General features: G+C 42.2%; 38 protein-coding genes (2 of these 38 running past the window's edge). 20 read left to right on the top strand and 18 right to left on the bottom strand.

The window, feature by feature from the left end:
* The 10 genes from ACMVDV_RS05685 to ACMVDV_RS05640 all read left to right on the top strand — a co-directional run.
* Positions 1 to 1,711, top strand: partial view of an amino acid adenylation domain-containing protein gene (locus ACMVDV_RS05685; RefSeq protein WP_416157492.1) — the 3' end only. The gene continues 8,345 nt to the left of window position 1, outside the view; the window shows 1,711 of its 10,056 coding nt (coding positions 8,346-10,056); its start codon lies off the left edge, out of view; it ends in the stop codon at positions 1,709 to 1,711.
* A gap of 1 nt (position 1,712) precedes the next feature.
* Entirely contained in the window at positions 1,713 to 11,687 is a 9,975-nt protein-coding gene (locus ACMVDV_RS05680) for an amino acid adenylation domain-containing protein (RefSeq protein WP_416157491.1), read from the top strand.
* Positions 11,687 to 23,821 carry an amino acid adenylation domain-containing protein gene (locus tag ACMVDV_RS05675; RefSeq protein ID WP_416157490.1) on the top strand — a complete coding sequence of 4,045 codons (12,135 nt, stop codon included), beginning with the start codon at positions 11,687 to 11,689 and terminating at the stop codon, positions 23,819 to 23,821. The genes ACMVDV_RS05680 and ACMVDV_RS05675 overlap by 1 nt, the downstream gene beginning before the upstream one ends.
* Before the next feature lie 59 nt (positions 23,822 to 23,880).
* Positions 23,881 to 24,834, top strand: a complete 954-nt coding sequence (locus tag ACMVDV_RS05670; RefSeq protein WP_416157489.1) for a TauD/TfdA family dioxygenase — start codon at positions 23,881 to 23,883, stop codon at positions 24,832 to 24,834.
* Between the two features lie 96 nt (positions 24,835 to 24,930).
* The gene (locus ACMVDV_RS05665) at positions 24,931 to 26,298 is read left to right on the top strand and encodes a serine hydrolase domain-containing protein (RefSeq protein WP_416157488.1); all 1,368 of its coding nucleotides are present in this window, start codon (positions 24,931 to 24,933) and stop codon (positions 26,296 to 26,298) included.
* A 271-nt stretch (positions 26,299 to 26,569) separates the two neighbouring features.
* Complete coding sequence (locus ACMVDV_RS05660; RefSeq protein ID WP_304185594.1) at positions 26,570 to 27,127, top strand: YcjF family protein; 558 nt, start codon at positions 26,570 to 26,572, stop codon at positions 27,125 to 27,127.
* 86 nt (positions 27,128 to 27,213) lie between these two features.
* A complete protein-coding gene (locus ACMVDV_RS05655) occupies positions 27,214 to 27,387 on the top strand; it encodes a hypothetical protein (protein WP_304185593.1) in 174 nt (57 codons plus the stop codon).
* 152 nt (positions 27,388 to 27,539) lie between these two features.
* Positions 27,540 to 29,198, top strand: a complete 1,659-nt coding sequence (locus ACMVDV_RS05650) for a cyclic peptide export ABC transporter (RefSeq protein WP_416157487.1) — start codon at positions 27,540 to 27,542, stop codon at positions 29,196 to 29,198.
* Positions 29,195 to 30,274 carry a prohibitin family protein gene (locus ACMVDV_RS05645; RefSeq protein WP_416157486.1) on the top strand — a complete coding sequence of 360 codons (1,080 nt, stop codon included), beginning with the start codon at positions 29,195 to 29,197 and terminating at the stop codon, positions 30,272 to 30,274. Before ACMVDV_RS05650 ends, ACMVDV_RS05645 begins: the two co-directional genes overlap by 4 nt.
* A gap of 287 nt (positions 30,275 to 30,561) precedes the next feature.
* Positions 30,562 to 30,969, top strand: coding sequence for a hypothetical protein (locus ACMVDV_RS05640; RefSeq protein WP_416157485.1), 408 nt, complete (start codon positions 30,562 to 30,564; stop codon positions 30,967 to 30,969).
* A gap of 167 nt (positions 30,970 to 31,136) precedes the next feature.
* Here the strand turns inward: ACMVDV_RS05640 and metG are convergent, their stop codons facing one another.
* Complete coding sequence (metG, locus tag ACMVDV_RS05635) at positions 31,137 to 33,161, bottom strand: methionine--tRNA ligase (RefSeq protein ID WP_416157484.1); 2,025 nt, start codon at positions 33,159 to 33,161, stop codon at positions 31,137 to 31,139.
* A 176-nt stretch (positions 33,162 to 33,337) separates the two neighbouring features.
* On the opposite strand from metG, the gene apbC reads away from it, so the two are divergent.
* The 3 genes from apbC (at position 33,338) to ACMVDV_RS05620 (ending at position 37,817) form a co-directional block, all read left to right on the top strand.
* Positions 33,338 to 34,417: an iron-sulfur cluster carrier protein ApbC gene (gene apbC / locus ACMVDV_RS05630; RefSeq protein ID WP_304185585.1), complete on the top strand. Its 1,080-nt coding sequence runs from the start codon at positions 33,338 to 33,340 to the stop codon at positions 34,415 to 34,417.
* A 3-nt stretch (positions 34,418 to 34,420) separates the two neighbouring features.
* Entirely contained in the window at positions 34,421 to 35,008 is a 588-nt protein-coding gene (dcd, locus tag ACMVDV_RS05625) for a dCTP deaminase (RefSeq protein WP_304185583.1), read from the top strand.
* A 391-nt stretch (positions 35,009 to 35,399) separates the two neighbouring features.
* Positions 35,400 to 37,817: a putative bifunctional diguanylate cyclase/phosphodiesterase gene (locus tag ACMVDV_RS05620; protein ID WP_416157483.1), complete on the top strand. Its 2,418-nt coding sequence runs from the start codon at positions 35,400 to 35,402 to the stop codon at positions 37,815 to 37,817.
* Here ACMVDV_RS05620 and ACMVDV_RS05615 read toward each other — a convergent pair.
* Together ACMVDV_RS05615 and ACMVDV_RS05610 are read right to left on the bottom strand one after the other, a co-directional pair.
* The gene (locus ACMVDV_RS05615) at positions 37,765 to 38,547 is read right to left on the bottom strand and encodes a CLCA_X family protein (RefSeq protein WP_416157482.1); all 783 of its coding nucleotides are present in this window, start codon (positions 38,545 to 38,547) and stop codon (positions 37,765 to 37,767) included. The genes ACMVDV_RS05620 and ACMVDV_RS05615 overlap by 53 nt on opposite strands.
* A complete protein-coding gene (locus ACMVDV_RS05610) occupies positions 38,544 to 39,149 on the bottom strand; it encodes a tRNA-uridine aminocarboxypropyltransferase (RefSeq protein WP_416157481.1) in 606 nt (201 codons plus the stop codon). The genes ACMVDV_RS05615 and ACMVDV_RS05610 overlap by 4 nt, the downstream gene beginning before the upstream one ends.
* A gap of 198 nt (positions 39,150 to 39,347) precedes the next feature.
* Here ACMVDV_RS05610 and ACMVDV_RS05605 point away from each other — a divergent pair, with 198 nt between their 5' ends.
* Both ACMVDV_RS05605 and ACMVDV_RS05600 read left to right on the top strand, forming a co-directional pair.
* Positions 39,348 to 39,692: an Hpt domain-containing protein gene (locus ACMVDV_RS05605; RefSeq protein WP_304185575.1), complete on the top strand. Its 345-nt coding sequence runs from the start codon at positions 39,348 to 39,350 to the stop codon at positions 39,690 to 39,692.
* A 104-nt stretch (positions 39,693 to 39,796) separates the two neighbouring features.
* On the top strand, positions 39,797 to 41,014 hold the full coding sequence (locus ACMVDV_RS05600; protein WP_416157480.1) for a pyridoxal phosphate-dependent aminotransferase: 1,218 nt from the start codon (positions 39,797 to 39,799) through the stop codon (positions 41,012 to 41,014).
* Positions 41,015 to 41,099: 85 nt separating this feature from the next.
* On the opposite strand, the gene ACMVDV_RS05595 is transcribed toward ACMVDV_RS05600, so the two are convergent.
* The 4 genes from ACMVDV_RS05595 to ACMVDV_RS05580 are packed head-to-tail and all read right to left on the bottom strand — an operon-like array spanning position 41,100 to position 44,033.
* Positions 41,100 to 41,567: a glycine zipper 2TM domain-containing protein gene (locus tag ACMVDV_RS05595; protein WP_304185647.1), complete on the bottom strand. Its 468-nt coding sequence runs from the start codon at positions 41,565 to 41,567 to the stop codon at positions 41,100 to 41,102.
* Positions 41,568 to 41,587: 20 nt separating this feature from the next.
* On the bottom strand, positions 41,588 to 42,223 hold the full coding sequence (gene lpoB, locus ACMVDV_RS05590; protein WP_416157479.1) for a penicillin-binding protein activator LpoB: 636 nt from the start codon (positions 42,221 to 42,223) through the stop codon (positions 41,588 to 41,590).
* Positions 42,224 to 42,234: 11 nt separating this feature from the next.
* Positions 42,235 to 42,660 carry a YcfL family protein gene (locus ACMVDV_RS05585; protein ID WP_416157478.1) on the bottom strand — a complete coding sequence of 142 codons (426 nt, stop codon included), beginning with the start codon at positions 42,658 to 42,660 and terminating at the stop codon, positions 42,235 to 42,237.
* A gap of 8 nt (positions 42,661 to 42,668) precedes the next feature.
* Complete coding sequence (locus ACMVDV_RS05580; RefSeq protein WP_416157477.1) at positions 42,669 to 44,033, bottom strand: COG3014 family protein; 1,365 nt, start codon at positions 44,031 to 44,033, stop codon at positions 42,669 to 42,671.
* 436 nt (positions 44,034 to 44,469) lie between these two features.
* Between ACMVDV_RS05580 and ACMVDV_RS05575 the strand changes: the two genes are divergently transcribed.
* The gene (locus tag ACMVDV_RS05575; protein ID WP_416157476.1) at positions 44,470 to 45,399 is read left to right on the top strand and encodes a DMT family transporter; all 930 of its coding nucleotides are present in this window, start codon (positions 44,470 to 44,472) and stop codon (positions 45,397 to 45,399) included.
* Here ACMVDV_RS05575 and ACMVDV_RS05570 read toward each other — a convergent pair.
* The 7 genes from ACMVDV_RS05570 to ACMVDV_RS05540 all read right to left on the bottom strand — a co-directional run bounded on the left by ACMVDV_RS05570 (position 45,332) and on the right by ACMVDV_RS05540 (position 51,994).
* Positions 45,332 to 46,033: a M15 family metallopeptidase gene (locus ACMVDV_RS05570; protein ID WP_416157475.1), complete on the bottom strand. Its 702-nt coding sequence runs from the start codon at positions 46,031 to 46,033 to the stop codon at positions 45,332 to 45,334. The two genes, ACMVDV_RS05575 and ACMVDV_RS05570, sit on opposite strands and share 68 nt — an antisense overlap.
* A complete protein-coding gene (gene dapE, locus ACMVDV_RS05565) occupies positions 46,030 to 47,160 on the bottom strand; it encodes a succinyl-diaminopimelate desuccinylase (RefSeq protein WP_416157474.1) in 1,131 nt (376 codons plus the stop codon). The genes ACMVDV_RS05570 and dapE overlap by 4 nt, the downstream gene beginning before the upstream one ends.
* Positions 47,157 to 47,504 carry an ArsC family reductase gene (locus ACMVDV_RS05560; RefSeq protein WP_416157473.1) on the bottom strand — a complete coding sequence of 116 codons (348 nt, stop codon included), beginning with the start codon at positions 47,502 to 47,504 and terminating at the stop codon, positions 47,157 to 47,159. Before ACMVDV_RS05560 ends, dapE begins: the two co-directional genes overlap by 4 nt.
* Before the next feature lie 5 nt (positions 47,505 to 47,509).
* Complete coding sequence (locus tag ACMVDV_RS05555) at positions 47,510 to 48,004, bottom strand: PTS glucose transporter subunit IIA (RefSeq protein ID WP_416157472.1); 495 nt, start codon at positions 48,002 to 48,004, stop codon at positions 47,510 to 47,512.
* A complete protein-coding gene (locus ACMVDV_RS05550; protein WP_416157471.1) occupies positions 48,004 to 48,402 on the bottom strand; it encodes an ACT domain-containing protein in 399 nt (132 codons plus the stop codon). The genes ACMVDV_RS05555 and ACMVDV_RS05550 overlap by 1 nt, the downstream gene beginning before the upstream one ends.
* Positions 48,403 to 48,626: 224 nt before the next feature.
* The gene (gene pta / locus ACMVDV_RS05545) at positions 48,627 to 50,777 is read right to left on the bottom strand and encodes a phosphate acetyltransferase (protein WP_416157470.1); all 2,151 of its coding nucleotides are present in this window, start codon (positions 50,775 to 50,777) and stop codon (positions 48,627 to 48,629) included.
* Positions 50,778 to 50,779: 2 nt separating this feature from the next.
* The gene (locus ACMVDV_RS05540; protein WP_416157469.1) at positions 50,780 to 51,994 is read right to left on the bottom strand and encodes an acetate kinase; all 1,215 of its coding nucleotides are present in this window, start codon (positions 51,992 to 51,994) and stop codon (positions 50,780 to 50,782) included.
* A 325-nt stretch (positions 51,995 to 52,319) separates the two neighbouring features.
* On the opposite strand from ACMVDV_RS05540, the gene yfbV reads away from it, so the two are divergent.
* Positions 52,320 to 52,766 (top strand): terminus macrodomain insulation protein YfbV, encoded by a 447-nt coding sequence (yfbV, locus tag ACMVDV_RS05535; RefSeq protein WP_304185645.1) that lies wholly within the window; start codon positions 52,320 to 52,322, stop codon positions 52,764 to 52,766.
* On the opposite strand, the gene rlmA is transcribed toward yfbV, so the two are convergent.
* The 3 genes from rlmA to xthA are packed head-to-tail and all read right to left on the bottom strand — an operon-like array spanning position 52,750 to position 55,038.
* Positions 52,750 to 53,559, bottom strand: coding sequence for a 23S rRNA (guanine(745)-N(1))-methyltransferase (rlmA, locus tag ACMVDV_RS05530; protein ID WP_416157468.1), 810 nt, complete (start codon positions 53,557 to 53,559; stop codon positions 52,750 to 52,752). The genes yfbV and rlmA overlap by 17 nt on opposite strands.
* Positions 53,556 to 54,227, bottom strand: coding sequence for an energy-coupling factor ABC transporter permease (locus ACMVDV_RS05525; RefSeq protein WP_416157467.1), 672 nt, complete (start codon positions 54,225 to 54,227; stop codon positions 53,556 to 53,558). Before ACMVDV_RS05525 ends, rlmA begins: the two co-directional genes overlap by 4 nt.
* A 4-nt stretch (positions 54,228 to 54,231) precedes the next feature.
* Positions 54,232 to 55,038: an exodeoxyribonuclease III gene (xthA, locus tag ACMVDV_RS05520; protein WP_416157466.1), complete on the bottom strand. Its 807-nt coding sequence runs from the start codon at positions 55,036 to 55,038 to the stop codon at positions 54,232 to 54,234.
* 248 nt (positions 55,039 to 55,286) lie between these two features.
* Between xthA and ACMVDV_RS05515 the strand changes: the two genes are divergently transcribed.
* The 3 genes from ACMVDV_RS05515 (at position 55,287) to rluB (ending at position 57,331) form a co-directional block, all read left to right on the top strand.
* Positions 55,287 to 55,718, top strand: a complete 432-nt coding sequence (locus tag ACMVDV_RS05515; protein WP_416157465.1) for an exonuclease III — start codon at positions 55,287 to 55,289, stop codon at positions 55,716 to 55,718.
* A 144-nt stretch (positions 55,719 to 55,862) separates the two neighbouring features.
* Positions 55,863 to 56,465 carry an SMC-Scp complex subunit ScpB gene (scpB, locus tag ACMVDV_RS05510; RefSeq protein ID WP_304185549.1) on the top strand — a complete coding sequence of 201 codons (603 nt, stop codon included), beginning with the start codon at positions 55,863 to 55,865 and terminating at the stop codon, positions 56,463 to 56,465.
* Positions 56,462 to 57,331 carry a 23S rRNA pseudouridine(2605) synthase RluB gene (gene rluB, locus ACMVDV_RS05505; RefSeq protein ID WP_064666048.1) on the top strand — a complete coding sequence of 290 codons (870 nt, stop codon included), beginning with the start codon at positions 56,462 to 56,464 and terminating at the stop codon, positions 57,329 to 57,331. The genes scpB and rluB overlap by 4 nt, the downstream gene beginning before the upstream one ends.
* A gap of 132 nt (positions 57,332 to 57,463) precedes the next feature.
* Here rluB and ACMVDV_RS05500 read toward each other — a convergent pair whose 3' ends face one another.
* A protein-coding gene (locus tag ACMVDV_RS05500; protein WP_304185643.1) for a LysR family transcriptional regulator crosses the window boundary here: on the bottom strand, positions 57,464 to 57,671 show its 3' portion. 740 nt of this gene lie beyond the right edge of the window; 208 of the gene's 948 nt are visible here — the last part of the coding sequence; its start codon lies off the right edge, out of view; the stop codon is at positions 57,464 to 57,466.

The raw sequence follows: 57,671 nt of genomic DNA, 5'->3' as shown, positions 1-57,671 counted from the left end.
TGCACTACCTAGGCGTGCGGAGCTGATTATTAGCTTATTAGCGGTATTAAAAACGGGGGCTGCATTTTTGCCACTCGATATTACTTTTCCGCAAGCACGGATTGAATATATTCTGGCTGATGCACAAGCTGATTTACTGTTGTGTGACAGTTTTAGTGATAGTAGCCCAATTATCGCGAGCAACAAATTGCCGGTATTAGATATTGATACTGTGGTACTTACAGGCTTGCAAAGCAGTAATCCAGATCGCGTTATTGCTCCTTTATCAACCGCTTATGTTATTTATACATCGGGCTCAACGGGGCAACCTAAAGGTGTGGAAATTAATCACCAAGGGCTACAAAACCTGTTGCTCGCTATGACGGTACAGCCTGGCATCGAGCCAACCGATTGCTGGTTAGCAGTTACCACTATTGCCTTTGATATCGCGATGTTAGAGCTGTTTTCGCCCTTAATTGTTGGGGCTAATGTACTGCTTGCGAGTGAGCAAACATGCAGTGACCCATATGCAATTACCGATCTAATAGCACATTTCCCAGTGTCTATTATGCAAGCGACTCCGACGTTATGGCGATTAATAATAAATGCAGCACCTGATTGTTTAGCTGGTATCAAGGTCTTGTGTGGTGGCGAGCCGCTTGATCCAGCACTTGCTCAGGCGGTGCTGTCGCAGCAGGGGGATTTATGGAATATGTATGGTCCAACCGAAACCACCATTTGGTCTGCAATTAGCCATATTCAGCACAGTGATGATATTACCATAGGTTCAGCAATTGCTAATACGAGCTTGTATGTTATGGCTGAGGATGCACAAAGTCCATGTTTACCGCTACCTATTGGCGTGTGGGGGGAGTTATGGATCGGTGGTTTAGGGTTAGCTACTGGCTACTTAAAGCAGCCAGCACTCACAGCTGAACGTTTTGTTAGTCATGTTTTTAATCGTCAATCGCATCAGCGTTTGTATAAAACAGGCGACCGTGCAAGGCGTTTACTCGATGGCCGTATTGAACTACAAGGGCGGTTAGATCAACAAGTTAAACTAAACGGGCATCGTATTGAATTAAGTGAAATTGAACACCACCTGCGCTTGTTATTTGCGAACCAAGATGTACGTGTTTTTATCAAACCAAACAATCAAGACCAGCCGAGTTTATGTGCTTATAGCCTTGAGGACGACAGTTTGGAAAGTGTTTGGAGTGTAAGTGAATTACGCCGTGTGCTATCACAATCATTGCCAAGTTATATGGTGCCAGAATCAATCTGTTGGTTAACGCAGTGGCCAACCACACCAAATGGAAAATTAGACACGAAAGCATTACCGCTGCCGACGGCGGCTATGCAATCGGCAATAGTGCGTATTGCCCCCAGCTGCGCGACTGAAACGAGCTTACTGCAACATTATTTAGCATTGCTTAAGGTTGCAGTGTTAGGTACCCAAGAAAGTTTCTTTGATTGTGGTGGTAACTCTGTACTCGCTATGCAGCTTGTGTCACGAATTAATCTGCAATTTAAAGTACGGGTGACGGTAGGCGATATTTTTGACTACCCTAGCGTGGCGCAATTAGCGCTACGAATTGACGATCTATTATCAGCGCGAGCAGCAAGTACCGAGCAAAGTCAGCCTCAGGTTACTGTTGTGAGCGATATAGTGAGCGGCCGTGATATTAGTAAAGCCCTTGATGATAGCAGCATGACAGAAATGGACTTGTAACATGGATAATGTAGCAATTAAAACTTTACTGGCCGAATTGGACGCACAAGGTATCTACGTTTATTTGCAAGATGGGCGGTTAAAGTTACGAAGTAAGTTAACGACAGTCCCAGCGCCAGAACTGGCAAAGATCAAAGCATCTAAGGATGAGCTGATTGCCTATATGCAACGTCATCATCAGCAACAAGGGGATTTATCAAGTGCGCAACAACGTATTTGGTTTATTGATCAATATGAACAGCAGTCAACTGCATACAATATGTGTGGTCTGTTGCAGCTGTCAGACTCATTGACAATAAATGAACTACAGCAGGCATTTGACACATTGTTGGCTCGCCATCAAATATTAACAACGCAATTTTTTAACACCGAGCAAGGTGTTGTGCAGCGAGTTAATAGCCAGTTGCGCTTAGCATTGAATACACTTGATATAGCAGGGCATGAAACACCCTCACAAATAGTTGAAAAATTACACGATGAATTAAGTTACCGCTTTGATCTGGAAAATGATTTACTGATACGTGCAACGTTAATTGGCCACTCAGGCGCAGGTAAATGGTTATACATTGCGATGCATCATATTATTGCCGATGGTTGGTCTGTGCGGCTTTTAGTGCAAGAATTATTGGCGATACTGACAAATAATAATACCGGTAATAATGCGGCTGCATGTAAACCGTTACAGTATTTAGATTATGTATATTGGCAAGGTCAGTTTAAACAATCAGCTATATATCAACAGCAGCTAAGTTATTGGCAACAAGCGCTAACAGGGATGGAGTTATTTGAGCTGCCAACGAGTTATCCTCGTGATAAACAAAAAACCTATCAAGGCAAGAGTCAGCACAGCGTTATCGATACACGGCTGGTTAGCGAGTTTGATTGTTGCTGTCAGCAATTAACGGTGACTCGGTTTGTCGGGTTGTTAAGTGTGTTTTATGTACTATTACAGCGCTATAGCCAAAAACAGGATATTACGGTTGCGGTGCCGGTGTTGAATCGTGAACAGCCCGAGTTTGAGAATGTTATAGGGTGTTTTATCAATACCTTGCCGATGCGACAAATGGTGTCACCGCAGAGCTCTTTTGCACAATTAATAGCGCAAACCAAAGTGCTAGTGGCGCAAGGGCTCGCAAATCAAAGTGTGGCAGTTGAAGATATTATTGAAACACTTGGCTTAGCTAAATCGTCAGCACATTCAGCCTTGTTTCAAATACTGTTTAATTATAACGGTGTAGATACCGGTACTGTGGAAATCGCAACATTGTCGGCTAAATTGTTGCCATTAGATAACGGTACTGCAAAATTTGATTTAACCCTGAATGTAAGTGAATCAGAGCAGGGCTTAGAGATTAGTTTTGATTATTGCAGTGCGCTATTTGATGACCATGTTATTCAGCAAATGAGCAATGATTTTAATCAGCTAGTTATATCTCTTGGCAATAACGCAGCACAAACTATTGCAACCGTTGAGTTACCCTCTGCGCGTTATGCCAGCCAGTTGCTAGGGCGTAAAAAAGCTCATGAAAAAGTCAGCAGTGATGTGCTTGCATTACCTGTACAGGTGATAAAGCAGGCTGAGCTTAGCGCTGAAAAAATAGCCTGCATTGAAGCTGACCAACATGGCAAAACCGCACGAAGTTTGAGTTATCAACAATTAGTGCAACAAAGCGCAGCACTCGCCAGCCATATTTTAGCGTTGCAAACTCATCATCAACAAACAACTTCAGCACCCATTGCATTATTGGTATCTCGCTCAATCGATGCCTTATTAACGATGTTTGCACTATTGCAAACAGGCCGTGCTTACTTACCGATTGAGCAAGGCACGCCGGTGGCGCGTATTGTGGAAATTTTACAGCATGCAGGCTGTGAATATTTAGTAACATTTGCTGATACAGCGCTCGCAAATCAAGCAGTTACTGAATTAAATGAGCAACAGATTACATTATGGCCGTTTGCGCAGCTGTTAAAAGCGGCGGTTAATGCAACTGACTTACCCAAGTTAAACCTTGCTGATGGCGCGTACGTGATATTTACCTCCGGTTCAACAGGCACGCCAAAAGGGGTTGAAATTAATCATGCTGCATTAGCGCACTATGTGCAAAGTATTACTAAGCGGCTTGAATTTCATAATGATACCAAGTCAGCCGTGGTGACAGGGCTGGCGACCGATCTTTGTTTAACTGGCATATACCCAGTATGGGCGAATGGCGGCACTGTGGTATTAATTTCGCCACATGTAAAAAGTGATCCTGTTGCGATTGTCGATACGTTCAGTGAGCAAGCAATTAACTTTTTAAAGATCACTCCCAGCTTTGCTGCTGAACTATTAGCCACTATTGCTACGAGTCAAACACCTCGCGCACCTCTGCAACAGTGGGTGTTAGGGGGGGAATCATTAACAGCGCAATTAGTTGCGCAAATTCGGGCGCTTTATCCAAGCGCTAAATTAATCAATCATTATGGGCCGACAGAAACCTGCATTGGCGTGACTAGCTATGAAATTGAGGATCATCAAACTGCTGAGCAGATGAGTTATCCTATCGGTAGCGCGCTTGCGCATGTTGAACTTGCCATACTAGATGCACACCACGAGCCCGTTGCTATGGGCATGCCTGGACAGCTTTATATTGGTGGTGAGAGTTTAGCAACTGGTTATATTCGTGCAGCGGAGCAGACTGCGCAAAGTTTTGTCATGCTTAACACCACCAAGGGACAACAGCGTTATTATTGCTCTGGTGATAATGTCCGATTGCGCAAAGACGGTACGCTGGAATATTTAGGGCGTTTAGATAAGCAACCTAAAATTAGAGGCTTTCGAGTTGACTTACTTGATATTGAGGCAAAGTTAACGGCTTTATCTGTGGTTAAGAATAGTGCTGTGATTTGTCGTGAAATTGCCTCTGCGGATACTTTAGTTGCCTACTATGTGGCATCTGCTGAAGGCCAGCAATTAACTGCTGAGGCCTTACAACAACGGATCAAAACAGACTTAAAGTGTGTATTACCAGAGCCGATGATCCCCAGTTTCTTTGTGTTGCAAGAGCAATTACCTTATCTTGAAAATGGCAAAGTTGATCGTAAATTTTTACAACAACAAATGGTACGCAGCAGCGATACTTTTGTCGCGCCAAAAACGCTAATGCAGCAGCAAGTAGCGGCGTTATTTGCACAGTTAACGGGCTTTGCTAGGGTGGGTCTAGAAGATGACTTTTTTGCAATCGGTGGGCATTCCTTACTAGCAATTAGATTACTTAATCAAATTCGCCAGCAGTTTGGCGTTTCATTGTCACTTAAAGACATCTTCAATCATGCAACCGTTGAGGAGTTAGCCCAGTATTTAACCGGTAGTGAACAAACCAGCTCCAAGGTGCAATTACCACATAGTGAGTTAGCTGGGGAACAGCCGTTGTCATTTTCTCAGCGACGTATTTGGTTTGTTGATCAACTGCAAGGACACAGCCGTCAATATAACTTACAGGGCGTGTTTACACTGCGCGGTGAGGTTGATGTGGTGGCATTGCAGCAGGCATTTAATGATATCGTTAAGCGCCATGCGATCCTAAGTTATAACTATAAAAGTGCAGCGGATGCACAGCCATGCCAATATTTTAACGGCCATTTAGCTTTTTCGTTGCAACAGCTAGATCTTTGCTCACAAGCAGATCAACAGCAGCTGTTACAGAAGATGATAGTGGATGATTATAATCAGTCATTTGATTTAACCTCACAGCTGATGTTACGGGCAAGCTTGATTAAAATAGCCGAGCACCATTATCAGTTACTTGTTACTGTTCATCATATTGTTGCCGATGGTTGGTCTATTGGCCTGATCTGCCGTGAACTCGCTAGCAACTATAATCGGCATATTGGTATGACAAGCGCCACTGAGTTGCAAACGCTAGAGCATAATTATATTGATTTTGTACATTGGCAGCATAGTATGCAAGCTGATCCTCAGTGGCAAATAAGTATTGACTACTGGCGTCAACAGTTAGCGCAATTACCTACAGTGCATGAGTTACCGACACAGTACCAGCGAGGTAACGATGTGCTCAGCGGCGGCGGTTTATATAAAACCGTGTTGTCGCCTGCATTAACTGAACAATTAAGATTGTTTATTGCAAACCAAGGTGACACTTTGTTTGTAACCTTACAAACTGTATTTACTTTGTGGTTTAGTCGAGTTTCTGGGCAATCAGATTGTGTGCTAGGTACGCCAGTTGCAGGGCGAGTTGCCGCAGAGCTTGAACCTATTATTGGCAACTTTGTTAACACGCTGGTGTTACGTAATACGGTGTCAGCGGATACATGCTTTAACCAAGCATTAGCTGCTGTAAAAGCAACGTTGAGCGAAGCACTGCTTCATCAACAGATCCCATTTGATCTCTTAGTGGATGAATTAGCCACTGAACGCAGTTTAGCAATTCCCCCGCTAGTACAAGTCATCTTTAGAGTAAACAATACGATAAATGAAAATTTACAGCTAGCAGGGCTGTCAATTACAGCCTTACAGAGCAAGGTGCGTAGCGCTAAACTTGACTTAGAAGTCTCAGTTATAGATAGCGGTGACGTGCTAGAAATTGAGTGGTTATACGACACCGCACTATGGCATCAGGCAAATATAGAGACATTCTTTGCTCAATTTAGTTATGTGTTGCAGCAATGCTTGGCTGATCAAAGTGTTAAGCTCGCAGAGTTAATGCTTTGGAGCCCGAGTCAGCAAGCAGCGGCATTATCTCATAGTGACTCAATTGAGATACAAAATACTCAACCATCGCCTTTACATCTGTGTTTTTCGCAGTTTGCAAAGCAGCAACCGCAACACCCCGCAGTAAAATGTAATGGCCAAACCTATAGTTACCTCGCGCTTGAACAACGTGCTAATCAGCTTGCCCATTGTTTACTCGAAATGGATTTTGCTGCGCAAAGTCGCATTGCCATTTTGCTGCCATCAGGCGCCGCGATGTTGGTGGCGATACTCGCTATTTTAAAGGCACGTCATGTATATGTGCCGATACACCAAGATACGCCAATAAAGACGTTAAGTTATATTGTTGAAGATGCTGAGTTGATGATGATTTTGACATTGAGTGAGCATGCCGACACGGTGATCAACAGTGGCGCAGATTTTTTGCTCGTTGATGATGTTCTTGATGACGATTCTAATTTCGATGGCTATCCGGTGGAGCAGCCAGATGAACAACTCAGTCACCATGTTAAAGACGATGATTTGAGTTACATTATTTATACTTCTGGTTCGACCGGACGGCCGAAAGGGGTGATGATCAACCATGCCAATTTAGCGGCTTATTTACAGCATGCGGTTGCGCATTATATGCCTGATAATTCAGCCCTTTGTAGCAGCGTATTGAGTACGCCTTTGGCGTTTGATGCAACGGTCACGGCGTTATATCCTGCCTTGATGCAAGGTGGCGTGGTGGAAATTATTGCGCAAGGGGATGAACAGCTAACCCAGTTGACGGAACTACTCTTTACAGCAACAGACGCTAAACTGTTTAAGCTCACGCCAGCTCATTTACGTGCCATTTTGGCATTATCGCAGCACTATTGTGTAAGCAATGTTACCCATACATTGGTGATCGGTGGTGAAGCACTCACAACTGAATTGTTGTTGGCGATCCGTGCAAAGTTACCACTGTGTCGTTGGATTAACGAATATGGACCAACAGAAACTACAGTCGGTTCAAGTACTTTTGTAATTGATCACAGTACCAGTGATGAGGTTTTACTGCGTCATAATGATGTCCCAATTGGTTTAGCTAACGATAATGTAACGCTGTTAGTGGTTGACCAATTTGATCAGCCAGCAGCAGTGAATATGCGTGGTGAATTACTTATTGCAGGACCTGTTGTCAGCCCAGGTTACATTAATCAGACTGATCTTAATAATACCAGCTTTATTACTTTGCAGCTGCCTAGCCAGCAGGGTGGAAAAGTGACCAAGCGTTTTTATAGAACAGGCGACATAGCGTTATGGCAAGCTGATGAAACAGGTGCTGCTGGTTATTTAAGATACTGTGGACGTAAGGATCAACAGATCAAGCTGCGCGGTTTTCGAGTTGATTTAGCCGCGATTGAGCAGCTGATCCTAGAACTCCCTGAAGTGGCTGATTGTGCGGTGACGGTTGATAGCAAGCAGCAAACGTTAGCGGCACATATTGTTTTCCATCAACATGAAAAGCCATTAGCCGTTAACACCATTAAATCGCATTTATCGCATTACTTAGCGCCGTATATGATCCCCGCACACTGTTATGCTATAACTGTGATGCCACTGACGAAAAACGGCAAGATTGATAAAGCCACATTGATAGCTGATGCACTTAGCTGTTTACAGCCCACTCGCACAACACACAGCAAGCACGCGCAAACACCATTACAGCAATATTTGTTACAGCTGTTTAGTGAGATTTTACTCACTACAAATATTGGTTTAGACGATAACTTTTTTGATTTAGGGGGGCACTCGTTATTAGCGATCCGCTTGATTGGTAAGATTCGTGAAACTAAGCAACTCGACATAACATTACCGCAATTATTTAAAACCCCAACGGCTGCAACGTTAGCGCAAGCATTACAAAACTGTGAAAAAATTCAGCCACACCAAGAGATTGTGAAAATATCTCGCCAGCAGGCGCTACCTCTTTCCTATGCACAGCAACGATTATGGCTTATTGATCAAGTGCATAATGAAAGTGTGCAATATCATATGCCAGCGAGCTTTGTGTTTACGGGGACGTTGGATCTGACTGCGTTATCAGGCGCGTTATATGCACTGATTGAACGTCATGAAGTGCTGCGTACTGTTATTATTACACGCGACCAAGGCTCAGCGCCTGAGCAATGCATTAATGAACAGTTTGCGATCCCACTTGAGCTGCACGATTTAAGTATGCTTAATCGCGAACAACAAGATGAGCAATGGCAATCACTGTCGTCACAAGCAAGTAGTAAAGCGTTTGATTTGGCAAGCGACGTTTTACTGCGTGTGGTGGTTGCTAAAATTAGCAATGAGCAAAGTTTTGTGCATTTTAATATGCATCATATTGCAAGCGATGGCTGGTCAATGGCAATTTTAGTTCGCGAGTTTATTGCTTTTTACCGAGCTGCAAGTGCTGAACCGCGATTTGTTTTACCTACATTATTACAGCAACCATTAGCTATCCAATATGCCGATTTTGCTTATTGGCAGCGTTTAGTTTGCAGTGAAACTGCCTTGCATGAATCACTTTCCTATTGGCGAACTCAGTTAACGGGGGCCCCTTTTGTACATCAATTACCGTTAGAGCAGCCCCGAGCAATCCAACAGCAGTTGCAAGGGCAATGTTTTACCCAGCATTTGTCCGCTGCAACGACTAAAGCTATCCATCAACAATGTGCGACACACGGCGTTACCTTATATATGTGGTTACACACAGCCTTTTCCTTGTTAATGATGCGATTGAGTGAAGCGACGGATATTTTAGTTGGCTCTCCAGTTGCTGGTCGTGAACAGCCACAAATAGCTAATCTAATTGGTTTTTTTGTTAATACCTTAGTGATCCGCACCCGCAGTGAAGGACAGCAAAACTTCACGCAGTTATTAATGCAGCAAAAACAGGTGATTTTAGATGCTTTTAAACATCAACAAGTGCCATTTGAACAATTAGTTGAAGTGCTGCAGCCGGAGCGAAACTTAGCACATCATCCTTTATTTCAAATTTTATTTGCACTGCAAAACAATGAAACGAGTGATTTTTCACTGCCAGGTTTACATATTGAAATGCAGCCACACGCTGCACCAAAAATGAAATTTGATTTAGAGGTCAATGCAATTGAGCAAGGCGATGGCATTGAGCTGCAGTGGAATTTTAGTGAGGCATTATTTAGTGCCAGCAGTATTACTGAATATGCAGCAGCATTCGAGGTATTGATTGATGCGATATTAAGTGACCCTCTTATGCAGTTGCAGCTATTACCGGTAGTGTCAGCAACTAAAAAAAATCTGCTGCTTAATTTATCTTCGCCACCCTATGCAAGGCAAACTCAGCCACTTAACCTAGTTACACAAATCGCCCGCCAAGCCGCACAATATCCAACACGTAATGCGGTCGCAGGCCCTGATGGTGAAGTGTTGAGTTATGCTGAATTACAGACTCAGTCACAGCTGTTAGCCAATTATTTACAAGAACAAGGGATAACCGCCGGAAGTAAAGTTGCTTTATGTGTTAGCGCAACGGCACAAATGCTGGTCGCCATGTTAGCGATTTTAAAAACCGGCAGTGCCTATGTGCCGATTGATCCAAAATTACCAGTATCCAGAGTGCAATTTATTATCGATGACAGTAAAGCACAGTGTTTGATCACACAGTCAGCGTTTGCTAAACAGCATGTAACGAATAAGCCGGGGAGTATCATTGCGCCATTATGTGTATTGCTTGATGAGCCAAACAGTTGGCAGTTTGGCTCACTCAATGGTTCAAAAAGCGCACTGCCTGGGTCATATTCGGCGGATGATCTTGCTTATATTATCTATACATCAGGAACCACAGGCACCCCAAAAGGGGTGATGATCAGCCATGCTAATTTAGCTTGTTACTTAGCACATGCACAGTGTGAGTATCTATCAGCTGCGTTAACAACCAGCGTGGTGAGTACGCCATTGGCATTTGATGCCACGGTCACTTCGTTGTGGGCACCTTTACTAATGGGTATCAGTATTACACTACTTGCTGATGATGAGCAGATGCTTGAGCAGCTTGCAAAGCAGATATTCAGCTCCCAAGCCTGTTTATTTAAAGTCACTCCTGCGCATTTACAAGGCTTACTTGCGTTTGCTCCAGCGGCTGCCGTTGCAACCGCACATGTGGTTGTCATTGGTGGTGAAGCATTACCCACTCAGTTACTTAAATCGTTAACTCAGTATTTGCCAAATTGCCAGTGGGTGAATGAGTACGGCCCAACTGAAGCAACGGTAGGTTGCAGTGTTTATCATTGCGAGCAAAAGCAAATTAGCGAGCTTGAACGGCGTAAAATGGCCCAAGTGCCAATCGGTCGGGCGATTGCAGATAGTCAGTTGGTGATACTAGATGAGCATCAACAATTAACCGCAGTGGGCGCCATTGGCGAGCTTTATATTGCCGGTGACAATGTTGCTCAAGGGTATTTAAATCAAGCGAGTTTAACGGCGCAACGTTTTGTGTGGTTACCTTTTGGACAGCAGCAAACGGTGCAACGATTTTATCGTACCGGGGATAAAGTGCGTTGGTTGCTTGATAAACATGGCCAACCAGAACAGCTACTATTTTGTGCTCGAGTGGATGAACAAATTAAATTACGCGGTTATCGCATTGAGCCGGGCGAAATAACAGCACAGTTAATCCAGCATAAAGAGATTAGTGAGGCATCTGTAATATTAAATAAAGACACTGCAAACCTTGAGGCTTACTTAGTGTTTACGCCACACAGTTCAGTGATCACAGCGTTTGGGCATGAGCAGCAAATAACACTTTTAGACGCACAGCAACAGGCTATGCTTAGCAACTACCTGGCGAACTATTTACCTGCTTATATGGTGCCAACAAAATGGCATGCGATAAGCGCTATTCCCCTGACATCTAACGCAAAAGTTGACAGTAAACAACTACTGCAATGGGGCCAATCAGTCGCAGTAGCAACTGAAAATGTACCACCGCGTAATGACTTAGAAGCTGCCTTGGTCGATATTTTTGCTGCGCAGTTACAAGTTGACTCTGTTGGTATTACCGATAACTTTTTTGCGCTGGGTGGGCATTCATTATTAGCAACGCAATGTATGGCGTTGCTCAAGGCGCGGTTACAAGTTGATATCCCTGTGAAAATACTGTTTGAAAGGCCGACCATTGCGGCTATTGCTAGCTGGTACGCTATTCATCAAGCCGCTAATAAAGCCATGAGTGAAAATGATAACTCAGAAGAGATGTTTTTGTGATGGAAAATAAACTGCTAGAAATTGAAGAGTTAATCGCAGATGCTTTACGAGCAGGTGTTACTTTGTATGAAAAACAAGGTGCTTTAGCATTTACACAAAGTAACGGTTTTCCAAGTGAACTTAAAGCTCAGATCACTGAGCATAAAGCGGCGATTATTCGCTATTTTCAGCAACAACAATCAGTGGTTACGTTGCCAAGTAATATGGACGCAATTGCCATCGCTGCGCGAGATAGGTGTTTGCCTTTGAGCTTTGCTCAACAAGGCTTATGGTTTATTGAGCAGTTACAAGGCAGCCAACAATATTATATGCCTGCTGAGTTTACCCTAAAAGGCCATATAGATGTGCCGTTGTTACGCACGGCAATCAACCAGATTGTTGAACGCCATGAAATATTACGCAGTCAGTTTATAACTGATCCGCAAGGTATACCGTATGTGCAAGTAACAGACACCTTTGTGACGCCTTTTCAGTGGCTTGATGCAGCAACATTCCCAGTTGCACAGCGACAAAGCCAAATAACAGCGGCGCTGATACAACATCAAGCTCAGCCATTTGATTTGACTCGAGATGTATTACTGCGGGTGCTATTGGTATCCGATAATGAGCAACATTATTTAGCATTTAATATGCATCATATTGTTAGTGATGGCGCGTCAATGCAAATACTTGCTCAAGAATTACAAACCATTTATACGCAACTACTGCAAGGTGATGTCGAATTAGACCCCTTACCAATTCAATATGCTGATTACGCTGCGTGGCAACGAAATACCTTAACAGCAGAGTACTTTACAGCAGCAATTAATTATTGGCGTACGACACTTGGCGATCTTGAACCGTTGCAATCATTACCAACTGATAAAGTTAGATCGAGTGTTCAACAGCAGTCAGGGTTAGTTTATCGGCAACGCTTAAGTCACTCGTTAGTTGAAAAAATACAACAACATGCGGCGAGTCAATCAGTCACACCATTTATGTGGTTGTTAAGTAGCTTTATGTTATTTATTGGCCGTATTAAACAAACAGAGCAGGTACTGATCGGCACGCCAACTCAGGGCCGTGAGCATCCACAGCTAAACAATTTAATCGGTTTATTTGTTAATACCTTAGTGATGCATGGCGTATTGTCGGATGAATTAACGTTTAATGCATGGTTGCAGCAACAAAAAGAACGTATTTTACAGTCGTTTGAATATCGCAATATGCCATTTGATAAACTGGTTGAAGGGCTCAATTGCCAACGCGATTTAAGTCATCATCCTTTAGTACAAATTTTCTTCACCTTGACTGTTGATGAGCAACCAACCTTCCAGCTACCGGGTGTTGAAATAGCTGAGGCTCGCAGTGCAGTGCGAGAGCACCACAGCGCAGTAAAATGTGATTTGGAGCTTAATGCGGTTATCGATAACCAAGGTTTAACAGTCACTTGGAAGTTTGATGAAGCACTTTATGAGCTTGCGACAATTACTCACTGGGCAGATAGTTTTGCCGTATTATTAGCAAACATTGTTGCTGCACCGGATAGCCAAATCTCAAAATTGGCATTGCTTGATGAACGGCAGATGCAGGCATTAACTGACGCTGCCACATCGCAGCAAGCGGATAGTACAAGTTGGGATCAAAGCGCCAGTATCGTGAGTGTATTTGAACAACAAGCAAACAGATTTGCTGACCAATTGGCGCTGGTTGATGAGCACGAGACACTCACTTATAAACAGCTTAATGAACGGGCAAATCTACTTGCCAGAGTATTATTAAGTCAGGGTGTTGAAGCGCAAGATATGCTACCAGTGAGCGTGACCCGTAATGTTAATTTGGTGGTGACGTTATTAGCGGTGCTAAAAGCTGGCGCTGCTTATGTGCCTATTGACCCTAATTACCCTCGCGATCGGATCAGTTACATTGTTGATGATGTTCAGAGTCACTTAGTGTTGTGTGATAACAGTAGTATCGAGTTGTTTTCGCAGCATAACTTAACGTGCATAAATATTGATGATAGCGCGATCTACACAGCTATTAATCAGATTAGTGCTACACAAAACCTCGAGTTAGCTATTTGCTCATCCCACTTAGCGTATATGATTTACACCTCTGGCACCACTGGACGGCCTAAAGGTGTGCAAATTGAACACCGCCAAGTGATCCGATTATTGTGTGTACAGCCGAGTTTATTTGATTTTAATGAGCATGATGTATGGACGCTGTTTCATTCATTTTGTTTTGATTTTTCAGTGTGGGAAATGTATGGCGCGTTACTTTTTGGTGGCCGCTTAGTTATTGTGGATGCAGATACCGCAAAAGACAGTGATGCATTTGCAGATTTATTGCTAGATCAACACGTCAGTGTGCTAAATCAAACCCCCAGTGCTTTTTATGCGCTACAAACAGCAATGTTAACCAAGCCTTCGCAGCGTATACAGCAGAGCAAAATTAGATACGTCATTTTTGGTGGCGAAGCATTACAGCCCGTTAAGTTGGCCCCTTGGGCAAAACGCTTTAGCGACTGCCAACTGATCAATATGTATGGCATTACTGAAACAACGGTTCACGTTACTTTCAAGCGTTTACATGACGCAGATCTAGCGTGTGGCGCAAGCAATATTGGTCGGCCAATTCCAACGACCAGTTGCTACGTTTTAGATAAGTATCGTCAGTTACTGCCTGTTGGTGCCGTTGGTGAGCTATATGTCGGAGGGGATGGGGTTTGCAGGGGATATTGGCGCCGCGATGAGCTCAATGCTGAGCGCTTTGTGGCAGATACATTTTCAGCGAACGCTGCTAAAAAACTATATAAAACAGGTGATTTAGTACGTCAGTTAGCAACTGGCGAATTGAGTTATATGGGCCGTATTGACGACCAAGTAAAAGTACGCGGTTACCGTATTGAACTGGGTGAAATAGAAAACCAGTTACGTGGCCACCCTAAGTTGAGTAGCGCAACAGTATTACTGAATACTGAACAGCCGACTAATCCGCGGATCAGCGCATTTGTTATCGTTAAAAATGATGCCGTATTTGCGGCTCTCACCAGCGAAGTACAACAGTTTTTACGTACCACATTGCCTGAGTTTATGCTGCCAACGAATGTTATTGCCGTGACGCAGATGCCATTAACGGTGAACGGTAAAATTGATAAAAAAGCACTCTTAGCGCTGGATCAATTACAGCTTAAAGCAACGGCAGATGAGCCTCCCCGATCGGATGACGAACAAGCAATTGCTGCGGCTTTTGAAGCGATATTAAAGGTTTCAAATGTCGGTCGGCAAGGGCACTTTTTTGAATTGGGTGGGCATTCATTATTAGCTAGCCAATTAGTCAGTCACTTAGGGCAACACGCTCAGTTGTCGATTACTTTAGCTGATCTGTTTTACGCACCGCAGGTGCATACACTCGCGTTAGCGGCTGCGCGCAATAAAGCCGCCAATTACACTGTCGCATCAGCGGTTATCCCGAAAGTGCAATCAGCAACGCCTTTGCCGTTATCTTTTGCTCAACAACGGTTATGGACCATAGATCAATTGCAGCCGGGAAACGTGCAATATCATATGCCAGCTAATTTTGAACTACATGGTTTGCTTGATATTGATACATTTCAACGCGTGTGTGACGCTATCGTGCAGCGCCATGAAGTGTTGCGAACGTTGCTCACCGTCGATAAAGCAAACTTACCTCAGCAGGTGATCCAAGATACATTTGCGTCGGTGTTAAAGGTCATTGATGCCAGTGAACTTAACGATGAACAACAGCAACGACTGTGGTTAAAAACGCTGCGCGATGACAGCCAAACTGCCTTTGATTTAAGTTGTCAGTTACCGCTGCGTATTATTTTAGTTAAGCTGCATGCACAGCATTGGAAGTTACGGGTAAATATCCATCATATTGCCTCTGATGCACATTCTTTGGCAATATTAGTGAGTGAATTTGCAGCGTTTTATCAAAGCTTTACCAGCCAAACTTCATTGCCTGCACAGCTAGCGCAACCTTTATCAATTCAATACGGGGATTATGCTCATTGGCAGCGTAGTCAGTTACATCAACAGCAGTTAGCTAAACACCAAGCGTTTTGGTTACAACAGTTACAAGATGCCCCACCGATACATCAAATACCGCTGGATAAAATACGTCCTAAACAGCTCATGTCCGCTGGTGCGAGCTATCAAATACAGCTAGATAAAATCACAGTTACGGCGATCCACAGGCAATGTCAGCAGTTTGATGTGAGCTTATTTATGTGGCTGCATAGTGCTTATGCGGCATTTGTAGCTAGGTATAGTCAGTGTGATGATGTTGTCATTGGTGCGCCATTTTCAGGACGTACACAAACGCAACTAACTCCCTTAATTGGATTCTTTATTAATACACTGCCGATCCGCTGTCAATTGCGCGAAGGTATGTGTTTTGAAGGGCTACTGGCACAGCAAAAACAATTAATTGTTGCCGTTGGTCAGCATCAAGCCATGCCCTTTGAAAAAATTGTTGAGGCTTTGCAGTTACCACGTGGCATGAGTCAGCAGAGTATTTTTCAGCTTACATTTTCGTTAAACCCAGCCTTAAATACACAGTTTAAATTACCTAATATACAGGTTGCAGCGATTGATGAGCAGCCACCGCAAGTAAAATTTGATATTGAGTTGGCATGTAGCGAAGATGACGGTGAGTTACGCTTTAGCTGGGCTTATAACGCGGCGTTATTTACCCCACAAACAATTCAAACTATGGCTACGGCATTATGTACTTTAATTAGGTCATTCACCGCCGATCCGCAGGTTGCTATACAGTCAGCTGCAATGTTGACAGATAAACAGCGGCATAACTGCCTGCTCAAAGGTGAGCAACGGCTAAATACGCCAGCTGCAACCGTCATAGATGCATTTACTGCTGTAGCCGAGCAGCAAGCTAAAACTGACACTGGCGTTATTGAGGCAGCCTCAGGGCAATTTGCGAGTTATCAGCAAATTCATCAGCTTAGTGAATTGTTGGCAAAATATTTGATACAGCAAGGCTTACAAGCTGAACAGCCTGTTGTTGTAAGCATGCAAAGCGGTATTGACTTGATAGTTGCATTGCTCGCAATCATGAAAGCGGGTGGCTGTTATGTGCCTGTTGATCCGAATTATCCAGTATCTAGAATTGCTTATATTATCAAGGATTGTGGTGCGCAGTGGCTGGTTACTCACACTGCATTTGCTACGCTGTTAGAAGATAACTGTGGTGCGAACAGCCAGCTTATTTGCCTTGATGATGAGCAATTTAAGCACACGCTAAACCTTGCAAGTAATACGCTAGGCCAAGTGCAATTACCCAAAGTAGAGGCGGCGCAATTAGCGTATGTCATTTATACCTCAGGCACAACGGGTAACCCTAAAGGGGTGATGATCCCCCACCAAGGGCTGAGCAATTTATGCCGCTGGCATCAACGCGCATTTGCGGTTGATAAATCAAGTATTGCCAGTCAAACAGCAAATATCGCATTTGATGCTGCAAGCTGGGAGATCTGGCCTTATTTAAGCGCCGGAGCAAAGCTGGTAATTATACCGCGAGAAAGTTTAGATAACCCGCAAAAATTAGCGCAATTACTTGATGAACATCATGTGAGTCACTGCTTTTTAGCCACTCCAATCGCTGAAATAATGTTGGCAGATCACGCTTTTACGCCTGCTATTTTGCGTTATTTACTGGTTGGCGGCGACAAGTTAAAAACATGCCCCCCAGCTACAAAACCCTACCGTATTATTAATAATTATGGCCCTACAGAGACTTCAGTTGTGGCCACCTCGGCTGAGGTTAGTAACACAACGACAGAGCCGGGAATGGCCCCCGATATAGGCTATGCGGTTGATAATGTAGAGTTGTTAATTGTTGATCAGCAGGGGCAACCGGTTGTGCCTGGCATGATTGGTGAATTATATATCGCTGGTGCAGGATTAGCGCGCGGCTATTTGAACCGTCCAGAGCTTACCGCACAGCGTTTTATTTATTTAACGACCGTTGCAGAGCAACAACTGCGAGCCTATCAAAGCGGTGATTTAGTTAGGCAATTAAATAACGGCCGTATTGCCTACATCGGCCGCAATGATGCACAAGTTAAATTACGCGGTTACCGTATTGAATTGTCTGAAATTGAGTATCAGTTACGTGCTATTGCAGGCGTAACGGATTGTGTTGTTAGCGTGTGTGAATTGGCTGAAGGCCATAAACAGCTGCTGGCTTTTATTGTCACGCCACAGATAAGTGACTCGCTCCAAGCGCAATTTAAGCGCCAAAGTATAGCAAGTCTTAAAGTGAAGTTACCGGAGCACATGATACCGAGTGAGCTTATTCAGGTAGATGAAATTCCCCTGACGGCACATGGCAAAATAGATCATCTGCAATTACAGAAACAGCTAAGAACAGCAAGCGAACAAACTGTTACGCAGCAATTAACTCAAGTTCCAGCAGCACCACAAGGAAGCGGATTAAGCAGCTTATTACTCACTTTGTATCGACAAGTATTAAATCAGCCGATGCTGCACGTTGATGATGATTTTTTTGCCGCGGGAGGGGACTCAATCCTCAGTATTCAAATTGCCAGTCGCGCAAGAGCACAAAACATTAGTTTGTCAGTGGCTGATATTTTTAACTTTAATACCGTAGCAGCGCTCGCTGAGCAATTGGCACACCAGCAGCCACAACGGGAGCTGGTTGAGCCACAGCAAAGCTTTTCAGGCGCATTGCCATTACTTCCCATTCAACATTGGTTTTTTGAACAACAATTTGTAGCAGCCAATCATTGGAATCAGTCACTCTTACTCAGTGTGGATAAAACAGTGACTGTGCAACATATTAAAGAGTTAACACGCGCTTTATTAGCACACCATGATGGTTTGCGGTTAGTCGTTGATGATAAAGGCCTGCAACCGCAATTATCGATAAAACCGCAGCTCAGTGCCGATCACGTTTGCCACTTTATTGATTTAGCTGAGCACAAAGATGATTGGTCTCAAGCATTAGCGAAAGTGTGTGAAGTGCAACAAGGAGCGTTTCGTTTTGATGGCACTGCATTGTTGCAAATCTGCCATATAAAAACCCCAGCTCAGCAAACTGATAACCGCTTGCTGATCATCGCTCATCACTTATTAATTGATGGTGTAGCTTGGCGGATTTTGCTGGAAGATATTAACCAAGCGTTGTTATCAGCAACATTACAGCAGAATATTTGTTTTGCTTCTCGTACTGCTAATTTATATGACATTAGTCAATTTTTAATCGCGCAAGGTAAAGATGAAGATGATTTAAAACAGTGGCAAACATTGGTTGCTGTGGCGAGTAAGCCAAGCTTTTTTCGTTTTGCAACGCCGCCAGAGCCAATCAAAAAACAACTGCAACAACATACATTAACGCTCCCTTGTGCAGTTACGCAGCAGCTCTTGACGACGGCAAATAGACCTTATAATACCAGTATTCAAACGTTATTGTTGGCCGCTTTACAATGGTCTGCTGTTAGTCACTATGGTTTGGACGATCATCTTATTATTCTTGAAGGGCACGGCCGCGAATTACTTAATAAGCAACTTGATAGTACTCGAACGCTTGGTTGGTTGACTGCTATGTATCCATTTCGGTTATTTAGCAATACGCCAAATATTGCCGATCTGATCTGTGATATGAAAGAGCAATTAGCCAGTTTATCGACTAAAGCGAGCCGCTATGGAGCCTTACGTTATTATCATCCTGATGAGGAGATCCGCCAATCGTTGACTATTTCGACGGAGGATCATCTATTTTTTAATTATTTAGGCCAGCTAGATAGTGCGCTGCAACATAATGGTTTATTAGCTGATGCGCCAGAATCCGCGGGCAGTTTACATAGCCAACATAATCACGCCTACTATGCTCTGCAATTAACGGCAGCAATAGTCAATGAGCAATTATCGATGCATCTGGAGTATGATGCTGCCCGCATAGCGGAAGCCGATGTAGCTTCATTTATGACGCATTATCAAGCAAGTATTATGACGGTGCTTGAACATTGTCTACAAGACGACATTAAGCGCCATACGGTAAGTGATTTTCCACTTTTGCCAACGATGGCAAATCATCAGTTACAGCATTTATTAGCCCCTTTTCAGCAATCAGCCATTGTTGATATTTACCCGCTGAGTGCACTGCAAGAAGGCATGTGGTTTCACAGTCAACGAACTGGTGAAGTAGCACAACATAGTGCTTATTATGAACAAACGACGTTGTTACTTGAGGGCGCGCTTGACATTGAAGCTTTCGAGTATGCATGGCACCAGCTACTTGATACACATAGCATATTACGCACTGCGTTCGTGGCAAGCCCGGTGGGACCGGTGCAAATCGTGGTTGATAAATACCAAGTACCATTGCAGGTTGACTCAGTAACTGAAGCAGTGCTTGATGAGCAAGCTTATATTACTGCTATTGCAGATCAACAATACCAACAAGGTATTGCCCTAGCTGCGGCACCTTGTATGCGCTTACGTTTGCTTGCATTGAGTGATACAAAAATGGCATTTATCTGGACATACCATCATTTGATCATGGATGGCTGGTCATTACCTGTTTTGTTTTCAGAGTTATTACAGCATTACCAGGCTCGCCTTGCAGGGCATGGTTTATCTCTAAAAAAAGATAATTATAGCGACTATATTAAATACCTACAGCAACAAGATAAAACAACCGAGCAACAATTTTGGCAAGGTTATTTAGCCAATATAGATGAAGCAACATTATTGGTTGAGCATATTGCGCAGCGTAAGCAAGGCGATGATATCAACACGATGACTGAACAAACCTTAGTACTTGAGCCTGAATTGTGTTCACAACTGGTTGGGTTTGCTCGGCAACAGGGTTTAACAGTGAATCATTTACTGCAAGGCGCATGGGGTTACTGGCTGAGTGTTTGTTGTAATTCAGAGCATGCCTTATTTGGGCAAACGGTATCCGGGCGACCGAGCCAACTTGCTAATGTTGAACAACGGGTTGGTTTATACATTAATACCCAAGCGGTGTTGTTAACCACAACGGGTGAGCAGTCGGTGTTAGCGTATTTAAAATCAGTTAAGCAAAGCTTATTAGCGGTGTCTGATTATGCCCATACTCCATTAACCCAAGTACATAACTACAGTAATATTGCTAATGGCAGTCCCTTGTTTGATGCTTTGTATGTATTTGAAAATTTCCCGACAGATCCACTGGCAGAAATTGCAAATATGCCATTTAAGGTGCTAGCGAATGACAGTAAAGATCATACGCATTATGCAATGACTTTAGTTGTTGGCCAAGCTGAGCAACTCTCACTGACTTTGAGTTATCAAAGTGCACTATTTAATGATTCGCTTGCCAGTCATTGCTTGGCTATGTTGCAGCAGTTATTACAGGCGTTTGTAATGACACCAGAGCAGCCATTGTCTAGCTTAGCAATTGATTTAGTAGATCATCAATTTACAACAGGTATAGATAAGCTCACTGAGTTTAGTTTACCAGCTAAGCAAGTGGCAGCTGTAAGCTGGGATATCGAAACAACGTTGCAGCAACGATTTAGCCAAATTGTGGCAAGTTATGGTGAGTTAACAGCGCTGGAATATTACCATGCTGACAACAACCTACCAGTTAAAACAATGAGTTATAATGAGCTGGATGCAGCCGCTAACAGACTGGCTAATTACTTACTCACACATACGCTAGACTCTGACCAAGCTTTGCGCATCGGGATCTGTTTAAACCCTGGTTGCGATTTGATTATCGCTATTTTAGCGAGTTTAAAGATCGGTGCGGCTTATGTACCGATTGCACCTAGTTTACCGCTAAAAAGGCGGCAGTTTATGGCCGCAGATGCAGAGCTTGCAGTATTACTAACGTGCGAAGCAGACTGGCAGGGCGCATTACCGCCAACAGTTAACATCGATCTTCATACTTGTGCTGCGGCACTTGCTTTACAACCTAATTGCAGCCCAATAGTAACTTATACGCCGGATGATTTATGTTATGTGATCTATACCTCAGGTACAACTGGGGTGCCAAAAGGGGTTATGGTTGAGCAACACAGTGTTATTAACTATGTGCAGTGTTTACAACAAAATTATGCGATCAGTTCGCACGATAATTACTTACAGTTTGCAAGTTGCAGCTTTGATGTATTTGCAGAGGAAGTTTTTTGTACTTTGCTAAGCGGTGCCACTTTAGTGATGGCCGATCAACAAAAACTACTCGATACCCAGTATTTAGCTAAACTATCGCAGTACAGTCAATTAACCTTGATGAGTTTACCCACAGCCTATTGGCATCAATTAGCTGCAGCGCCAGTCACACTTACCGAACAATTACGCATTATCACAATTGGTGGAGAGCAAATGCAAGCGGCAAGGTTGCAGCAATGGCAAGCTTATTACAGTAATAACATTATTTTGATCAATGCTTATGGACCGACAGAAGCAACTATTTCTGCAACATTAATTGCGGTAACTGATTATACGGGTTCTGAAATACCGATTGGCCAACCAGTGGCAGGGCTGCAATTACACATCCTAGATAAATATTTAAGAGCGGTTCCTTATTATGTGAGTGGGCAGCTGTACCTCAGTGGCAAAGGGTTGGCAAGAGGCTACCTTAACGATGCAAAGAAAACGGCTGCTGCATTTATTACTGAACCAAAAAGCGGCGTTAGGTTATATAAAACGGGTGATAAAGTGCGTTGTACAAATCCCCAAGCAATGATGTTCTTAGGGCGTTTAGATGAACAAGTTAAAATTCGCGGTTATCGTGTTGAGTTACCTGAAATAGAACGTCATTTACTTGCGCTACCACAAATAAACGCCTGTGCTGTGGTGGTTCGTAAAGATAACAGTGGTAATGAACAGCTAGTTGCATTTGTTGATGTGGGTGATCAAGAACGAGCCAGTGAGCCACTAATTCGCAGTTTAGCGGGTGTTTTACCAGCGTATATGGTGCCACAGAATGTTCAATTTGTTGATAACTTACCCTGTACAAATAATGGCAAAATTGATCGAAAACAGCTTAGTAAAACAGCGCAACAATTGAGTAGCCAGAATGAATTTTCATACAGTGCGCCGATCACGCCATTGCATAAATTATTGGTTGAACAATTTAGTCAGTTGTTAAACATAGAGCAAGTGGGGATCAACGATGATTTCTTTATGCTAGGTGGTCATTCATTACTAGCAATGCGCTTGGTATCGCAATTGAGCTATCAGATGCAGTTAACGGTGCCCATTGATATGTTATTTCGCCACCGTACTGTAAACGCTTTAGCTGAGGCAATTGAGCAATTACAAAAAAGCAACGCTGCTGATCTTCAGCCGACAACTTTAGTTTGTTTACAGGCCGGTGAACAAGGGTTTCAGCCGGTGGTTTTAGTCGCCGGTGCGGGAGGGTTACTGATGATCTATCAAGCATTAGTTAATCAACTGGATCAACGTATTCCAGTTTATGGTTTGCAGCCCGATCTGATCGCTTTAGAACCCGATATTATTAATTCCTTATCACTGACCGCACACCATTACTGCAACGCATTAATTGAACAGGGGGTAGACGCTAATATTCACTTGGTTGGCCATTCATTTGGAAGCTTTGTGATTCATCAAATGGCGCAGCAATTAGTACAGCGTAATAAAGCTCCAGCCTCACTGCTAGTTATTGATACGCCTATGCCTAATGTTGCGATGCTAAACCTGCAAGATAGGCAAATAGCAGCGTTACTAATCGCGAACCTGAGTGAATTTTTTCAATTGCACTTAACTGACGATGAGCAGCAGTTATATTGCACGCTTGCTGATGAGCAACAAACACAGTGGTTAAGTAAACATTTAGCCACTGCGGGCTACCAGTTCAGTGCTCGTCAATTGCAGGCACTGCAATGCGTATATAAAGCGCAGTTACAAGCAAAGGTAGCAATAAACGATGAGTTACTTGAGGTGCCGCTGATGGTCATAAAAGCACACGATACTAAAGAGTTTGCAGGCCAATTGCTTACTGATGATATGGGCTGGCGAGTCGTTAATCCGGATCTTGCGGCAATAGAGATCACAGGTAATCACCTGTCAATCTTACAGTATCAGCATGTTGGTGCAATCGTTAAACAAATTGCAAGTAAATATACGCTTTGTTAACAAGTGGGGGAGCTATGTTCTACAGTAAACCCCTTACCTATTAAAAGGATGGAAATGAAATGGATCAGTTATTAGCAATAGATATGGCTTTAGACACCGGCAATAGCGATTGTCGAGTGCATGATATGAGTGCTGAAAAGCAAAGTGGTTTGGCATGGGTTAAAGCCAATACTGACTTAATAAATGATTGGGTAAATCAAGATGGTTTTGCGCTACTGCGAGGACTAAATATTGTTAGTACGCATCAATTTAGTACTATTTTAGAAACTATCTTTGGTGAGCCTCTAAAACAGTATGTGTATCGTTCTTCGCCACGCACTGCGTTGAAGAATAATATTTATACCACCACAGAATACCATGCTGATCAGGTGATTTTGCAACACAACGAAAATGCTTATTCGAATAGTTGGCCGATGAGAATGGGGTTTTTCTGTGTGGTGCCAGCGACGACTGGGGGCAATACCCCCTTGGCCGATAGTAGAGCTGTGTATAACCACATACCCGTGCAGATCAGAGAAAAGTTTGAGCGCTTAGGTGTTATGTACGTGCGAAACTACGGCGATATTGATTTACCTTGGCAAGAAGTGTTTCAAACACAGAGTAAAAGTGAAGTTGCACAGTATTGCCATGCAAACGACATACAATTCGAATGGGTTGATGGCGATAAATTGCAAACACGTCAATGTCGCCCTGCGGTTGTTACTCACCCCTCAAGTGGTGAAAAAGTCTGGTTTAACCAAGCCCATCTTTTTCATTGTTCAAGTATGGACAGTGCAGTGGTGCAATCAATGCGAAGTAGTATTGGTGAAGCACATTTGCCCCGTAATGCTTACTACGGTGATGGCACGCACATTGACCCACAAGATATAGCCGCGATCAATGATGTGTATCGTGGGCTTACATTCTCTTATCAATGGCAGCGCAATGATATTTTGTTGCTTGATAACATGCTGTACACCCATGGACGAGAGGCATATAGCGGTCCTCGAAAAGTACTGGTTGGCATGGCCTAACTGGTTGTTATTATAAGAAGTTTACTAAGACTATGTTCACTTTGTTAGCAGTGATGATTTTGGCAAAGAGATGTGGCTATTGACAGGAGAAAAATAATGAAATGGCTTACGCATGTAAAATTTAAAATCATGATTGTCTGCTTATTAAGTTTGATCTTAGCGTCTTGTTTGCAAAAAAAGAGTGTGGCAAAAAATGTCACTATCACAGCGACTCAGATAGAAATGATTGCTGTAACAGTGCAGGAATATTGCGACACTTTAGTCTTTTTTGGCACTGTGTATATTACTTCTGCTGATGCGGTTGTCTACGAGGCAAATTGTGGGCCGCAAAATATGCAATATGATATTGCAAATACTACCGAGTCAAAATACCGAATTGGTTCTAACACTAAAGCATTTGCAGCAACCATGTTAATGAAAATGCTCAAAGGCAAAGATTTAAGAACCCAGACTATAGGTGACTATTTACCTTGGTTTCCTAAAAATCAATGTGCGGATGTGTCATTGCACAATTTATTGACTATGTCTTCAGGCATTAATAATTACAGTGATAATGAAGATGTTTATGATAATTATGGTTGGCGGCCGTTTCTTTATGATCAAACGCTAAATTTAAATGGCCCTGAAGATTTCAGTAATCGTTTCTGTACTTGTACAGAACAAGATGAAAAACCGACATTTACCCCGGGCTCTAAATATCAATATAGTAATTGTAATTATTATTTAATCGGCAATATTATTGAGCAAATTGCTGCGGGTAGCCAAGGCGATATTGATCGCAGCTTTTGGTTCGAAAACCTCCTTAAAGAACAAATATTAGATCCGATCAATATGAACGATAGTGGTTCATTTAGCGCTATTGGCGTGTATCAAAATATGACCACAGGTTATATCTCAAATCAAAATCCATATTTACCACTAGCCAATGGCCGGCCTCCCTTAGTCGGCGGTCCTGCACCATATGAGAATATTTTAAAGAATCCTTATAGCAATCCACTGGTACTTTATGCTGCTGGTGATATGTACTCAACAGTGACTGATATGCATAAGTGGGATCAGGCATTGTACACAAGTAAAATTTTAGATGAGGCACAAAAGGTAGTGGCATTTGCACCTTATGCTAATACCGATAACAGCACGCAATGCGAATACTATGGCTATGGTTGGTTTGTTACATTTATTGACCCGTTACAGTTTGGCAAAGTTGCCGATTGTCCATCCGATCCTGCTGATGCCAATCTGCGAAAGTATGAAAAATTTTTACAGTACTCAGGTAGTTATCCATATTCATGGGTGACGAGCTTTAATCGTTTAGTGGAACGGGATCAGTCAGTGATGGTCTTTAGTAATTACGTTAAAACAGGACTAGAGTCGGACTGCATCGCAAGTGAGATCAGAAATATAATTTTTTACAGTGATAAGCACCGTGAACAGAAGTGCCAAGCGCTATTAATTGATGCGTAAAGTTGTGTCGATGGATTAATAAGTGCCAAAAGAATTGCATTGCTTAGTCCCTTGCATTAGCAATGGGCTAAGTACTAATAAAGTTGGAACCAAACCTGAACAAGGAGTGGTTGTAGTCCAATTACTGTTTGCATGTTTATGCAAAGTGTTACTTTTCTTTTTATATTCATGAAAAGAAAAGTGAAAAAGGGCAAGTTACTGACTAAAGTTTGATTAGAGCAGTAATTTGGTGGGTTCAACAACTGTTAATTTAATTCATAGAGGAAAAAATATGACAGCGGCAAAAACAGCGAAGGACGAAAAGGCGAATACTGACACCGTTTCTGAGCAACAAGCAGATCTCGTTGAAGCAGAAAATCGAGTGGCTGTAGCGCAGATAATTGTCGATAAGTATAGCAAATGGTCATTTGGCAGCGGACTTATTCCAATTCCAGTGGTTGATTTGGTAGCTTTGACAGGTATTCAAATAAAAATGATTGATGAGATTGCTAAGGTATATGGCCAATCCTATAGTGAGAATAAGCTGCGAGGCACTATTAGTGCCGTAATTGGTGGCTCTTTTCCACAGACATTAGGTGGGGCTGGTTTAAGTAGTTTCCTCAAGGCTATTCCTATCATTGGAACACTCAGTTCCATTGCATTTATGCCTGTGATCTCGGCGGCATCTTCGCATGCAGTCGGTTCTACGTTTATTCGACACTTTGAAAATGGCGGTACATTGATAAACCTTAATTTAGCAAGTATTAAAGGTGATATCTCTGAGATCGCAGCGAAGTATCGTAAAGACAAAGGTGATGTAAGTGCTCAACCAAGCCAAGCTGCAGTGTAAGTAGAATGAGCTAAACCCTAAATAAACCAGCAGTTATTGCTGGTTTATTTATCAATTGATTACAGCTTAACTGAAAGGAATTAATAATGATCGTCATTTTATATTTAGGATTATGTTTATTGTGTGGTTACTGGGGGCGAAATACGTTTGCAGGCCCTGTTGGCTTTTTTTTGCTTTCGCTGATGCTGACACCTTTTGTTGGTTTATTAATATTGATTTTTGCGCATAAAAAAGAGTCGACACATAGCCAAGATACATAACAACTAATACAGCGACATGGATAACAACGTTTAACGCTCAATTACTTATACAGCTTAGTTAAACCATTTGTTTAGAAAGCAGTGGTACTACTACTTAGCTGTGCGTTAATGGGTGTTGATAAAGACCATCAAAAACAATAAAAGACCCTAACATGGTATTATACGATTTAATTAGTCGAAACATCACAGTTAAAAAAAGAACATTTGCTGCGCTAGGCTGTATTTCCGGATTAGCAAATGCCCTCGTTTTAGCGCTAATAAATAATGTTGCGGAAAATATTGCTGATATTCACCGCGAAAATCATATTCTTTATTATCTCGCTTTATTTTCGTTAACCATTGCTATTTATGGTCTCACCCAACATAGATTAATGACTAAAGCCGCAAAAATGGTTGAACAGGCCATAGATGGGTTACGTGTCGAGTTATTTGAATGTGTTCGTCATACAGAACTGGCGACCTTAGAGAAGATTGGTAAAGAGAAAATTTTTACTACGCTAAGCAAAGAATTACAGACTATTTCTCAGTCTGCACAATTGTTTGTGATTATAGGACAGTCAATTAGCTTAGTTTTTTTTACATCTATGTATATTGCATATCATTCCTTTGTCGCTTTCATTGTGTTGGCCGTACTGATTATGCTTGGAGGCAGCATTCACCGACTGCGGGCAGACGAAATACAAAAGAATATGCAGCAGTCATTTGAGAGCGAAAACAAATTAATTCAACGCTTATCTGATTTACTCGATGGCTTTAAAGAAGTAAAGCTAAGTGTGCCAAGAGCGGATGATCTTGAATATGAGTTTGCAATGGACTCAGCACGCGCTAAACGCTCGAAGACCAAAACACAAACTTTGTTTGCCAGCGATTTTATTTTATCGCAAATCAGTTTTTTTGCGGCAACTGGGGCTATGGTTTTTATTGTCCCCGTGTTATCGCATGTCTACACCGATGTGGTTATTAAAGTCACCACAGCTTCGCTATTTTTAATTGGCCCGATCACCAGTATTGTCGGCGGTATTCCTATTTTTACCGCTGCCAGTGAGGCAGGGCAAAATGTGTTAGCGTTGGAAAAGGAGTTGCAGTGTGAACAGGAAAAAACTCAACATACAAACTCGGCTCATGCTGAGCTTGCAACATTTGAGCAGATACAATTAAGTGGTGCATATTATCAGCATAATCGTGCCCCAGGTGAACATGCCTTCGTAGTTGGGCCCATTGATTTTCAGCTGCAGCGGGGCAAAATTACGTTTATTACTGGGGGAAACGGAAGCGGAAAAACCACCTTTATTCGTATGCTCACCGGTTTATATGAGTTACAGGCTGGAAAAATACTCCTTGATGGTCAACAGCTCAATGAAACTTCGCTGCAAGGTTATCGTAGCTTATTTACAGCGGTATTTTCTGACTTTCATTTATTTAAACAGCTGTATGGTATTCACGATACAAAACAGCAAGAAATTGATGAATGGTTGGCATTTTTAGAAATGAACACCAAAGTGAGTATCGTCGATGGTCAATTTAGCACGGTTGACTTATCGTCAGGACAGCGAAAACGTTTAGCGCTATTGAGTACAATTTTAGAAAATCGACCTGTATATATTTTTGATGAATGGGCAGCCGATCAAGACCCTATTTTTAGGCGTAAATTCTACGAGCAAGTGTTACCGCGACTCAAAGCAAGAGGAAATACAGTGATTGCAATTACCCATGATGATACATACTTTCATTTAGCCGATGCCCACTTAAAAATGGTGGAAGGGCAGTTAACCGATAATAACGATATTGTAAGCAATGGGGTCTCATCATGAATATTGTCATTACTCCCGATTTGACCCTGTTGGTGCTTGCGGGTTTACTGCTTGCAGTATTAATCACTAATATCAGTATGCGGTTTATTAAACGTTACAAGCCTAAATTTCATAAACGTATATTGTCATGGCGTTTTAGGGCCGGGATCACATTACTGATTTTTATGTTTCTAGCCATGGTGCTGGTGCCAGTGATGTTTATTAAAATTGATTCAGGCCAAGTCGGAGTTTTGTGGAAACGTTTAGGCGGTGGTACCTATTTGGAAAAACCGTTTGGTGAAGGAACCGTGTTAGTGTTGCCTTGGGATACGCTAACTTTATATTCTAGTCGATTTCAAACCGCTGATGAAACCATCCATGCTATTACGTCGCAGGGCTTACAAATTTCGTTAGAGGTGACTGTGCGTTATCGACCTGTGGTCGCACAAATACCTTATCTACATAAATTAGTTGGCACGGATTACCTAAAAGAAACAGTGTTACCCGAGGTTAACTCTGCAGTGATCATGATTGTATCGCGTTACACGGCAGAGCAAGTGTACGGTAATATGCGTTTACAAGTACAAAAAGAGCTTTTAGATGAAGTATTAAAGGAACTGCAATTACAAGAAAAAACAATTTTACAGCAAGAGAAAACAACGCATACAGAGCAAGTGTTAGTTAATTTGGATGATATGTTGATCAAACGCGTTAATATCCCAGAAAAGGTCCATAATGCGATTATCGCAAAAGTGAATCAAGATTATTTGAATGAAGAATACGACATGCGTTTAGTTGTAGCCAGAAAAGAAGCACAACGTAAAAAAACGGAAGCTGAAGGGATCCGAGATTTTCAGCAAACAGTCAGTGGTGGTATTTCTGAAACTTATTTACGCTGGCGAGGGATTGAAGCGACCGTAGAGTTGGCCAAATCTAACAATAGTAAAGTTGTGGTGATAGGTGGTGGTAAAGATGGTTTACCATTAATTTTGAACACAGAAACAACGCAAGGCTCAGTCGCGCCAAGCCCTATACTACCTAGTACAACAGCTGAACAAGCGGTTATGAAGGATGATCCTGCTTTACCATTCAAGTAAACGCCTGCCAGTGCAGAAAAAACAGTTTATAGCCAGTTAGTCGCTCGTATATTATAAAATAACGCGCTAATGGCTTTTGCTGTTATAGACTAAAAGGTGTGATGTTGACACCTTTTAGTCTTACTACTGAATCTTGTTTCAGTAAAAATCCGTTTTTATAAAGTCTATAAGTTAATTTTATTCATCTATCGGGTTTATTTTTATCGTTTGTCGAAATTGAGCTAACACTCTAAAGTTCAATTGTCGGCACCAGAGACGACAGGACTCAACCAAATAGGAATATAATCATGAAATTATCACTCATAAAAACCATCGCACTTGGCTCATTACTAACTTGCTCAGCAGCTGCTATGGCTGGTGGCAGTGATTACAAATTAATGGTTATTGAAACGGCCAACGCAGCACAGCCAGTTGAGCTGTCGTTTAATAGCTGCGCATTGAATGTTAAGTCAAAGAATTATGAGCAAGCAGAAGCAATTTGCACCAAAGCGATTGCACTTTTAAAGCAAAGCAATGCGCCAAAATTTAAAGTACGTGAATTAACATCGTATGCATTAAGTAATCGTGGTGTGTCACGTATGATGGCTAATAATGATACGGCTGGTCTTTCTGATTTATACGAAGCAGCACAAATTGCTGACAGCGCAATGGTATCGCATAACCTGACTCGCGCTAAAGAATACCTTTCTCTATAAGTTATTTCTGTATCACTACAAGCCGTTTTAAAAAGAAACCATATTGATTATCAATATGGTTTTTTGCGTTTTAATTGGATTATGATTTATAGAGCAATTAAAAATAAATTAAAAAGCCGTTGTTTTAAAACAACGGCTTTTTAGTCTTTAACTTTTTACCAGTCGAATTACATTACTCGCATGCCTGGCTCTGAGCCATCGTCTGGGTTGAGTATGTAAATTTCTTTACCGCCAGGGCCGGCAGCTAAAACCATGCCTTCTGACATGCCAAAGCGCATTTTACGTGGTTTTAAATTCGCAACCATCACAGTTAGTTTGCCCTCGATGTCTTCTGGCGCGTAAGCTGATTTAATACCAGCAAATACTTGACGTGTTTCGCCGCCTAAATCGAGGGTGAGTTTTAGTAGCTTGTCAGCGCCTTCAACGTGCTCTGCTTTAGCTATTTTAGCTACGCGTAAATCTACTTTGGCAAAATCATCAAACTCGATTTCAGCAGCGATTGGCTCTTTAGCAAGTGGGCTGTTAGGATCAATTTTGTCTTTTGCTGCTAATAAACTTTCTTTTGATTCTTCAACCATTTTGTTCACTTTATCCATTTCGACACGTTGCATTAACGGTTTAAACTTATTGATAGGGTGGCTTACCAGCGCAGTTTGCGCGCCTTGCCAAGATAGTTCATCATTTAAAAACGCTTCTACATTGGCTGCCATGCCCGGTAATACTGGCTTTAAGTAAGTCATTAATACACGGAATAAGTTAAGTCCAAGCGAACATACTTGATGTGCTTGTTCTTGCTTGGCTTGGTCTTTAATTAACACCCAGGGTGCTGCGGTATCAATAAATTGGTTGGCTTTATCAGCCAGCGCCATAATTTCACGAATTGCACGGCTGTAATCACGGTTTTCATAGTGCTGAGCAACGGTATCGGTAGCGGTTTGAAATTCGGCTAATAATTGCGGCTCCATTACGGTGTCGCTTAATTTACCGTCAAATTTTTTCGTAATAAAACCGGCACAACGGCTGGCGATATTAACCACTTTACCCACTAGGTCTGAATTTACGCGCAGTGCAAAGTCTTCAAGGTTTAAATCAAGATCGGTAATGCCGCTGTTAAGTTTTGCTGCGTAGTAATAACGTAAAAACTCAGGATCTAGGTTGTCTAAATAAGTACGCGCTTTAATAAACGTGCCTTTTGATTTAGACATTTTTGCGCCATTAACGGTGACAAAACCGTGCGCGAATACATTGGTTGGCTTTCTGAATTTTGCGCCTTCAAGCATTGCAGGCCAAAATAAGCTGTGGAAGTAGATAATATCTTTACCGATAAAGTGGTAAAGCTCAGCGTCAGAACCTTCTTGCCAAAATGCATCAAAGTCGATGTCTTGTTTGTCACACAAGTTTTTAAAGCTGGCCATGTAACCAATTGGTGCATCTAACCATACATAAAAGTATTTACCTGGCGCACCCGGGATTTCAAAACCAAAATAAGGTGCATCACGGCTGATATCCCACTGTTGCAGGCCATCGGCAAACCATTCGTCTAACTTGTTGGCCATTTCTTGTTGAATAGTGCCGGAGTGAAGCCATTCTTTAAGCATGTCTTCAAACGCGGGTAAATCGAAAAAGTAATGCTCAGAATCTTTTAATACAGGCTCAGCACCCGACATCACAGAGCGCGGATTAATTAGCTCTGTAGGGCTGTATGTTGCACCACAGGCGTCACAGCTGTCGCCATTTTGATCTTCAGACTTACAAGTAGGGCAGGTACCCGTTACAAAACGATCCGGTAAGAAAATGCCTTTTTCAGGGTCAAATAACTGCGAAATAGTGTGCTTTTTGATATGACCAGCATCGTTTAGGCGATTATAAATAAGTTCGCTTAATTCTTTATTTTCTTGGCTGTGAGTGCTGTGATAGTTATCAAATTTAATATTGAAGTCTGCAAAGTCACGTTGTCGTTCAATACTGACATTTTTTACCATTTCTTCCGGCGTGATCCCTTGCTTCTGCGCATTTAGCATTATTGGTGTGCCATGGGCATCGTCGGCGCAAACATAATAAGCTTCGTGGCCTTGTAATTTTTGAAAACGCGACCAAATATCAGTTTGAATATATTCCAATAAATGACCTAAATGTGTTGGGCCATTGGCATAAGGTAATGCGCTGGTAATGAGGATCTTTCGCTGTGCCATAATCATTCCGAATTGACGGTTCCGGTTAGGGAACGGATGAAAATCATAATATTATCAGCAAACCTAAAGGAAACACCTTAGTGGTGAGCCGATTTTCATTAATTGACTGGTGTTAATGCCCTGAATGTTACATAATTCCGAGGCAATTTTCATCAAAGAAACACTATTTTATTGCTATGTTTGGACTGTCGAAACTATTCTCTTCTAAATCGGTGCAAAAACAACCGATTATTGCTGCATTAGCAGGGTATCGCAGTGCCGCTTTTGCAGTTGGCGTTGATGAAAAATTTATCAACCGTATTGAACCACAAAATGATAACTCATTATTGCTCAATTTAACGCTGCCATTTGCTGCGCTATCTGAAATGCCACAAGTGGCTGAGTTTGTCAGCGAAAAGCTTAAGCAAACGGTGGTGATTAACGCTAATGTTGAGCTGCCTGGCGCGTGCAAATTCAAATCTATTAAACATATTGTATTGATTGCATCTGGCAAAGGCGGGGTTGGTAAATCAACTACGGCTGTGAATTTGGCGGGCGCCCTTATCGCTGAAGGTGGCAAAGTTGGGATTTTAGATGCGGATATTTATGGTCCTTCTATTCCTATGTTGTTGGGACTAAGCGGCGCGGCGCCTACGACACAAGATGATAAACAATTACAGCCCTTTGATGCTAATGGCATTAAAGCTCAATCAATCGGTTTTTTAGTGCCCAGTGATGACGCCACGGTATGGCGCGGGCCAATGGCCTCGGGTGCGGTTAATCAGTTACTTAACGAAACAGCTTGGGGCGAGCTTGATTACCTGATTGTAGATATGCCACCGGGCACTGGCGATATTCAATTAACTATGAGTCAAAAAGTGCCTGCCAGTGGCACTGTGATTGTCACCACGCCACAAGATTTAGCGTTGGCAGATGCGCAAAAAGGCATCGCGATGTTTAATAAAGTGAATGTGCCGGTGTTAGGTTTGATTGAAAACATGAGCCATTTTTTATGCTCGCACTGTGGTGAGCCTAATCATGTATTTGGCAAAGATGGCGCAATAAAATTAGCCCAGCGTCATGGTGTGCCTGTGTTGTCAAAAATTCCACTGGCGATTGATATTCGCGAATACTCAGAGCAAGGCAAATTAATAGCAATGGATAACCAAGCTGCTGTGAGTAAAACTTATGCTGATGCTGCGCGCTTAATTGCCAGTACGCTTTACTATCAACAACCCCATCATGACTCAGTTGAGATTGTGATTACGGATGATTAACTAATGAGATTATCAGATACCCATATTAAAGAATATATTGCCCAACAACGTATTATTATTGAGCCAAGTCCGACCGATGAAATGATTTCTGGGGTAACGGCAGACTTACGGTTAGGCAATAAGTTTCGTGTGTTTCAAGATCATACCGCAGCGTATGTTGATTTAAGCGGTCCTAAAGATCAGCTTAATAAAGCGATGGAATCGATAATGAGCGATGAAATCGTGCTAAAAGATGGCGATGCGTTCTTTTTACACCCGGGTGAACTCGCACTTGCAATGACTTACGAAAAAGTAACGTTACCGGCTGATATTGTGGGTTGGCTTGACGGCCGTTCGTCATTGGCGCGACTAGGTTTGATGGTGCACGTTACGGCACACCGGATAGATCCAGGTTGGTCTGGTAATATCGTGTTAGAGTTTTATAACTCAGGTAAGCTGCCACTGGCGCTGCGGCCAATGATGAAAATTGGCGCAATGAGTTTTGAAACCCTGTCAGGCCCTGCTGAAAACCCGTATAACATTCGTAAAGATGCCAAATATAAAGATCAAACCAGCGCCGTTGCTAGTCGTATCAGTGACGATCGCAATTAATTAAAAATACATTTTAAAATAAAGGTTTACCAGAAGGTAGGCCTTTTTATTTACTAGAAAAACAATATCTCTTCGGTTAATTACTGGCAATTTCACTCAATACTTCCATACTTTAGTTATCTTTTTGCAATGTACTATAGCTTAATTACATCAAGGTAGAGAATTCAGCGTTTCACTGGGCTTAATCTCAAGCGTTACTTTATAATCAATGCTTTGCTTTTAATGCCAATGATGTTCGGATCTTGGGGCTAATTAGCTATATATGTTAAAAGCACATGGAGTGACAGTGATTCAGGTAAGTACATTCGCACGAACAGTGTTTATAAATTTTTTGCTCGTACTTTTTAGTATCGCTGCCTCATCGTGTGCGATAGCTGCAAATGACTCCGTTGTGACAGGCTGGATCGTGCCAGCGAATGATCCCTTTGAAACTGCCAAACCCTTGCTACAACATGCAATAACAGCCTACGCTAAATCAGACTTATCACAAGTTCGGTTGAAAGCCGAGCAAGACTATTGGTTTATTATTGATTTATCTCAGTACCAACAATCACAGTCAAACGTTATTTATGCTGATAATGTTCATTTATCACACGTTGATTTTTACACCCTAGATGACAATTTTAACCAGCTAGTTGCAGCAAATAATGAGGCGCACCGCGCCATTAATAAGGTGTTGCCCCACGTAGTATTTACCGCCGACAGGGCGCATTGGGCTGTGCTATCTGCTCGCCACAATGATGATGAGTGGATCAACATTGGCTTTGCTACGGAGCAACAATTTATTGAGTTAGTAAATACTAAACTGCGAAATTTTATATTAATTATCGGCGTATTACTGCTGTGTATTACGATTGCTGGCACTGTTTACATTTTGTCACATCAAACTAAAGCACTTTATTTACTTGTTTATCTTGGGTGTATATTAAGTGAGTTTTTAATAGCGCAAGGGGTATTGAATTATGTTAGTAATGCGCTGTTACCTTTATGGTATGCAAAGCTACAGTTTTCATTTCAAGTGATGGCACTGGCGGTGATCAGCTTTTGCTTTATTCATTATTTACAATCACAGAATATTTTAAAACCACGTCAGTATAAGTTATTAGCGTATGTTAGCTTATTTAGTATGACAGCAATTTTAAGTTGTTTTATGAAGCAATCAGTGCACTTTGTTGTTGTGACTTTGAGTTTGGGTTTTATGCTAGTGCTGCTAAGTTATTTATTTTTTTATTGGCGTAGTAACACCAAACAACCAATCCAGTATGAGTTTTTAATTGTCTGGTGTGCTGTCATTTTACAAACGCTGTGTTGGCAAGCAACATTAGTGGCTGGTGCACAGTTATTCCCATTTAATGACGTATTAATTGTGGTAAATGCATTGGCGTTTGTGATGGCGTTACTTATTCATGAACGAAAACGTGTTAAGCAATATAACCATAGCCTCACGCATGATGATGAAACAAAACTACCGAATAAACTGTTACTAATAAAACGCCTTGATAGCCAAGTAAAACTAACCACAGCGCATTCTATATTGCTATTTAGGCCCGCAGTATTGTCGAATGCACGGGCAAATTTTGGTTATGAGCATGTCAATGAACATATAAAAGTGATTATGAATAAATTGACGCAGCAATTAGCCTCAATGAATGTATTGTGCGTTGAAACGAATACACAAGGAGCACGAAGTATTGTTCGACTTGATGACAGTACTTATGCAGTGGTAGTACTGGGTAGGCTAGAGTTGAGCCAAATAGAGCAGTTGGTGTGTGTGATCAACAGTGTGTTTGCTGATGGCATTACCCATAAACGGCTTCATTTAATTGATAAAGTTGATATTGGCGTGGCAAATTACCCGTTACATGCAAGTACAGCTTCGCAATTGATCCAGCGCGGCTTACAAGCATTGGGTGCAAAACCATTGCATGGTGAACGTTGGCATATGTTTAATATTGAAAATGTCACTCTTTCGCAGCGTCGTATCGCCATAGCATCAGCTTTAAAAGAAGCGATTGAATATGATCAACTTAGCTTGTTTTTCCAACCACAGGTTGATTTAAACACAGGGAAAGTACATGGGTGTGAAGCTTTATTGCGCTGGGAACACCCACAATTTGGGCATGTGCCGCCGGATCTATTTATTCCGATAGCTGAATCATCGGGGATCATTTCAGAGCTAACCGAATGGGTGATTACGCACGCGTTGATTTACCAAAAACAAATGACGGCATTATTGCCGGAGCATATTGTTTCCATCAATATTTCTGCTAAAGATTTAATGTGTAAAGATTTACCCGTGTTATTTATTACACTACTGGATGAGTTTAAGCTTAATGCGAGTAACATAATGCTAGAGCTGACCGAGTCTGCGACGCTTTTTGAAGGCGTTGATATAAAGAATGCACTGAATGATTACCGTTTAATTGGCGTTAAAATAGCCATTGATGATTTTGGCACTGGCTATTCATCACTGGCGTATTTGAGCAAAATGGGCTTTGATGAAATAAAAATAGATAAGCAATTTGTGATGAACATTGAGTATTCAAAAAATGATCAAACAATCTGTCGCGCGACCTGCGATATCGCTAAATCGTTGGGTTCTTATGTTGTTGCTGAAGGGATTGAAGACAGCCAAAGTATGGTTAAATTGCAAAGTTACGGCTGTGAAATTGGCCAAGGATATTACTTTTCACGGCCTTTAACGTTTGCTGATTATATGCTGTGGCTTGAGAAAAACCTTGAAAACACTTCGTTAGTTACACGCGATGATGAAAGAGCAACTGGCCTAATCGAGAAAAATAATTATTAAGTGCCTCATTACAAGTTGTCAAGGTGTCGCTATCAGGATAAATAAGGCCTGAGGTATTGATACCCGATACTAAAAAATGATTAACGATTTGCTCATTACGGGCAATACAGGCTTCAAAGCTACGTGCGGCTAACTCTTCAGGCATGCTCATATAATATTGCTGATGGTGTTTATCAAATGCGATACATTGCTGTACATATTTATTCGCATTGTCACCTGTGGATTCTAAAAATACGCTTTGGTAAAACTTATTTAACGCTAAGTTGAGCGGATGGGATGGCGCTATAGGGTGTTCAAGCCACAGTTTCGATGCAAAGTGGTTTTTCGAGTGAGTAGGAAAAACATGCCCTGCGATATGATGGTCAAATGCATGAAACCATTCATGCGCCAGCGCGCCAGCTCCGGCATTTTTTGCCAGCGCAAGGGTACGTGTTCGGCTATTATAATGCGCCTGCACGTGTTGTTGGCCGCCATGGCCAAAAGCAAAGTTAAGCTTTCCTCTGAGGCCAATCGCGCTAGGGGGAACTTGCAGAATTTGGGCTAAATCAGCTAAGGCATCATAGATCAAATTAGCACTAATAAAGCGCTCTTCTTTGCTAACCCATTTACCAACCACCATAGTACGAAAGCCAAAAGTGTCACGAATATCGTTAAAATCAACTTGGTCATCAAAGCGATAATTGGGCCCTTGGCGGTAAAACCCGCGTTGTAAGCGATTTTTAGCCATCATTTTACTTGATAACGAGCTTTAACATGCACAGGCATAAACTGAGTTTGTTTGTTGTTAAGCGCTTCTAGTACTTGATATAAAGCTGCTGGGTTTGCGTGTTCAATTAACGCTAAGCTATGTGCTACCGCTTCTAAGGTCGACAAACTATCTTCGCGTGGGGCTTTACGAATGCGGTAGCGATTTTGTGGAATTGTGGCAAAGCTGACTTTCTTAAAGTTGTTTAGCGCAGGGGTCAATTGCATTAGCTTAAATGCTTTTTTCCATGTGCCATCAAGCACAATTAAATGGCTTAACTGCGCGGTAAACTTTTTGGTTGAAATGCTCGCATCATCTAACAAAATGGCATCTTCAGCAGGGTAGAGCAGTGCTGTTGAGGTGCAGGGGAGTTTTTCTAAGATACTGAAGTCAGTCTGCGTTTCACCAATAATTAGTTCACATTGAGTTAGACAAAGCGTTAATAAGCGCGCGGTGTTTTTACTCACTTTGATTTCGTTAGGATCCTGTAAAATAATAATTTTAAGTTTGTTATCAAGCACTGATAAATCTTCACAAAGGCAAGTTGATAAGCTAAATTTACAATGAGCACACAGCGAACGAGACATAAAATAATCTATTTATTTGTGAATAGTTGAAAACCCGTTAATTATACGCTGAATGAGACGATTAGTTGGTTTTTTTTCGAGATAACATTAGGGTATGCACATTATTGCAAATTTAACCTCGAAAGATAAGCAGACTCTAGGGTCTAGAATTAACATAAGTTACTGATGTCGTGTTGCATGAGTAAAAAAGGATAAAGAATGAACACAATTATCATTGATGAAAACGCATTGGAAAGTATGGAATCGTTATTAGGAGAGCAATTTAGTGATACATTGGTGTTTTGCTGCGCTGAATTTGAGCGCTTAAGCTCAGCAATATTAGCAACGATCCATAACGATATCCAAGTCGCCAGCCGTCATGCCCATAGCTTAAAGTCGAACGCCGCGCAATTTGGAGCGAGTAGTTTGTCGGAAGTGGCAAGGACAATCGAGCAAAGTTTGAACAATCATAATACAGCGCAAGCACTCGAGGCATCACAACAACTAGATAGCCAAGTTGCGGGCTCAAAGGCAAAGTTAACTGATTGGTTGCAAAGCCGTTAGCTATATACTCAGACGTGAATTTATTTCAGTTTTAAAGCCTTAAATACACTAGTATTTGGCCCCTCTACTAGGGTAATCTAGTTGTTCCACTAGTAGAGGTAAAAATGTCAGAAATTAAAAAGAGTCATAAATTACAAGGCGTTTGTTATGACATTCGTGGGCCAGTGTTAGTGCAGGCTCGCAAAATGGAAGATGAAGGCCAAAAAGTTTTAAAATTGAATATTGGTAATCCCGCGGCATTTGGCTTTGATATGCCAGAAGATATGCACCGTGATATTATTCGTAACTTATATTCAGCCCAAGGCTATTGTGACTCGAAAGGCCTCTACTCAGCCCGTGTGGCTATTTATCAGCACTACCAACAACGCGGTTTATCCAATCTAGACGTAGATAATATTTATATTGGTAATGGCGTCAGTGAATTAATTCAAATGACGACTCAGGCGTTACTCAATAATGATGATGAAGTGTTGATCCCTGCACCGGACTACCCATTATGGACAGCGTCAGTGAAATTGGCAGGGGGTAACCCCGTTCATTATTTATGTGATGAAGAACAAGATTGGTTTCCAGATATTGCTGATATTCGTAGCAAAATCACCTCAAAAACCAAAGCGTTGGTGTTGATCAACCCAAATAATCCGACTGGTGCGGTATACGATGATGCGTTATTACAACAGTTGATAGACGTAGCCCGTGAGCATAAGTTATTGTTATTAAGCGATGAAATCTACGAAAAGATTTTATATGACGGGATCACCCATAGCTCCATTGGCGCGCTGTGTGATGACGTGCCGATCATCACCTTTAACGGTTTAGCGAAAACTTACCGCGCAGCAGGTTTACGGATGGGCTGGATGGTACTCAGTGGTCGCACCTCGGTCATGGACGATTTACGCAAAGGTTTAGATATTTTAGCTTCAATGCGTTTATGCGCTAATGTGCCTGCGCAATATGCGATTCAGCAAGCGTTAGGAGGCGTACAATCAATTGATGAGTTAATTAATCCTGGTGGGCGCTTGTACGAACAACGCGATATCGCCTGGCGTGGTTTGAATGCCATAGATGGTATTTCTTGTCTAAAACCAAAAGGGGCTTTGTACGCTTTTGCCAAAGTGGATACAGAACGTTTTAATATCAAAAATGATGAAAAAATGATCCTCGATTTACTCAAAGCAGAAAAAATATTGTTAGTGCATGGTAGGGCATTTAACTGGCCTAGCCCTGATCACTTTAGATTGGTGTTTTTGCCTAATAAAGATGATTTAACGACCGCGATGGGCAAGATGCAGCGCTTCTTTAATAATTATCGGCAAAGTTAAGAGTTAATACTTGGCAACAATAAAAAAGCGAGCTCATAGTAAAATGATGGCTCGCTTTTTTCATTTCAGATCAGACTAGCTAAACTCAGTAGGCTTTATCAACGCGGACGGTATTATCTGATAAATACACTAAGCGCACGCTGTCACCGGTGTTAAAGGTCATTTGGCTGTCTTTGTCTTGAACCACCATAAATTGCTTACCGTTTTCAACTTTGATCATTAATTCAACCAAATGATATTGGTTGTAATGACTGCCTTGCTGGCGGTTATGCGCAACGCTGCCACCAATTACAGAGCCTAAAATAGTCGCTGCGGTGCGGCCGCTGCCACCACCAAATTGATTACCGATCACACCACCTAGTAAGGCGCCGCCAAAGGTTTTCCAACCACTATTTTTGTCTTGCACCAGTTCTTGTTCAGTAATATTACGCACTGATTGCACATTGCCAAACAGTACTTGCTGTACGGGCACGGCTTTATTTCGCTCATATGCTGCAAAACTTGGGTTACTGATGAGCAGGGCTGTACACAGCCCAATTATGAGTTTATTCATCATTTACCTCCTAAGCTGCATTACCAGCCAAAGGTTGATTTTTCTCGGGTTTTCCGAATTTCTGTTTCGTCAGCCCATTCGATTAAGCCACTTTTTAAATCCATTAAGCGCATGGTAAATTTATAGTACACATCGGCTTTATCTTTGTTTGACTTAACAATGCTTGATAAATTGCCATACAGCATATATTGCGCGCCCACTTGCTGACCAAAGGCCACTGCAGTTGAAGGGTCAACTAATGCATCAACATTTTGAAAGTTAAGTTGCTCTCTTACAGCTTCTACACGGCTCATATCCACAAAACGGAATTTACCGCTGCGCAGTAGTTGGGTTGAAATTGAATCAGTGATCGATTCAGTATCAATGTGCTCACTGGTTTTGTTTTTAATACGTTCAACAAATACCACTGGGCGTGTATTAGCGGTCATAGTACCCACCACTGGCGAAGCCAGCAGCGAATCGGTCATTTGCGTAGCGACTTTTTGCAAGTCGGTTGAACCAAAGTTAATATCGGTTGTTTCAACAGCTTGTGCGTCACCGTAGCTAACCACCGCTTTATTAGCACAGCCACTGAGCGCTAAAGCGCTTAAGCCAAGTAAAGCAAAACCAGAGAGTGCTTTAAATGTTGGTTTTTTCGTTGTGTTTTCAGTATTCATAGTGGTGTCCTTTACTTTTTAAATTCTTGTGCTTCAGTCGATACTTCGCGAACTGCTAATGAAAATGTGACTGCATCGGCTGTCGGTGCAAGGCCAGGTAGCTGCATATTAGCAAAACCAAATAAAGTCAGCGCTTGCCAAGGTGAATGATTGCCTTTGATCACAAAGCCATCTCCGTCGTACCAAGTAAACTGGTACTGCAAATATTGTGACTTTTTATATTGGCTAGACAGTGTCACCACGACATCGGTTAACTGATTAGTTTGGCGAGTCTTTACATCAGTGATGGCCAGTTTTTTAGCTAATTGAGGGTTATCTACTTTTAACTGTTGCTGGTATTGTGCTGAAGCTTGTTCAACACTAATACCTGATGTGGTTGGTCTACTTGTACAGGCTGCCAGTAGACACACCGCTAATAATGGCACTAAATATTTCATGGTAGCTCCTAAAGTTGCACTACATGGGAATTAAAATAGTTGTTAATAGAGGTTAGATAAATCAAGGTTAACCCTTGCTTACTAACGGTAAAGTTTATGTCGCTATGAGCACCAAGTTTTAATACATGATCCCCTGCCGCGAGCTGGGTACGCGCGACACTTATTTGATTGGGCAGCGTCAACCAACTACGGGTATCCGCTTGCTCTGACGCTAAGTTGTAAATATTCGCGAGAATATTGCCGACATCGCCGCCACTGCGTGCTAATTCTGCACGTACTTTTTCTTTTGCTACTAAACGCAATATTTGCCGAGAGACTCTCGCCGGTGTTTGCTCCTCGAGGGTTTTCGCCGCCAGTGCTTCTAGGCGTACCAAGGGGCTCAATGGTAAAACCTGTGCTGCGATATTAATTTTGTTAATCGCGGGTATAAATGCGTTATCTTTATAAACGGGCATCGCTAAACTGTAAAAGCGCGCATCGCCACGGGATGTATAAATCGGTAAACGCAACACAAACTCATCTTTTTCTGGTACTAACCCTTGTTCAACTAGCACCACCACTTCACCGCTGTTAGCGGCGCGCTTAGTTGGTTCTCCAAAGCGTTTTCTAAACTCAGCAAAATCTTGGTCAAAGCCTTGTCGCTTGGCAAGCTGCAGTACATCTTGCTGCAAATAGGTATTTTCTGGATTGATTTCCAGCGCTTTTTTAAAATCAATGTAGGCATCATCGTATTGCTTATTACTTTGGTAAAGTAAGCCTGACAAATAAAACGTAAACGCATTTTGGTAGCCATTTTTTACGTTTTTAATCACCTCATCCATGCTGGGATAATGCTTTTGCGCTTCTTTTACGGTGGCATCAATGTCATCTTGGTTAGCCGTTAATGCATCTGTTTGTACTTTATTAGCGCGGCGCACTTCAACCAGTGCACCTTCAATATCATTTTGATAAACATAACTGAGTGCTTTATAGCTATGCAGCATACTCATTTCATAAGGCGCTGGCGTATACGCGATGACAGAGTCATTGGTGAGCAGGGCGTTACTTTGTTCAAGCCCTGCACTGAGTTGTACTTTGGCGGCTTGGCGTTTTATTTCCATTTGCTGATAGACCGCTTCATATTGCGGTTGCGCAGTATCATCTTGATTCGTTAGCGTGTTTAAACGAGCGTGTTCTAATTGATTGAGCAAGTAGTTGCTGTGCGATTGCCCATTAGTTGGCAATAGCTGCTGGGCTTGAGCCATATTATTGCTATTAATTGCTTGGCGTACAGGCGTCATTTGAGTGGCGTAATCAGTAAAAAGATCACCAAATCCAATGGTACTGCATCCACCTAAAATAGCACAAAAGCCAAAAATAACACTACGTTGCACATGGCACTCCTTTTATCACCGTTAATACAGATTAGCATAAACTAATCTGAGGGCGATGATAAACAATGTAAAAAATCGTAGGCACTCATTCTATAATTACGTAACTGAGCTGAAATAGATCAGCAAAGCCGCTAGTTTTCAATTTAGAATATTTCATAATCAAATAAGTAGTCGATTAAATGACGAAAACTCATCGACTTTACTGTGTTGCTAAGTGTTGTGCTATCCCAATACCAATCACTGACACTACGATTACAACAGGTAAACTTTGCGCAATTATGGCAATCCTGTATAAATGATATACCCAGTGAGCAAATTGCTGGCTTTCTTATCAGTTTGATAAATCAATGGCTCGAACGTGGTTGGCTGGTGTCAGCGACAACATAACAAACCATACACGCTGCATGTGCAGTAACGGTTTTAACTAAGGAACACTTTGAAAGCAACATTGTACACGGTACTTGCCTTGCTGGCATTTGCAGCAAACTCTCTTTTATGCCGTATGGCATTAGTTCAAAACTACATAGATGCTTGGAATTTTACTGCGTTGCGGTTACTCAGTGGCGCGCTGTGCTTAGGCTTTATCGTACTTATACAAGCAAAATCAACAGCCAATTCGGCTAATAATAATGACGATATTGAGCTCGACGTGAATGATCGCGGCAGCTGGCGCAGCAGTATTAGCTTACTGGTGTATGCACTATGTTTTTCAATTGCGTATGTAGAACTAGATACCGGTACTGGGGCACTTATTTTATTTTCTGCGGTGCAGCTAACTATGATTGCTTGGGGGATATATAATAAAGAGCGATTAAGTGCTGTGCAGTGGAGTGCATTTATTATCGCTGTGATTGGCTTTGTGTATTTGATGTTGCCATCGGCGACTATCCCTTCAGTTATACCGGCACTATTGATGATGCTAAGCGGCATTGCCTGGGGTATATACAGTATTCGCGGTAAAGTATGTATTTCACCGCTTAAAACCACCACCTTTAATTTTGCGCGTAGTTTATTTGCGTTGCCCGTATTACTTATATTTGGTTTTAGTCATTTAGCGGGGCTTAGTTGGCAGGGCATTGCGCTTGCTTGTGCCTCAGGCGCGTTGGCATCGGGTATTGGTTACAGTATTTGGTATGTTGCTATGCCACTGTTAAAAAGTAGCCAAGCTGCGGTGGTGCAACTGTGTGTGCCGGTTATTGCAGCACTGGCGGGAATGTTATTTTTAGCGGAAGAACTCAGTATTCAGTTTGTGATTGCCAGCGCCGTTATTCTTGGCGCTGTATTGGTCTTTATGTTGGCTAAACAGCCGGTGTACTCACATTTAACACATAGCGCTGATAAAGCTGCGGCAAATGCGCCAAAATAGTGGTTTTGCCAGCAATGTCACTGTTTTTTATTATATCCGTCAATACTGCAATACTCTGGTGTTGCAGTAACAGCTGGGCTTGTTGAATGTGGCTAATATGCCAAGGCTCTGGTGCAACGCCACCTAAGTCTTGTTGATAGGGGCGATAAAAACCATATGCTTGTAAATGGCTATCCAGCCACTGAGTCATTGCCGCAAAAGGGCCATTTTCAGTGTATTCACTCGGCTCTAGCTGCAATTTATAGTCTGCTGATACGGCGGCTTGATCAAAGATATCAAGATCAGTCCCAAAGTGATGTCGACTGGTACCAGGCAGTGCAGAGTAGAGCATAATCGCATGGCACTTTTCAATCTCTGACATACACGTTAAATCAACGCGCTGTTGGTGTTTATTAAGCACCGGACGTTGACCAGTAAACTTAGCATTCCAGATCAGTGCTTGGCGCTCAAAATCCCGAAAGCTAGACGCGATGGCTAATTCAAAGCCCGCTTCCCGCGCTGCATTTTGTAACCGCATAAAGTCATCAACAATCTCTTTATGCAGTTTATAGCCTTGATATGCAACAAGCATTAGCTCATTTTTACCACACGCACACTCAGCTAATTGTTGTGCTGTGAGTGTACCTTGGCTCATGTTAACAGCTGCTCTAAAATGTGTTCGTAAATATCGGCAAGGGCAATTAGATCGTCACTGCTGACACATTCATTGACTTTATGGATGGTGTCATTACGTGGTCCAAGTTCAATCACCTTTGCGCCCGTTTGCGCAATAAAGCGCCCATCAGAGGTGCCGCCGCTGGTTTCAAGTGCGGTGTCTAAACCGGTTACTGCTTTTATCGCGGCAACCGTTGCATCAATAAGTGGCCCGCCTTCGGTGATAAATGGTTGGCCATTAACAATCCAATTCAGCTCATACTCAAAATCATAATCAGCTAACATATCAACAACGCGTTGCTGTAATTGCTGATGGGTTACTTCAGTACTAAAACGAAAATTAAACTGCACTTCAAGTTCACCTGGGATCACGTTACCAGCGCCGGTGCCGCCATTAATGTTTGAGATTTGAAAGCTTGTTGCTGGGAAAAACTCATTACCGTTATCCCACACGGTTTGGCTGAGCTGCGTAAGTAGCGGGGCGGCTAAGTGTACTGGATTTAAGGCAAGCTGCGGATAGGCGACATGACCTTGAATACCTTTAACGGTTAAAAAGCCAGTCAAAGAACCCCGACGACCATTTTTAACCACATCACCGAGTACATTACGCGATGACGGCTCACCGACTAAGCACATATCAATTTTTTCACCGCGAGCTTCTAACGTATCAATTACGCGGGTTGTCCCGTTGATAAAGGGGCCTTCTTCATCTGAGGTGATTAAAAACGAGATTGAGCCTTTGTGAGCTGGGTGTTTTGCAACAAAGCGCTCAGTTGCAACAATCATCGCAGCGAGTGAGCCTTTCATATCAGCAGCGCCACGGCCGTGTAATAGTCCATCGACAAGCAACCCTGAAAATGGCGGGTGTTGCCAGTTTTTTTCAGGCCCTGTGGGGACCACATCGGTGTGCCCAGCAAAGCAAAAATGCGGGGAGCTATTGCCTTTGCGTGCCCACGTATTCAAGGTATCGGTGAAAAACATTGACTCAATATTAAAGCCAAGCGCTTGTAAACGCTCATTCATCATTGTTTGGCAATCAGCATCTTCAGGTGTGACCGAGCGACGTTGGATCAACGCTTGAGCAAGTTCAATGACAGGATGGATCATGATGCAAAAATCTCATCGTATTGCGCCACTTTAAAGCCTAAGTGGTAAGTATCATTATGAATTAATACTGGGCGTTTGATCATCGCCGGTTGCTCTACCAAAATGGCCAGTGCGCTGTTTTTATCAAGGTTTTGTTTTTGCTCATCAGTTAATTGGCGGTAGGTTGTACCGCGCTTATTAACCAGCTCTTGCCAGTCTAGGTGATTGGCAAACTCGCTGATCATAGCTAGGTTTACGCCGTCTTTACGATAGTCATGAAAGGTATAATCAATGGCGTTATCGGTTAAATATTTTTTGGCTTTTTTTATAGTGTCACAGTTACTGATGCCGTAAAGAGTGGTCATATTAATTACTTCTTAGTGATAGTTAAAAGGGTGTCTATCCCTGCGCTTACGTGGGATAACGAATAATGCATGGGTGTAAGCTGATGGCCATTGAGCAAAATCAGGCAGGCGAGTAATGGGCTACTGAGATCTCTGAGATCAAAATAGGCGAGTCGCTGACCTTTTGTCACTTTACTGCCATTAAGCTGAGCAATGTGTGTTTGCTTAATGTGCTGCTGTGGGTCTAACTGTAAATTCAGCAGTACTTTTAAGCCATTATTAGCTTGTAGAATAAATTCTGTGCCGGCATTTTTTACTTGTACTAATGTACCATCAAAGGGCGCTAATATTTTGTGATTGCTCAATGCAACCATAATGCCTGGGCCCAGTGTGCCGTAGCTAAAAAATGGTTCTGGGTGCTCAGTTAATGGCATTACCTTACCGCTAAAAGGACTGCAAATTGCAATACTGTTTGGTGTTAATTGTCGCTGTGGTAAATAGCTAATATCCGGGATTTTCATTATGCCAACTTGGTTTCATTAAGCAGCTGATAGCCATCTTTTTTTAATGCTTTTATGGCATCATTGATGCGTTGTTGTTTTACGAGCACGTAGTCAGTGTCGTAAGTTGAAATCGCAAAGATAGAGATATTAGCCTTGGCTAAAACGCCAGAAGTATTCGCCATGATCCCCGTGAGCGAAAAACCAAGTGGGCCAATGACTTCTAAAGCACGCCAATCATGTTCAGCATCAAGGCTGTCAATGGCAAACTGGCTAGGGCATACAATCGATAATTCATCTTTAGTTTTGGCTACCACAAACATTGACTGGTTGAATAAACCCGCTGGGATCTCGGCATCAACTTCAAGGGTATGAATAGTAAAGGTTGTACTATGTAGCTTTAATGTTTGTTTAGACATTGCGGACCCTTTGTAATTGTAAAGCTTTCCATCAGCATATACTGATCAATAGTATAGATTATCAGAGTGAAATAAAAGGCCAATGTTGTCCACAATTTCTGTGGATAACATTGGGAGTAGTGAGGTATAAAGTGAGTAAGTTACTTATTTTATTAACTATTTTAAATAGGGTTAGATTAACAGCAGAGTAAAGTGAGCAGCATTTGCTCACTTTACTCTAAACGTTAATTATCTTGTACTTGGGCTGCTTGGATCGCGGTAAGTGCGATGGTATAGACAATATCGTCTACCAAAGCGCCACGGCTTAGATCATTAACGGGTTTACGCATGCCTTGCAGCATTGGTCCAATGCTGATCAAATCAGCACTACGTTGCACAGCTTTGTAAGTGGTGTTACCGGTGTTTAAATCTGGGAAAATAAATACCGTCGCTTTACCTGCTACTGGGCTATTTGGCGCTTTTTTAAGGGCGACATTTTCCATAATGGCAGCATCGTATTGCAGCGGCCCATCGATGATCAGATCGGGGCGCTTTTGCTGCGCTAATTGCGTTGCTAGGCGGACTTTTTCTACATCTGCACCAGTGCCAGAAGTACCGGTACTGTAGCTTATCATTGCAACGCGTGGCTCAATACCAAATGCTGCTGCGGAATCGGCTGACTGAATGGCAATATCAGCTAATTGCTCGGCCGTTGGATCCGGATTAATCGCGCAATCGCCGTATACCAGTACTTGATCGGGTAAGAGCATAAAAAACACCGATGAAACTAATGATGAACCCGGGGCTGTTTTTATTAGTTGCAGCGGTGGGCGAATGGTATTCGCTGTGGTGTTAACCGCACCAGAGACTAAACCATCCACTTTGCCACGCTCTAACATCATAGTGCCCAGCACCACGTTATCTTGTAATTGCTCCAGTGCTACAACTTCAGTTAACCCTTTGCTTTTGCGAATTTCAACCATAGGAGCAACATAATCGTTGATCACATCCTGTGGTTCGATAATGGTTACGTTTTCGTTAAGCTCAACACCTTGCTGCATTGCGATACGTTCAATTTCTTCGCGATCGCCTAATAAAATGGTTCTTGCAATACCACGTTGGCCACAAATAGCCGCGGCTTTAATGGTGCGAGGTTCATTACCTTCAGGCAGTACAATCGTTTTTGCCGCTTGACGGGCTTTATCTGTAAGTAGATAGCGAAACGCAGGCGGCGACATTTTCCGGGTTTTACCAACGCTTTTAGCAAGGGTATCTAACCAATCAGAATCAATATGGCTGGCATTATGATGCTTAACTTTATCAATACGTTGGACATCGTCACAAGGTACTTCCATATTAAAGTTATGTAACAATAATGAGGTACGCCATGTATCCGCTTCGGTACTTAAAATAGGCAAGCCAGTGGCCATGGCCTGTTCGCATAAAGTCATGATCCGTGGCTCTGGTTTAAAACCACCAGTTAATAAAATTGCGCCAATTTTAGTGCCGTTCATAGCTGACAAACAGGCTGCAACTAGTACATCAGAGCGATCACCTGGCGTGACGAGCAGTACACCTGGCGTAAAATGGCTCAGGATGTTAGACACAGTGCGAGCACAAAATGTGACACTACGCAGTCGTCGATGCGCCATATCACCTTCGTTGAGTATTTGCGCTTTTAAATAGGCTGATAAATCTTTCACCCGCGGTGCCACAAGCTCAAAATTCCATGGGATCGAGCCTAATAACATAAAGGGGTGTTTTCTAAAAATGGGCAGTGACGCCAACCGGTTCAGTTCGTTTTCTAATTTGTCAGGTTCGTGTGACTCAACTAAATCAGCTCGGGCTCTGCCTTCATCATCCAGTGGAGCATTCACCTTATTAAAAATGCAGCCTAATACCCGAGCATGATCAACACTGCCATAATAGCCGGCGGCAATTTCTAAGCGGTCTTCAATTTGGTCATTGCTGTCATTGCCTGGCGTAAGTACAAATACAATATCAGCCCCAAGGGTTTGTGCGATTTCACGGTTTACTCGCCCTGCATAAGGTTGGCGACGGGTAGGCACCATGCCTTCTATGATAGCCACGACATCATCACCAATGGCATTTTCAAAGCGCTCGACTATTTCTTCAAGTAAGTCATCACCTTTACCATCACCAATCATTTGCTCTGCGTAATCAAGAGCAAAAGGGACGGGAGGGGTAATTGCGGAGCCTTGAGTAACAATTTGGGTTGATTTTTCCGGCCCAGTTTCCCCTGAGCGAGGTTGGGCAATCGGTTTGAAAAAGTTAACTTTAACCGTTTTTTGCTCGAGCGCGCGCACTAAACCAACCGATACTGAGGTTAAGCCAACCCCCGTTGAGATTGGAACTAACATAATTCGACGTGCCATTGTTATTGCTCCTGTGCAATTGCTGCGGCATCACGGGCGATCACCCACTCTTCGTTGGTTGGCATGACCACCGCTTTTGTTGAGCCGTTATCTGAACTTATCACACCTTGCGTGCCAAAGCGGGCAGCAAGGTTTGCGTCGTTATCACAATCTAGACCGAGGTAGGCGAGTTGAGTAATCACTTTATCACGAATAATATCGGAGTTTTCGCCAATGCCGCCGGTAAAAATTAATGCATCAAGGCGCTGTAATGGCACCATAAACGCGGCCACTTGTTTCGCTAAGCGGTAACAAAACATCTCAAGTGCTAAAATGGCTTGTTCATTGCCAGCTACAGCTGCTTCTTCGATAGTACGGCAGTCGTTTGACAGTTCGCTGATACCGAGTAAGCCGCTTTGTTTATTTAATAAATCGTCAATTTGTTGCGCGTCATAATTTAGTTGCGTGGTTAAAAAGTTAAATAGACCAGGATCAATATCGCCGCTGCGGGTGCCCATCATCAAGCCTTCAAGCGGGGTTAAACCCATGCTGGTGTCGACACTTTTACCATTTTTAATCGCACAGACTGAACAACCATTCCCTAAATGGGCGCTGATAAAGTTACTTTGTTCTATCGGTTGATTGAGCAGTTCCGCTGTTTGGCCTGCAACATAATAATGACTAGTACCATGAAAACCATAACGTCTAACACCATACTCGGTATACAGTTTATAAGGCAGCGCATAGAGATAAGCGATATTGTTCATGGTCTGATGAAACGCAGTATCAAACACAGCCACTTGTGGTAATCCTTTAAAGGCGGCTTGTGCTGAGGCTATGCCTAACAAATTTGCATGCCCGTGTAATGGGGCAAGTGTTGCTGCTTGGGTAATGCCTTTAATAACAGCATCATCAATCAACATTGATTTAGTAAAGTGCTCACCACCATGCACTACACGATGACCCACGGCAATGAGATTGCAGGCTAAATCGTGCTCATTTATAAGCTTAACGAGGGTGTCGATTGCTTCTTTGTGCGCTTGATTTGCTGCCAACTCAAGCAAGTGTTTTTTGCCTAAGTATTTGTATTTAATTGATGGCGATGATGATCCTAAGCGCTCAGCCAAACCTGAAATGATTTCTTCAGAGCTGATGGCATCTAAAATAGCGAATTTTAAACTTGAACTTCCACAATTAAGAACAAGCACGTGGTGTGGCGATGAAGGTTGCGCAGACATATCAGGATCCCATGTTTTGACAATATCGGTAAGTGCACATTAAGCTTAGTTGTAATATAACTAAGCATCGAACTAGATTGACTAAAGTTACCGTGTTAACGGTCGATAAATTGCTATGGATATAGCCAATGGCTATACTAAAATCTAGTTGACTTAATGTGCGTTTATTTTACCTGATTAATTTATTTAAGGTAAGTTTAAACCATGATCAAAATATGTTTTGGACGAAAAGGTGGAAGGGATTTTACACAGGAATGTTGCCATCAATGTGATATACTCGCTCGGCCAACATTTATAAATACACCAGCGACACCTAGGAGTCATGATGCAAAAAAGTGTGATGTCACAAGTTCAAACTGGTCGTGAATATGCTAAAAAATGGCCGATGCGTAAAGAGCTAGCGCCTATTTTCACGGAGTTTAGAGTGATTAAAGCCACTGAGTTGGCAATTACCGTCATGCCGATTTTGGCAATGCTCACTTTATTTATGCAAATTAATTATTTAGGCAGCAGTTTTTTACCTCAAGCAATCGCCATTGCATTGTTTTTTGTATCGTTACCGTTGCAAGGTCTACTGTGGTTAGGCAAGCGTGCAGATACTGCGCTTGAGCCTGCGATGGAGCATTGGTATAAAGAGCTGCACAGCAAAATGGTGGCTAACGGCTACCAAGGCCATACCCCTAAAGATAAACCTAAATATGCAGAATTGGCCCATTTGCTCAATGATATGTTTGATAAAATGGACCGTGCTTTTACTAAAGAGAATCTGTAAGTCGGGTGAATTGACTCACATAAAATGACAAGGTGACAACTTGCTCGCCTTGTTGCTCTAACTGTTGCCAATGCTCTGGGCGAAACTTCCAGGCAAAGGGGGTCATGGTTATCAGGTTTTTCACGTCATTAAATGGCAAGCTTATTTGTTGCTCTAACAAGGTTTGCTCAACCAACTCAAAGCCTTTCGGTATACTAATGGGCGTGTGTGCATTAACGTCGCGATAAATGTATTGCTTCAGCTCTTTTAAATGCCAAGGGCCAGGGCTTGCCACAATAAGTGTGCCATCCGCTTTAGCTAACCGTGCTAATTCAGCATCAAATAACGGTGCAAAAATACTCACCAACACATCGGCCATACCCTCATTAAACGGTGCTTGGCTTATTGATGCTACGCTAAAATTACAATTACTGTATCGCTTTGCAGCGTATTTTATGGCTGATTTTGAAATGTCTATCCCATAAACTTTTGCATCACACGCACTGGCTATCGCTTGCGTATAAAAACCTTCGCCACAGCCTAAATCGATAACGTATTGTGGGGAGTGCGTTGCAACACGCTGGGCAATGGCGGTTTGTAAAAACTGATAATGCCCGGTTGTTAAAAAAGCACGCCGTGCTTGCACCATATCAAGGTTATCGCCCGGTTGTTTGGAGTTCTTTTGTTGTACGGGCAATAAATTTACATACCCTTCTTTGGCCGTATCAAAGCTATGGTTGTTGCTACATTTGAGTACATTAGTGTGTAATATTAGCGATTGCTGGCAAAGCGGGCATTGATAATCAAGACTCATGAGTCTAGGTAATCCTTATCGTAAAAAGTTTTCACCCAATGTGGGCGATAGGTGATCAATAAAGTGATAGCCATACCATTGAGCATCGCTTCTGGAAACCAAATGATGGCACATAAGTAGAGGTAATTTTCACTTAATTCAAACCAATTGTAATTGCCCGTCGCATAATAAAAGGCACTCACAGTAATAATCTTCAAACAGGCAATTAAAGCGGCACAAATAAAAGCACAGACAAAAATATAGATGAAAAAATGCCGTGGCAACAGGCTGTAACACAGTATAAATAAGCCATAACTTACTAAAATCGGCAAGTAAGCGCTAAGCAGTAACTGTATTGGTAACTGTGCAATGCTAATTTGATTAAAGGCGGCCAGTAGCACACTGGCAAGCGTGGCGCTCAATAATGCAAATCGCCAGCCTAAAATAAGTGTGATGGCGGTAACACCAAGAATGTGTAATTCAAGGCCTGGCAATATGCCCGCTTTAATGCGCCACAGCAGCATAAACACTAAGGCGCAAGCGAACACGCCAGTTTGTCGTGCTGGTGTAGCTAGTAACTGTTGGTATTGCTTGTTACTAATACTGAGCCAAACAATGCAGCCGACAATAAGCCAAGCAATTACTTGTAAATTGCTGCTTATTATCGGCGCTGTAATTAACTCATGCATGTAATTAGCTAAATGTTGACCAAATGGGGGCGTGATCGGATGGTTTTTCGATACCACGCAGCTCATAATCAATACCGGCATCAATACAACGCGCAGCAAGTGCAGGCGTTGCTAATACAACGTCAATACGCAGGCCACGGTTATCATCAAAACCTTTTGAACGATAATCAAACCATGAGTATTGCGCTGTTGTGTCTGGGTGAAGTTCACGAAAGGTGTCTTTAAAGCCCCACTCCAGTAAGGTTGCAAGCCATTGACGTTCTTCTGGTTGGAACGAGCATTTACCGGTTTTTAACCAGCGCTTACGGTTTACTTCACCAATACCAATATCAAGATCGGTCGCAGAGATATTGATGTCGCCCATCACAATCACATCTTCATCATTATTATGATGGGTGTCTAAATGGGTCATTAAATCGCGGTAAAACTGGCGCTTATATGGAAATTTAATTTCATGGCTGATGTTATCACCTTGTGGGAAATAGCCATTCATCACCGTTAAATCACGGCCATTTTCTTGGCTGACAGTGACACTGATCATACGTTTTTGCGATTCTTCAGTATCAGTTGCAAACCCTTTAACTACAGATTTAGGTTCATTTTTGCATAACATAGCCACACCGTAATGGGCTTTTTGACCATGAAAATACACGTGATAACCCATTTTTTGCACATCTTCGAGTGGAAAAGCTTCATCGTGTACTTTTATTTCTTGTAAACCGATGATATCAGGCTGATGTTTCTCAATAATTGCTTGTAGTTGATGCAGGCGAGCTCGCAGCCCATTAATGTTAAATGAAATTACTTTCATGGCTAGACCTTAAATTAGAATTAGCTTTTCGCAGATTATGGCAAATTCTACCATCAAATAAGATCTGGTACATGTGCTTATTTATTAAAAATAAATTGCTTAAATGATGAACGAATTATGAATGATGATTAAAAATTGTTAATGCAATTTAAAATAAAAGATTAACTATATAATCCAGTTGATTTGTCTTTTTTGGTCTATATAATGCGCAAAAATCACTCACTTTATCACTCCACCAAAGGTAAATCATGAAACTACAATTATTAGCATTGTTTGCGGCAACGACTGCATTTTCTCACACTGCAAGTGCGGCACAATACTTTAATGCGGATCAAAAAATTGAATCTAAACTGTGTTCAATTAGCGCCAACCAAGGATTTACTGCCGCGCGTAAAGTAGCAGCACAACATAATGTCTATCTATCGCGTCAGTCAAAAAGCATTTTATGTAATGGCGAAGATATTCGCAATATTGCTAAAAAGCGTGATGATAAAATTCGCCAACAAAAAGTAATTACAGTGTTTGCTAAAAACAGCAATACAGAAACGCAATTATGCATGACTGCATTACAACAAGGTTTGGCGCCAGTAAAAGCAAAAATTGCAGATCTTAATTCTTTGCAATGTAATGGTGAAGTGGTTACCGAGTTTGTGAAACGCTATCAAGGCGCAACTATTTGATCAAAATAGGCTGTGCTAATGCACATTTCGATATTAGCGGTTGTTAATGACCGCTAATATTGTCTTTTTAAATAATAACTTTTCCAACCTTTGCATAGTTCTGGCATAATAGTGCGTTGAATATACCTCAGCGTCTTGGTGTCTATGGTGACAAAATCGGCTACAAAACGAATTAGTGATGAGCAACTTGTTGAGATCATTGAAGCGGCTATTTTTGTTGCTGGAAAACCCCTCAGTAAGCGGCACTTAAAAGAAACGCTATTAAGTGACTTGAGTGTGTCGATGACGCGCATTAACCTCGCAATTGAACAAATCCAAATTCATTATCAAACCCGAGGTATTCGGTTAGTTGAAGTGGGGAGTGGCTTTCGATTTCAAGCATGTGCGAGTTTGGCGCCTTGGTTAAATAACCTTTGGCAAGAACGAGCACCTAAATATTCTCGTGCCTTATTAGAGACGTTATCCCTTATTGCGTATCGTCAGCCAATCACCCGAGGTGAAATAGAGCAGGTACGTGGCGTAACTGTTGGCTCTGGTATTATTAAAAGTCTGCTCGAACGCGAGTGGATACATGTTGTAGGCCATAAAGAAGTGCCGGGTAGGCCTGCTTTATATGCGACAACTAAACAATTTTTAGATTATTTTTCGTTAACAGGTTTAGATAATTTACCGCCACTGCCAAAACAGCAGCAAAGTAAAATCGACCAGTTATTGAGTGATCCTTCTGTGAGAGAACTATCCGAATGAGTATACAAGGTGAAAAGTTACAAAAAGTCTTAGCAAGAGCGGGCGTTGGTTCGCGACGTGAGATGGAAAAATACATTGATGCGAATCGCGTCAGTGTAAATGGCAAAGTAGCAAAATTGGGCGATCGTGTTGAAGAAACAGATTTGATCCGTGTTGACGGCCATACCGTTAAAATTGAAGAAAAAGCAGAACGTATTTGCCGTGTCATTATGTATAACAAACCTGAAGGTGAGTTATGTACACGTAAAGATCCTGAAGGACGTAGAACTGTATTTGATCGCCTACCACGGGTTGATGGCGAACGTTGGATTGCAGTCGGTCGTTTAGATATAAATACTGCCGGCTTAATGTTGTTCACCAATGATGGTGAACTTGCCAATCGCTTAATGCACCCAAGCTATGAAGTAGAGCGTGAATACTCAGCCCGTGTATTTGGTGAAGTCACCGCTGAAACCATCAAGAATTTAACCAAAGGTGTTGAACTTGAAGATGGTATGGCTAAGTTCCTAAATATAAAACCACTGGGCGGCGAAGGCATTAACCGTTGGTATAACGTTACTTTAACTGAAGGACGTAACCGCGAAGTACGTCGTTTATGGCAATCTCAAGATGTTGAAGTGTCACGTCTTATTCGTATTCGTTATGGTAAGTTAGAGCTTGATAAACGGCTACCGCAAGGTGGTTGGGCTGAGCTTGAACTCGAGACCGTTAACTATTTGCGTAAAACGGTGAAGTTAGGGCGTGAAACACAAACTAAGTTGTCAGTAATGCCTGAAAAGCGCAAAGATAAACGCGCTAAAATTAATCAAATTCGTAAAGCTGTTAAAAAACATAATAACCGCGTTAAACAAACGAAACGCCGTTAATCAGCATAAAGTAAGCTGCTAACTGCGCAGCTCTGCTTACCGAGTAAGCGCAAGGTCAATGATCCGTAATTAGTTTTGCTAATTACGGATTTTTTTATGGTAATGCAAACCACATTGAATAGCGTTTGCTAGTTACCTGTCAGCAATGGTTTGCGCAAAGGCTAATAATTCGCGGCGTAACCATTGATGAGGGCTGGCATGGTGAAGTAGCGGGCTCCAGAGCATTTTTACTTCAATAGGCACAATTTGAAATGGCACGGGGCTTATTACTAACTCAGTGTGCTTTGTAAGTAACATAGCTTGGCGCCGTGGCAGGGTGGCTATTAGCTGCGGCGATTGG

It is taken from the genome of Pseudoalteromonas sp. ASV78 (genome assembly GCF_047806705.1).
Lineage (GTDB): Bacteria > Pseudomonadota > Gammaproteobacteria > Enterobacterales > Alteromonadaceae > Pseudoalteromonas > Pseudoalteromonas prydzensis_A.
The sequence above is the reverse complement of the archived record's forward strand: the minus strand, read 5'-3'. Positions and strand labels throughout refer to the sequence as shown.

Excerpts from the sequence above, each read along its gene's own strand:
- ACMVDV_RS05680 (WP_416157491.1), top strand. The coding sequence starts at position 1,713 with ATGGATAATGTAGCAATTAAAACTTTACTGGCCGAATTGGACGCACAA.
- ACMVDV_RS05675 (WP_416157490.1), top strand. The coding sequence starts at position 11,687 with ATGGAAAATAAACTGCTAGAAATTGAAGAGTTAATCGCAGATGCTTTA.
- ACMVDV_RS05670 (WP_416157489.1), top strand. The coding sequence starts at position 23,881 with ATGGATCAGTTATTAGCAATAGATATGGCTTTAGACACCGGCAATAGC.
- ACMVDV_RS05665 (WP_416157488.1), top strand. The coding sequence starts at position 24,931 with ATGAAATGGCTTACGCATGTAAAATTTAAAATCATGATTGTCTGCTTA.
- ACMVDV_RS05660 (WP_304185594.1), top strand. The coding sequence starts at position 26,570 with ATGACAGCGGCAAAAACAGCGAAGGACGAAAAGGCGAATACTGACACC.
- ACMVDV_RS05655 (WP_304185593.1), top strand. The coding sequence starts at position 27,214 with ATGATCGTCATTTTATATTTAGGATTATGTTTATTGTGTGGTTACTGG.
- ACMVDV_RS05650 (WP_416157487.1), top strand. The coding sequence starts at position 27,540 with ATGGTATTATACGATTTAATTAGTCGAAACATCACAGTTAAAAAAAGA.
- ACMVDV_RS05645 (WP_416157486.1), top strand. The coding sequence starts at position 29,195 with ATGAATATTGTCATTACTCCCGATTTGACCCTGTTGGTGCTTGCGGGT.
- ACMVDV_RS05640 (WP_416157485.1), top strand. The coding sequence starts at position 30,562 with ATGAAATTATCACTCATAAAAACCATCGCACTTGGCTCATTACTAACT.
- metG (WP_416157484.1), bottom strand. The coding sequence starts at position 33,161 with ATGGCACAGCGAAAGATCCTCATTACCAGCGCATTACCTTATGCCAAT.
- apbC (WP_304185585.1), top strand. The coding sequence starts at position 33,338 with ATGTTTGGACTGTCGAAACTATTCTCTTCTAAATCGGTGCAAAAACAA.
- dcd (WP_304185583.1), top strand. The coding sequence starts at position 34,421 with ATGAGATTATCAGATACCCATATTAAAGAATATATTGCCCAACAACGT.
- ACMVDV_RS05615 (WP_416157482.1), bottom strand. The coding sequence starts at position 38,547 with ATGATGGCTAAAAATCGCTTACAACGCGGGTTTTACCGCCAAGGGCCC.
- ACMVDV_RS05610 (WP_416157481.1), bottom strand. The coding sequence starts at position 39,149 with ATGTCTCGTTCGCTGTGTGCTCATTGTAAATTTAGCTTATCAACTTGC.
- ACMVDV_RS05605 (WP_304185575.1), top strand. The coding sequence starts at position 39,348 with ATGAACACAATTATCATTGATGAAAACGCATTGGAAAGTATGGAATCG.
- ACMVDV_RS05600 (WP_416157480.1), top strand. The coding sequence starts at position 39,797 with ATGTCAGAAATTAAAAAGAGTCATAAATTACAAGGCGTTTGTTATGAC.
- ACMVDV_RS05595 (WP_304185647.1), bottom strand. The coding sequence starts at position 41,567 with ATGAATAAACTCATAATTGGGCTGTGTACAGCCCTGCTCATCAGTAAC.
- lpoB (WP_416157479.1), bottom strand. The coding sequence starts at position 42,223 with ATGAATACTGAAAACACAACGAAAAAACCAACATTTAAAGCACTCTCT.
- ACMVDV_RS05585 (WP_416157478.1), bottom strand. The coding sequence starts at position 42,660 with ATGAAATATTTAGTGCCATTATTAGCGGTGTGTCTACTGGCAGCCTGT.
- ACMVDV_RS05570 (WP_416157475.1), bottom strand. The coding sequence starts at position 46,033 with ATGAGCCAAGGTACACTCACAGCACAACAATTAGCTGAGTGTGCGTGT.
- dapE (WP_416157474.1), bottom strand. The coding sequence starts at position 47,160 with ATGATCCATCCTGTCATTGAACTTGCTCAAGCGTTGATCCAACGTCGC.
- ACMVDV_RS05560 (WP_416157473.1), bottom strand. The coding sequence starts at position 47,504 with ATGACCACTCTTTACGGCATCAGTAACTGTGACACTATAAAAAAAGCC.
- ACMVDV_RS05555 (WP_416157472.1), bottom strand. The coding sequence starts at position 48,004 with ATGAAAATCCCGGATATTAGCTATTTACCACAGCGACAATTAACACCA.
- ACMVDV_RS05550 (WP_416157471.1), bottom strand. The coding sequence starts at position 48,402 with ATGTCTAAACAAACATTAAAGCTACATAGTACAACCTTTACTATTCAT.
- pta (WP_416157470.1), bottom strand. The coding sequence starts at position 50,777 with ATGGCACGTCGAATTATGTTAGTTCCAATCTCAACGGGGGTTGGCTTA.
- ACMVDV_RS05540 (WP_416157469.1), bottom strand. The coding sequence starts at position 51,994 with ATGTCTGCGCAACCTTCATCGCCACACCACGTGCTTGTTCTTAATTGT.
- yfbV (WP_304185645.1), top strand. The coding sequence starts at position 52,320 with ATGCAAAAAAGTGTGATGTCACAAGTTCAAACTGGTCGTGAATATGCT.
- rlmA (WP_416157468.1), bottom strand. The coding sequence starts at position 53,559 with ATGAGTCTTGATTATCAATGCCCGCTTTGCCAGCAATCGCTAATATTA.
- ACMVDV_RS05525 (WP_416157467.1), bottom strand. The coding sequence starts at position 54,227 with ATGCATGAGTTAATTACAGCGCCGATAATAAGCAGCAATTTACAAGTA.
- xthA (WP_416157466.1), bottom strand. The coding sequence starts at position 55,038 with ATGAAAGTAATTTCATTTAACATTAATGGGCTGCGAGCTCGCCTGCAT.
- ACMVDV_RS05515 (WP_416157465.1), top strand. The coding sequence starts at position 55,287 with ATGAAACTACAATTATTAGCATTGTTTGCGGCAACGACTGCATTTTCT.
- scpB (WP_304185549.1), top strand. The coding sequence starts at position 55,863 with ATGGTGACAAAATCGGCTACAAAACGAATTAGTGATGAGCAACTTGTT.
- rluB (WP_064666048.1), top strand. The coding sequence starts at position 56,462 with ATGAGTATACAAGGTGAAAAGTTACAAAAAGTCTTAGCAAGAGCGGGC.